50 protein-coding genes and 2 pseudogenes (1 of these 52 running past the window's edge) are annotated in these 56,357 nt (G+C 70.7%); 24 read left to right on the top strand and 28 right to left on the bottom strand.

The features are described 5' to 3' along the window. Window positions 1–534: 534 nt before the first annotated feature. From ACFYO2_RS27345 to nirD, 3 genes are read left to right on the top strand one after another with little or no spacing between them, the layout of a single operon-like run. On the top strand, window positions 535–1,749 hold the full coding sequence (locus ACFYO2_RS27345; protein ID WP_388354258.1) for an NAD(P)/FAD-dependent oxidoreductase: 1,215 nt from the start codon (window positions 535–537) through the stop codon (window positions 1,747–1,749). Next, complete coding sequence (gene nirB, locus ACFYO2_RS27350) at window positions 1,749–4,376, top strand: nitrite reductase large subunit NirB (RefSeq protein ID WP_388354261.1); 2,628 nt, start codon at window positions 1,749–1,751, stop codon at window positions 4,374–4,376. The genes ACFYO2_RS27345 and nirB overlap by 1 nt, the downstream gene beginning before the upstream one ends. After that, window positions 4,373–4,723, top strand: coding sequence for a nitrite reductase small subunit NirD (nirD, locus tag ACFYO2_RS27355; RefSeq protein ID WP_388354264.1), 351 nt, complete (start codon window positions 4,373–4,375; stop codon window positions 4,721–4,723). Before nirB ends, nirD begins: the two co-directional genes overlap by 4 nt. A gap of 95 nt (window positions 4,724–4,818) precedes the next feature. Here nirD and ACFYO2_RS27360 read toward each other — a convergent pair whose 3' ends face one another. From ACFYO2_RS27360 to ACFYO2_RS27390, 7 genes are all read right to left on the bottom strand, one after another. Beyond that, entirely contained in the window at window positions 4,819–5,745 is a 927-nt protein-coding gene (locus ACFYO2_RS27360; RefSeq protein ID WP_388354267.1) for an oxidoreductase, read from the bottom strand. Window positions 5,746–6,243: 498 nt separating this feature from the next. Further along, on the bottom strand, window positions 6,244–7,218 hold the full coding sequence (locus ACFYO2_RS27365; RefSeq protein WP_388354271.1) for an enoyl-CoA hydratase/isomerase family protein: 975 nt from the start codon (window positions 7,216–7,218) through the stop codon (window positions 6,244–6,246). Window positions 7,219–7,353: 135 nt separating this feature from the next. Further along, window positions 7,354–7,527 (bottom strand): zinc-binding dehydrogenase, encoded by a 174-nt coding sequence (locus ACFYO2_RS27370; RefSeq protein WP_388354273.1) that lies wholly within the window; start codon window positions 7,525–7,527, stop codon window positions 7,354–7,356. Then, window positions 7,524–7,925 carry a zinc-binding dehydrogenase gene (locus ACFYO2_RS27375; protein WP_388354276.1) on the bottom strand — a complete coding sequence of 134 codons (402 nt, stop codon included), beginning with the start codon at window positions 7,923–7,925 and terminating at the stop codon, window positions 7,524–7,526. The genes ACFYO2_RS27370 and ACFYO2_RS27375 overlap by 4 nt, the downstream gene beginning before the upstream one ends. 118 nt (window positions 7,926–8,043) lie before the next feature. Further along, complete coding sequence (locus ACFYO2_RS27380; protein WP_388354279.1) at window positions 8,044–8,199, bottom strand: hypothetical protein; 156 nt, start codon at window positions 8,197–8,199, stop codon at window positions 8,044–8,046. A gap of 622 nt (window positions 8,200–8,821) precedes the next feature. Beyond that, window positions 8,822–11,569: a pyruvate, phosphate dikinase gene (gene ppdK / locus ACFYO2_RS27385; RefSeq protein WP_388354282.1), complete on the bottom strand. Its 2,748-nt coding sequence runs from the start codon at window positions 11,567–11,569 to the stop codon at window positions 8,822–8,824. A gap of 417 nt (window positions 11,570–11,986) precedes the next feature. Continuing rightward, window positions 11,987–13,213, bottom strand: coding sequence for an ROK family protein (locus tag ACFYO2_RS27390; protein ID WP_388354285.1), 1,227 nt, complete (start codon window positions 13,211–13,213; stop codon window positions 11,987–11,989). A gap of 119 nt (window positions 13,214–13,332) precedes the next feature. Between ACFYO2_RS27390 and ACFYO2_RS27395 the strand changes: the two genes are divergently transcribed. The 3 genes from ACFYO2_RS27395 to ACFYO2_RS27405 all read left to right on the top strand — a co-directional run bounded on the left by ACFYO2_RS27395 (window position 13,333) and on the right by ACFYO2_RS27405 (window position 18,838). Further along, window positions 13,333–14,847 (top strand): amylo-alpha-1,6-glucosidase, encoded by a 1,515-nt coding sequence (locus tag ACFYO2_RS27395; RefSeq protein WP_388354287.1) that lies wholly within the window; start codon window positions 13,333–13,335, stop codon window positions 14,845–14,847. Next, the gene (locus tag ACFYO2_RS27400; RefSeq protein ID WP_388354290.1) at window positions 14,844–16,781 is read left to right on the top strand and encodes a glycogen debranching N-terminal domain-containing protein; all 1,938 of its coding nucleotides are present in this window, start codon (window positions 14,844–14,846) and stop codon (window positions 16,779–16,781) included. The genes ACFYO2_RS27395 and ACFYO2_RS27400 overlap by 4 nt, the downstream gene beginning before the upstream one ends. Before the next feature lie 326 nt (window positions 16,782–17,107). Then, the gene (locus tag ACFYO2_RS27405; protein ID WP_388354784.1) at window positions 17,108–18,838 is read left to right on the top strand and encodes a CDP-alcohol phosphatidyltransferase; all 1,731 of its coding nucleotides are present in this window, start codon (window positions 17,108–17,110) and stop codon (window positions 18,836–18,838) included. Between the two features lie 15 nt (window positions 18,839–18,853). Here the strand turns inward: ACFYO2_RS27405 and dusB are convergent, their stop codons facing one another. Beyond that, window positions 18,854–20,008 (bottom strand): tRNA dihydrouridine synthase DusB, encoded by a 1,155-nt coding sequence (dusB, locus tag ACFYO2_RS27410; RefSeq protein WP_388354293.1) that lies wholly within the window; start codon window positions 20,006–20,008, stop codon window positions 18,854–18,856. Window positions 20,009–20,112: 104 nt separating this feature from the next. On the opposite strand from dusB, the gene ACFYO2_RS27415 reads away from it, so the two are divergent. Further along, a complete protein-coding gene (locus ACFYO2_RS27415) occupies window positions 20,113–21,567 on the top strand; it encodes an MFS transporter (protein WP_388354296.1) in 1,455 nt (484 codons plus the stop codon). Between the two features lie 75 nt (window positions 21,568–21,642). Here the strand turns inward: ACFYO2_RS27415 and ACFYO2_RS27420 are convergent, their stop codons facing one another. The 3 genes from ACFYO2_RS27420 to ACFYO2_RS27430 form a co-directional block, all read right to left on the bottom strand. Continuing rightward, a complete protein-coding gene (locus ACFYO2_RS27420) occupies window positions 21,643–26,220 on the bottom strand; it encodes an HAD-IC family P-type ATPase (RefSeq protein WP_388354298.1) in 4,578 nt (1,525 codons plus the stop codon). Window positions 26,221–26,232: 12 nt separating this feature from the next. Continuing rightward, entirely contained in the window at window positions 26,233–26,709 is a 477-nt protein-coding gene (locus ACFYO2_RS27425) for a hypothetical protein (RefSeq protein WP_388354301.1), read from the bottom strand. A 76-nt stretch (window positions 26,710–26,785) separates the two neighbouring features. Then, window positions 26,786–27,700, bottom strand: a complete 915-nt coding sequence (locus ACFYO2_RS27430) for a helix-turn-helix transcriptional regulator (RefSeq protein WP_388354302.1) — start codon at window positions 27,698–27,700, stop codon at window positions 26,786–26,788. 112 nt (window positions 27,701–27,812) lie between these two features. Between ACFYO2_RS27430 and ACFYO2_RS27435 the strand changes: the two genes are divergently transcribed. After that, window positions 27,813–29,243 (top strand): MFS transporter, encoded by a 1,431-nt coding sequence (locus ACFYO2_RS27435; protein WP_388354305.1) that lies wholly within the window; start codon window positions 27,813–27,815, stop codon window positions 29,241–29,243. A gap of 113 nt (window positions 29,244–29,356) precedes the next feature. Further along, the gene (locus tag ACFYO2_RS27440; RefSeq protein WP_388354307.1) at window positions 29,357–29,563 is read left to right on the top strand and encodes a hypothetical protein; all 207 of its coding nucleotides are present in this window, start codon (window positions 29,357–29,359) and stop codon (window positions 29,561–29,563) included. Window positions 29,564–29,615: 52 nt separating this feature from the next. On the opposite strand, the gene ACFYO2_RS27445 is transcribed toward ACFYO2_RS27440, so the two are convergent. From ACFYO2_RS27445 to ACFYO2_RS27460, 4 genes are all read right to left on the bottom strand, one after another. Continuing rightward, on the bottom strand, window positions 29,616–30,020 hold the full coding sequence (locus ACFYO2_RS27445) for a VOC family protein (protein WP_388354309.1): 405 nt from the start codon (window positions 30,018–30,020) through the stop codon (window positions 29,616–29,618). Between the two features lie 67 nt (window positions 30,021–30,087). Further along, window positions 30,088–30,678 carry a TetR family transcriptional regulator gene (locus tag ACFYO2_RS27450; RefSeq protein WP_388354312.1) on the bottom strand — a complete coding sequence of 197 codons (591 nt, stop codon included), beginning with the start codon at window positions 30,676–30,678 and terminating at the stop codon, window positions 30,088–30,090. Window positions 30,679–30,703: 25 nt separating this feature from the next. After that, complete coding sequence (locus ACFYO2_RS27455; protein WP_388354315.1) at window positions 30,704–31,708, bottom strand: aldo/keto reductase; 1,005 nt, start codon at window positions 31,706–31,708, stop codon at window positions 30,704–30,706. Between the two features lie 154 nt (window positions 31,709–31,862). Continuing rightward, window positions 31,863–33,245, bottom strand: coding sequence for a glycine--tRNA ligase (locus ACFYO2_RS27460; protein ID WP_388354318.1), 1,383 nt, complete (start codon window positions 33,243–33,245; stop codon window positions 31,863–31,865). 174 nt (window positions 33,246–33,419) lie between these two features. Between ACFYO2_RS27460 and ACFYO2_RS27465 the strand changes: the two genes are divergently transcribed. From ACFYO2_RS27465 to ACFYO2_RS27480, 4 genes are read left to right on the top strand one after another with little or no spacing between them, the layout of a single operon-like run. Next, complete coding sequence (locus ACFYO2_RS27465) at window positions 33,420–34,388, top strand: zinc ABC transporter substrate-binding protein (protein ID WP_388354320.1); 969 nt, start codon at window positions 33,420–33,422, stop codon at window positions 34,386–34,388. A gap of 17 nt (window positions 34,389–34,405) precedes the next feature. Then, complete coding sequence (locus tag ACFYO2_RS27470; protein WP_388354323.1) at window positions 34,406–35,173, top strand: metal ABC transporter ATP-binding protein; 768 nt, start codon at window positions 34,406–34,408, stop codon at window positions 35,171–35,173. After that, window positions 35,173–36,075, top strand: a complete 903-nt coding sequence (locus ACFYO2_RS27475; RefSeq protein WP_388354326.1) for a metal ABC transporter permease — start codon at window positions 35,173–35,175, stop codon at window positions 36,073–36,075. The genes ACFYO2_RS27470 and ACFYO2_RS27475 overlap by 1 nt, the downstream gene beginning before the upstream one ends. 60 nt (window positions 36,076–36,135) lie before the next feature. Beyond that, window positions 36,136–36,552 carry a Fur family transcriptional regulator gene (locus tag ACFYO2_RS27480; RefSeq protein ID WP_388354329.1) on the top strand — a complete coding sequence of 139 codons (417 nt, stop codon included), beginning with the start codon at window positions 36,136–36,138 and terminating at the stop codon, window positions 36,550–36,552. 213 nt (window positions 36,553–36,765) lie between these two features. Here the strand turns inward: ACFYO2_RS27480 and ACFYO2_RS27485 are convergent, their stop codons facing one another. From ACFYO2_RS27485 to ACFYO2_RS27495, 3 genes are read right to left on the bottom strand one after another with little or no spacing between them, the layout of a single operon-like run. Then, window positions 36,766–37,599, bottom strand: coding sequence for an isoprenyl transferase (locus ACFYO2_RS27485; protein WP_388354332.1), 834 nt, complete (start codon window positions 37,597–37,599; stop codon window positions 36,766–36,768). 55 nt (window positions 37,600–37,654) lie between these two features. Further along, complete coding sequence (gene recO / locus ACFYO2_RS27490) at window positions 37,655–38,404, bottom strand: DNA repair protein RecO (RefSeq protein ID WP_388354335.1); 750 nt, start codon at window positions 38,402–38,404, stop codon at window positions 37,655–37,657. 58 nt (window positions 38,405–38,462) lie between these two features. Continuing rightward, window positions 38,463–38,678 (bottom strand): hypothetical protein, encoded by a 216-nt coding sequence (locus ACFYO2_RS27495; protein WP_266439749.1) that lies wholly within the window; start codon window positions 38,676–38,678, stop codon window positions 38,463–38,465. Window positions 38,679–39,005: 327 nt separating this feature from the next. Between ACFYO2_RS27495 and ACFYO2_RS27500 the strand changes: the two genes are divergently transcribed. The 3 genes from ACFYO2_RS27500 (at window position 39,006) to ACFYO2_RS27510 (ending at window position 41,607) form a co-directional block, all read left to right on the top strand. Next, complete coding sequence (locus ACFYO2_RS27500; protein ID WP_388354340.1) at window positions 39,006–39,836, top strand: helix-turn-helix domain-containing protein; 831 nt, start codon at window positions 39,006–39,008, stop codon at window positions 39,834–39,836. Next, window positions 39,818–40,045 carry a DUF397 domain-containing protein gene (locus ACFYO2_RS27505; RefSeq protein WP_388354343.1) on the top strand — a complete coding sequence of 76 codons (228 nt, stop codon included), beginning with the start codon at window positions 39,818–39,820 and terminating at the stop codon, window positions 40,043–40,045. Before ACFYO2_RS27500 ends, ACFYO2_RS27505 begins: the two co-directional genes overlap by 19 nt. Window positions 40,046–40,128: 83 nt before the next feature. Continuing rightward, window positions 40,129–41,607 carry an alpha/beta hydrolase gene (locus ACFYO2_RS27510; protein WP_388354346.1) on the top strand — a complete coding sequence of 493 codons (1,479 nt, stop codon included), beginning with the start codon at window positions 40,129–40,131 and terminating at the stop codon, window positions 41,605–41,607. Window positions 41,608–41,740: 133 nt separating this feature from the next. Here ACFYO2_RS27510 and ACFYO2_RS27515 read toward each other — a convergent pair whose 3' ends face one another. Both ACFYO2_RS27515 and ACFYO2_RS27520 read right to left on the bottom strand, forming a co-directional pair. Next, window positions 41,741–42,001, bottom strand: a complete 261-nt coding sequence (locus ACFYO2_RS27515; RefSeq protein ID WP_388354349.1) for a hypothetical protein — start codon at window positions 41,999–42,001, stop codon at window positions 41,741–41,743. Window positions 42,002–42,040: 39 nt separating this feature from the next. Next, entirely contained in the window at window positions 42,041–42,481 is a 441-nt protein-coding gene (locus tag ACFYO2_RS27520) for a protein phosphatase (protein ID WP_388354786.1), read from the bottom strand. 90 nt (window positions 42,482–42,571) lie between these two features. Here ACFYO2_RS27520 and ACFYO2_RS27525 point away from each other — a divergent pair, with 90 nt between their 5' ends. Both ACFYO2_RS27525 and ACFYO2_RS27530 read left to right on the top strand, forming a co-directional pair. Next, window positions 42,572–43,123 (top strand): SigE family RNA polymerase sigma factor, encoded by a 552-nt coding sequence (locus ACFYO2_RS27525; RefSeq protein ID WP_388354352.1) that lies wholly within the window; start codon window positions 42,572–42,574, stop codon window positions 43,121–43,123. Continuing rightward, window positions 43,120–44,070 carry a hypothetical protein gene (locus ACFYO2_RS27530; protein WP_388354355.1) on the top strand — a complete coding sequence of 317 codons (951 nt, stop codon included), beginning with the start codon at window positions 43,120–43,122 and terminating at the stop codon, window positions 44,068–44,070. Before ACFYO2_RS27525 ends, ACFYO2_RS27530 begins: the two co-directional genes overlap by 4 nt. Before the next feature lie 218 nt (window positions 44,071–44,288). On the opposite strand, the pseudogene ACFYO2_RS27535 reads toward ACFYO2_RS27530, so the two are convergent. The 3 genes and pseudogenes from ACFYO2_RS27535 to leuA all read right to left on the bottom strand — a co-directional run. Beyond that, window positions 44,289–44,542: pseudogene (locus ACFYO2_RS27535) on the bottom strand (MMPL family transporter); the annotation flags it as partial. A gap of 95 nt (window positions 44,543–44,637) precedes the next feature. Beyond that, window positions 44,638–45,333, bottom strand: a complete 696-nt coding sequence (locus ACFYO2_RS27540; protein ID WP_388354357.1) for a TerB family tellurite resistance protein — start codon at window positions 45,331–45,333, stop codon at window positions 44,638–44,640. 189 nt (window positions 45,334–45,522) lie between these two features. Further along, a complete protein-coding gene (leuA, locus tag ACFYO2_RS27545) occupies window positions 45,523–47,244 on the bottom strand; it encodes a 2-isopropylmalate synthase (protein ID WP_388354360.1) in 1,722 nt (573 codons plus the stop codon). 337 nt (window positions 47,245–47,581) lie between these two features. Between leuA and ACFYO2_RS27550 the strand changes: the two genes are divergently transcribed. From ACFYO2_RS27550 to ACFYO2_RS27560, 3 genes are read left to right on the top strand one after another with little or no spacing between them, the layout of a single operon-like run. After that, window positions 47,582–48,652, top strand: a complete 1,071-nt coding sequence (locus ACFYO2_RS27550) for a M4 family metallopeptidase (protein ID WP_388354362.1) — start codon at window positions 47,582–47,584, stop codon at window positions 48,650–48,652. A 21-nt stretch (window positions 48,653–48,673) separates the two neighbouring features. Next, the gene (locus tag ACFYO2_RS27555; protein ID WP_388354365.1) at window positions 48,674–48,940 is read left to right on the top strand and encodes a protealysin inhibitor emfourin; all 267 of its coding nucleotides are present in this window, start codon (window positions 48,674–48,676) and stop codon (window positions 48,938–48,940) included. 46 nt (window positions 48,941–48,986) lie between these two features. Then, entirely contained in the window at window positions 48,987–50,312 is a 1,326-nt protein-coding gene (locus tag ACFYO2_RS27560) for a GH1 family beta-glucosidase (RefSeq protein ID WP_388354368.1), read from the top strand. A 135-nt stretch (window positions 50,313–50,447) separates the two neighbouring features. On the opposite strand, the gene era is transcribed toward ACFYO2_RS27560, so the two are convergent. Continuing rightward, window positions 50,448–51,416 carry a GTPase Era gene (era, locus tag ACFYO2_RS27565; RefSeq protein WP_388354371.1) on the bottom strand — a complete coding sequence of 323 codons (969 nt, stop codon included), beginning with the start codon at window positions 51,414–51,416 and terminating at the stop codon, window positions 50,448–50,450. A 38-nt stretch (window positions 51,417–51,454) separates the two neighbouring features. On the opposite strand from era, the pseudogene ACFYO2_RS27570 reads away from it, so the two are divergent. Continuing rightward, a pseudogene (locus ACFYO2_RS27570) lies at window positions 51,455–51,601 on the top strand (ammonia channel protein); the annotation flags it as partial. Window positions 51,602–51,629: 28 nt separating this feature from the next. Then, entirely contained in the window at window positions 51,630–51,968 is a 339-nt protein-coding gene (locus ACFYO2_RS27575) for a P-II family nitrogen regulator (protein WP_388354374.1), read from the top strand. Between the two features lie 40 nt (window positions 51,969–52,008). Here the strand turns inward: ACFYO2_RS27575 and ACFYO2_RS27580 are convergent, their stop codons facing one another. Both ACFYO2_RS27580 and ACFYO2_RS27585 read right to left on the bottom strand, forming a co-directional pair. Then, window positions 52,009–52,362: a cytidine deaminase gene (locus ACFYO2_RS27580; protein WP_388354376.1), complete on the bottom strand. Its 354-nt coding sequence runs from the start codon at window positions 52,360–52,362 to the stop codon at window positions 52,009–52,011. 28 nt (window positions 52,363–52,390) lie between these two features. Next, window positions 52,391–53,272: a helix-turn-helix transcriptional regulator gene (locus ACFYO2_RS27585; protein ID WP_388354379.1), complete on the bottom strand. Its 882-nt coding sequence runs from the start codon at window positions 53,270–53,272 to the stop codon at window positions 52,391–52,393. Window positions 53,273–53,364: 92 nt separating this feature from the next. Between ACFYO2_RS27585 and ACFYO2_RS27590 the strand changes: the two genes are divergently transcribed. Next, window positions 53,365–54,807: an MFS transporter gene (locus ACFYO2_RS27590; protein ID WP_388354381.1), complete on the top strand. Its 1,443-nt coding sequence runs from the start codon at window positions 53,365–53,367 to the stop codon at window positions 54,805–54,807. Here ACFYO2_RS27590 and ACFYO2_RS27595 read toward each other — a convergent pair. Continuing rightward, window positions 54,769–55,128: an MmcQ/YjbR family DNA-binding protein gene (locus ACFYO2_RS27595; RefSeq protein ID WP_388354384.1), complete on the bottom strand. Its 360-nt coding sequence runs from the start codon at window positions 55,126–55,128 to the stop codon at window positions 54,769–54,771. The genes ACFYO2_RS27590 and ACFYO2_RS27595 overlap by 39 nt on opposite strands. Next, window positions 55,125–56,357 carry the 3' portion of a hemolysin family protein gene (locus ACFYO2_RS27600; RefSeq protein WP_388354386.1) on the bottom strand. The gene runs 78 nt beyond the window's last position, so the window shows 1,233 of its 1,311 coding nt (coding positions 79–1,311); its start codon lies beyond the right edge, outside the window — the gene reads right to left on this strand; it ends in the stop codon at window positions 55,125–55,127. The genes ACFYO2_RS27595 and ACFYO2_RS27600 overlap by 4 nt, the downstream gene beginning before the upstream one ends.

The raw sequence follows: 56,357 nt of genomic DNA on the forward strand, positions 1-56,357 counted from the left end.
CAGCGATCCCACCGCCGGGGGGGGGGGGGGGGGGGGGGGCGCGGCGCCCCCCCCCCCCCCCCCCCCCCCCCCCCGGCCCCGTGGCGCCAGTCGGCCGGTGGCAGGCTCTCAGTGGGACGCACGCCACACCACCGGCTCAGTGGGCATCGCGGACGCGCTTCCGTGCGGGCTTCCGCGATGAACCCCTCCCGCTGCGACCGCCGACCCCGTACGACGGCCCTGCCGGGAGCCGTCGGCCGAGGTGGCCGAACCGGGATGTTCCGGGTGGCGCTCCTCGTCCGTCGCCCTGCGCGTGAGCTGGTGAAACCCGGGATCCTCCGGCTCGTGTCGCCCCGGTCGTAGACGATGGTGGGTGCACGGAAACGTGGGGCTCGGCCGGTGCCGGGCCGCTCGCGCCGTGCCCCGCCTCACAGCGCACCACCGGCGCCCGCCCCGAACCCTCACATCCACCCCCCGACCCCGCTGAGGGCAGCGTTCCCCGCGGGAAACAGACGTGATGCGGCCGGGTAACACCGGCAACGCACGCTCCTAGGCATGACCTCGAATACGCGTGTGGTGGTGATCGGCGCCGGGATCGCGGGCGTCCGTCTCGCCCGGCGGCTCGGTGAGCTGGGCGTACCCGTGACGCTCATCGGCGAGGAGGAGCACCGGCCCTACAACCGGGTCCTGCTCGCCGAGGTGCTGGCCGGCCGCTACAGCCCCGACGTGATCGCCCTCCCGGCGCCCGCCGAGCTGACGCGCGCCCGGGTCACCGGCATCGACCGGGCCGGGCGGAGCGTGGAGTGCGCGGACGGCACGAAGATCGCATACGACACGCTGGTCCTGGCCACCGGCTCCAACCCCGTACTCCCGCCCCTGCGCGGCCTGTTCAGCCCCGATCACGTACTGCCCGAGGGCGTCCACGCCTTCCGGACGATGGACGACTGCCTGGGCCTGTCCAAGGCGGTACGGCCGGGCGTGAAGGCGGTCGTCATCGGCGGCGGGCTCCTCGGTGTGTCCGCGGCCCGGGCGCTCGCCCTGCGCGGCGCCCAGGTCATGCTCGCCCAGCAGTCCGAGCGGCTCATGGAGCGTCAGCTCGACCCGGCCGCCTCCAAGCTGGTCCGGCGCCACCTCACCGATCTCGGCGTCGAGATTCACACCGAGTGCCGGGTCCGCGACGTGCGCTGCGTCGGCGGCGCGGTCCGCTCGGTGGAGATGGCCGACGGATACGCCCTCGACGCCGACCTCGTGGTCCTGGCCTGCGGGGTCCACCCCCGTGTGGGCCTCGCCCAGATCTCCGGCCTCGACGTCCGCAAGGGCGTCGTGGTCGACGACGAACTGCGCACCTCCGACCCGCACATCCGGGCGATCGGCGACTGCGCACAGCACGACGGCACGGTCTACGGACTGGCCACTCCCGCGCTCGAACAGGCGGATGTGCTGGCCGAGTCGCTCGCCGGCCGGGCAGATGCCCGCTACACCGGCACCCGTTCGCTGACCCGACTCACCCTCACCGGGCAGTCCGCCTTCGACCTCGCCGCGTTCGGCGAGACGGAGGCCCTGCCCGGCGACGACGTGGTCCAGCTCGCCGACGCCACCCGAGGCACCTACCGCAAGGTCGTCGTCCGTGACGACCGCCTGGTCGGCGGGGTCCTCGTCGGCGAACTCGGCACCGTCGGCGCGCTCGCGCGCGCCTGGGAGGGAGCAGAGCCGCTCCCGTCCGACGGCGGCCCCCTGCTCCACCTGCTCACCAACGATGGAGGCTCCTGATGTCCACGACCGCACTTGTGGGGAACGGCCCCCGCCCCACGATCGTGCTCGTCGGCCATGGCATGGTCGGCCAACGCTTCCTCGAAGCGCTCGCCGAGCGCGGCCTGACCGCCACGCACCGCGTGGTCGTGCTGTGCGAGGAGCCACGTCCCGCGTACGACCGCGTGCAGCTCACCTCGTACTTCTCGGGCAAGACGCCCGAGGACCTGTCGATGACGGACATGCAGTTCATCGCCGACCACGGCATCGAGCTGCACGTCGGTGACCCCGCTGAGACGGTCGACCGCTCGGCGAAGCGGGTGACGGCCCGCTCCGGACTGACCGTCGACTACGACGTCCTGGTCCTCGCCACCGGCTCGTACCCCTTCGTCCCGCCGGTCCCGAACAAGGACGCCCAGGGCTGCTTCGTCTACCGCACCATCGAGGACCTCCTCGCCATCGAGGAGTACGCCAAGTCGAGGACGACCGGTGCGGTGGTCGGCGGCGGTCTGCTCGGGCTGGAGGCGGCCGGTGCGCTGAAGGGCCTCGGGCTCACCTCCCACATCGTGGAGTTCGCGCCCCGCCTGATGCCGGTCCAGGTCGATGAGGGCGGCGGCGCCGCGCTGCTGCGCACCATCGAGGACATGGGCCTGTCCGTGCACACGGGCGTGGGCACGCAGGAGATCGTGGTCGACGAGTCCGGTGCGGTCACCGGCATGAAGCTGTCCGACGGTTCCGAACTCGCCACCGACCTGGTGGTGTTCTCCGCCGGTGTCCGCCCCCGCGACCAGCTGGCCCGCGACTGCGGTCTGACGGTCGGCGAGCGCGGCGGTATCAGCGTCGACGAGCAGTGCCGCACGGTCTCCGACCCGCACGTCTTCGCGATCGGCGAGTGCGCGCTGGCCTCCGACGGCCGGGTGTACGGCCTGGTCGCCCCCGGCTACGAGCAGGCCGAGACCGTGGCCGCGACGATCGCCCAGGACGAGGCGGAGTTCACCGGCGCCGACCTGTCCACCAAGCTGAAGCTGCTCGGCGTGGACGTGGCCTCCTTCGGCGACGCGCACGGCGCGACCGAGGACTGCCTCGACGTCGTCTACTCCGACTCCCGCGCCGGCCTGTACAAGAAGCTGGTCATCGGCCGCGACGGCAAGCTGCTCGGCGGCATCCTGGTCGGCGACGCGGACGCGTACGGCACCCTGCGCGCCTTCACCGGTTCGGTCCCGCCGGTCTCCCCCGAGTCCCTGGTCCTGCCGGCCGGCGCCGGCGCCCCGGCCCAGCTCGGTCCGTCCGCGCTGCCGGACGAGGCGATCATCTGCTCCTGCCACAACGTCTCCAAGGGCACGATCCGCGGCGCGGTCACCGACCACCAGTGCACGACCGTTCCCGAGGTCAAGAAGTGCACCAAGGCCGGCACCGGCTGCGGCAGTTGCGTCAAGGTCCTCGGCCAGCTGGTCACCGCCGAGCTGGAGGCGAGCGGCGTCGAGGTCGACAAGGGCCTGTGCGGCTGCTTCTCGCAGACCCGCGAGGAGCTGTACGAGATCGTCCTGGCCCTGCGCATCAACACCTACCAGGACCTCCTGGACCGCTACGGCCGTGACAGCGCCCGCGGCGGTGACGGCTGCGAGGTCTGCAAGCCGGCGGTCGGCTCCATCATCGCCTCCCTCGCCCCGACGATCGGCGCCAGCAACTACGTCCTGGACGGCGAGCAGGCGGCCCTGCAGGACAGCAACGACCACTTCCTCGCCAACCTCCAGAAGAACGGCTCGTACTCGGTCGTCCCCCGCATCCCCGGCGGCGAGATCACCCCCGAGGGTCTGATCGTCATCGGCGAGATCGCCCGCGACTTCGGCCTCTACACGAAGATCACCGGCGGCCAGCGGATCGACATGTTCGGCGCGAGGGTCGAGCAGCTCCCGTTGATCTGGGCCCGTCTGGTGGACGCCGGCTTCGAGTCCGGTCACGCCTACGGCAAGGCCCTGCGCACGGTGAAGTCCTGCGTCGGCCAGACCTGGTGCCGCTACGGCGTCCAGGACTCCGTCCGCATGGCGATCGACCTGGAGCTGCGCTACCGCGGCCTGCGCTCCCCGCACAAGCTCAAGTCGGCGGTGTCCGGCTGCGCCCGCGAGTGCGCCGAGGCCCAGTCCAAGGACTTCGGCATCATCGCCACCTCCAACGGCTGGAACCTGTACGTCGGCGGCAACGGCGGCGCCACCCCGCGCCACGCGGACCTGCTCGCCCAGGACCTGACCGACGCCGAACTGATCAAGCTGATCGACCGGTTCCTGATGTTCTACATCCGCACCGCGGACCGCCTGGAGCGCACGTCGACCTGGCTGGAGCGGATCCCCGGCGGCCTGGACCACGTACGGGACGTGGTGGTGGAGGACTCCCTCGGCATCTGCGAGGAGCTGGAGTCCCTGATGGCGGACCACGTGTCGCACTACCGCGACGAGTGGGCGACGACCATCAACGACCCGGAGAAGCTCTCCCGGTTCGTCTCCTTCGTGAACGCGCCCGACACCCCCGACCCCGTCGTCGGCTTCGTCCCCGAGCGCGACCAGATCAAGCCCGACCTGCCGCTGCTGTCCATCGGCATGCGCCCCAGTGAGAACCCGGCAGACGTCCTGGAAGGAAGCGCCCAGCGATGACCCTGGCACCCGAGACGACCGACCTGAAGATCCAACTGAGGCTGACCGACAGCTGGTTCACGGTCTGCGACCTGAACCAGCTGCTGCCGGGCCGCGGAGTGGCCGCCCTGCTGCCCGACGGCGACCAGGTCGCCCTCTTCCGCGACCGCGCCGGCACCCTGTACGCCGTCGACAACCGGGACCCGTTCAACGGCGCGGCGGTCCTCTCCCGCGGCCTGATCGGCTCCCACCAGGGTCGCCCCTTCGTCGCCTCCCCCCTGCTGAAGCAGCGCTTCGACCTGGAGTCGGGCCAGTGCCTGGACGACGAGTCGGTACGGATCACGACGTACGAGGTGCGGACCTCGTAACGGATGATCTCGAGGGGCCGGCGGGCTCACCCTGATCGGGCCGGGCGTGACGGTGGCCGGCGGCCGGCCGCAAGGTGTGACCGGCCGCCGGCCCGTCATACCTTCAGCTGGTCGTACGCCACCCCCGTCAGCTCCTCCGAGGCGGCCCAAAGGCGCTCCCCCGCCCTGTCGTCGAGCGTCCACGGTGCCCGCCAGGACGGTGCGGGTGATCCGCGCCAGCCTGCGAACGAGGGGCCGGTGAAGGAGTCGGGGCGTACGTCGGGCGCGGTCGCGGCGTAGAGCGTGGGCAGGGCGCCCGCCTCGGCGGACTGGGCGAAGAAGCGGTTGCCGATCTCCATGAACCGCTCGCTCAGCTTGCGGCCCGACATTCGGGCGCCCTCGGTCTGGAGGTTGGTGGCGGCGTACCCGGGGTGCGCCGCCGCGGCGACGACATCCGAGCCGTGGGCCGCCAGCCTGCGCGCGAGTTCGTGCGTGAAGAGCAGGTTGGCGGTCTTGGAGCGGGCGTAGGCGGTCCAACGCCGGTACCTGCGCTCGCTGTTCAGATCCGTGATGTCGATGTTGGCCATCGAGTGCATCGTGCTGGAGACGGTCACGACGCGCGCGCCCGGCGTGGCGAGCAGCGTCGGCAGCAGCAGCCCGGTGAGCGCGAAGTGCCCGAGGTGGTTGACGCCGAACTGCGTCTCGAAGCCGTCCGCGGTCGTGCCGTACGGCAGCGCCATCACGCCCGCGTTGTTGACGAGCAGGTCGAGCCGGTCGTTCGAGGAGGCGGCCGCGAACCGCCGTACCGAGGCGAGGTCGCCGAGGTCGAGCCGCGCAAGCTCCACCTCGGCGCCCGGCACTTCGGCGACCATCCGGTCCCCGGCCGCGGTGCCGCGCGCCTCGCTCCGGCAGGCCAGCACCACCCGGGCGCCCCGCCGGGCCAGCTCCCGCGCGGTGACGTACCCGATGCCGCTGTTGGCGCCGGTGACGACGGCGACACGGCCGTGCTGATCGGGAATGTCCTTCTCGGTCCAGCCGGCCATGACCGACCTCCCTCCCGTGACGGTTCGGACTCAGCCTACGAGCGGCGGGCGCTCCAGGTAATCGTCCGGGAGCCGGGAGGGGCCGCGAGGGGCCGCGTGTCCAGTTGAAGTGCTCTCCTTCGTGAAAGAAGAGATTCCCTCCTACCTCGCGGTGGTGGGCTTGACGCGTTTCCGCGTCTCACGACTGCACCTTCCGGCAGCCGGGGCAAGCGCGTGGCCCGCCCGGTATGCGGCGAAAGCGTTGCGGGCGGCGTTGGTATCGGCGTTGCCGGACCAGCCGCACGCGGGGTTGGGAACTGCTGGCGATGTAGTGAGCGGTGTGATCGCGGCCGGCATCCGGGTGGCGGCCGACACCACGGTTTGGTCCTGCTCGGCACGCGCAGCGGTGATGAGAACCAGGTCCTCGCCGTCTCTGCGGTGCACGAGCAGTCTTGGTTTCAGCAATGGCCTCGAGGCGATGAACCGCCGATCAGGACGAGGTCACCACATCGACCCGATCTACTCGCTTGGGCTACTTCCGAATCGCCCGGCGCCGAGTGCTCGCGCGTACGTCTCACGATTCAACAGAGGGAGCTCGCCAGTGGCGTCCGTGGTGGCGATGTATTCAAGCATCCGCCCCTGAGCTTCCTTCGATTGATCTCTGACCAGGAACTCGGCGTGCTCGAACTGCAAGCCGTCCTCGAGCGACAGGGAGCTGCCGAAGTAGATGGATCGCTTGATGGCTCCCAGAGATTTCTTCGAGCGTAGGCTCAGATACTCCGCGCGCTCGATCGACCGGGCGAGGACCTTTTCCTTTGGCACCACTTCGTCGACCGCACCGAGCGAGAGAGCCTCTGCAGGCGTGAACGGCCTGCCTTCGAGAACGGCGAGCAACGTCTGCTGAGTACCGATCAGACGAGGCAGTCGCTGAGAGCCGCCGCCACCCGGTGTCAGTGCGAGCAGGACTTCTGTCAGGCCGATGACATACTCCCCGTCTGCCATGATGCGCAGATCACAGGCAAATGCCAGTTCCGAGCCGACGGCAAGTGCCGAACCGTTGAGTGCCGCAACGAAGATGGTGCCGCTTGCATTCATCTTCAGGAAAGTGGCATGGAAGCTGTCGAGCTGCAGAAGTGTCTTGAGCCGGGTCATCCCCGCGAGCGTTCTGACAACCGGCACTCTGTTGATGAGTCTCGCCGTGCGCGCTACGAGCTTGGCGATGCGCGTGTTGATCGGCGGGAATCCAGTGCCGCCTTCTTGTAGCCAGCGCACATCAGAATGACTCAAGAAGCGGTCAGGATGCGTACCGGTGAAGACGACCGCGCGGATGTCCGGATCGCGGTCTGCACGATCGACCAACTCTTTCAGCTGCTTGGCGATCTCGGGATCGAACAACGCATGCGGACCTCCGTCGATACGAGCGACAAGCACCCCGGCTTGGCCCTCGACGGCAATGTGTCCTGCGGGCTGCGAGCTACTTCGCGACGTGTCCATGTGGTCCTTCGGTGAGTTGGCTGTGGTCGATGGTTTCCGGCGCTCGCGCGGGTCACGCTCCTCCTGAGACGGCGACGCATTCTGTGCGCAGGGGGCGTGCCGACCCGGCGACCGGGGGCGGCAGGTCGGGCGCGGTCATGTCACGCGGATGACGACCTTGCCGGCCTTGGTGCGTCCTTGCTCGAGGTGGGCCATGGCTTCATGGGTCTGGCCGAAGCCGAAGACGGAGACGGAGTCCACGACCGGCCGGATGATCTCGGCATCGGTGAGGGCGGAGAGTTCGCGGAGCTGGTCGCCGCTGGCCTTCATGAACAGGTTCGAGAGTACGACACCTGGTGTCGTCGGGCACGTCGGCGGATCCGGTGGCTCAGGGCGGCCATGGCCGGCCGGACGACGGGATTGGCGCCGATCTCCCGGGCGAAGGTGGGGTCGGGTGGCCCGGTGATGCTGATGACGGTCCCGCCCGGCTTCAGCACCCGCAGTGACTTGTCGAGGGCTTCGCCCCCGACCGTGTCGATGACGAGGTCGTAGTCGTGAAGGACCGTCTCGAGCGCCTGCTTCTGGTAGTCGATGACGACGTCCGCGCCGAGGTTCTTCACCAGGTCGGTCTTCGTCGCGCTCGCGGTCGTGGCCACGCTCGCACCGAGATGCTTCGCCAGCTGGATGGCGATGGTACCGACGCCGCCGGACGTGCTGGGCGGACTCATGGGAGGGCTCCGTTTCGTAGCGGTCAGTGGTTTTGGGCGGCAGACAAGAAGCAGTAGGAAAAAAGGGGGCTCAAAAGCGGTCACCGGGGTGACCGGACGCTGCGTGCTCGCGGCGGGCTCAGCGCTGATCGAAGGTCGACGCCTGCTCGTTCAGGGAGGCCCTGGACCAGTCGCGGAGATATGTGATGCTGAAGAACGGTGCTTTTGACCCCCGCACCACCAGATCCGCCAACGTCCTGTCCTTGCTTCCGGTTTCGATGATCGCGGTCGCCATGTCGTCTCCCGCGGTGCGCGCGAGTCCGCTGACCACGCCCGACGCTACGGGCAGCGAGCTGCAAGCGGATCTGTCGTCGTATCGGTCGTCGTATCGGTCACGGAGATGGCGAAGTTCGGAACGCAGGTGGCACGAGCGCTCCGGCGGCAGCAGCCATGAAGCTTTCAAGCAAAGGGACCTTTACGGACGGCGCCAGGAGTAGGCCGCCCTCGCCCGGATCCTTGACGCCGCTCGTCAGGGCGACAGGGCAGCCCTGATGCTGTGGGGAGAACCCGGCGTCGGCAAAACGCTTTGCTCATCGTCGCATCGAAGCTGAAGCCGGCAACGGTGGACGAAAGCGCGGGAGGCGGAGCAGACGAAGACCGGTGCGGCTGCGGCGCGACACGGTCTGGGTGCCTCCGGTCCATACAGCCCGACCACGTCACGGCACGGACCCTTTCGATGACACTCCACAGGTGACGCATGAGAGGGCGGCACCCCCGCACAGGGTGCCGCCCTCTCGTCGTGCTCCGGAACCGCCGCCCATCGGTGAGGGTCGGTCGGGGACAGTCGACGGTCCCGGCGTTCAGCGGGCCAAGGCCTCAGCAGGCATAGGCCTCAGCGGGCCAGGGCCCGAAAACGCCTACCGGTGATCACTCCCCGCCGACTGCGAAGCCGCCCGCCCCGCCTCCAGCCGCGCCACCGGGATCCGGAACGGCGAGCAGGAGACGTAGTCCAGTCCCACCTCGTGGAAGAAGTGCACGGACTCGGGGTCGCCGCCGTGTTCGCCGCAGACGCCGAGCTTGAGGTCGGGGCGTGTCGCGCGACCCGCCTCCGCGGCCAGCTTCACCAGGGAGCCGACGCCGTCCTTGTCGATCGTCTCGAAGGGGGAGACGCCGAAGATGCCCTTCTCCAGGTACGCCGTGAAGAACGAGGCTTCCACGTCGTCCCGGCTGAAGCCCCACACCGTCTGGGTCAGGTCGTTCGTGCCGAAGGAGAAGAACTCCGCCGCCTCCGCGATCTGACCGGCGGTCAGGGCGGCGCGCGGCAGCTCGATCATCGTGCCGATGGCCAGCTTCAGTGACGTGCCCGTGGCGGCCTCGACCTCGGCCACCACCTGGTCGGCCTCCTCGCGGACGATCTCCAGCTCCTGGACCGTGCCCACCAGCGGGATCATGATCTCCGCGCGCGGGTCACCCTTGGCGTTCTTGCGCTCGGCCGCCGCCTCGGCGATCGCCCGTACCTGCATGGTGAACAGGCCGGGGATGACCAGGCCCAGTCGCACACCGCGCAGACCCAGCATCGGGTTCTGCTCGTGCAGGCGGTGGACGGCCTGGAGCAGGCGCAGTTCGTTCTCGTGCGGCTCCTGGCGGGACTCCGCCAGCGCCACGCGGACCGACAGTTCGGTGATGTCCGGCAGGAACTCGTGCAGCGGCGGGTCCAGCAGACGTACCGTCACCGGCAGGCCGTCCATCGCCGAGAACAGCTCTACGAAGTCCTTCTTCTGGAGGGGGAGCAGCGCCTTCAGCGACTCCTCGCGCTCGGTCTCCGTGTCGGCCAGGATGAGGCGCTCGACCAGCTCACGGCGGTCACCGAGGAACATGTGCTCGGTACGGCACAGGCCGATGCCCTGCGCGCCGAAGCGACGGGCGCGCATCGCGTCCTCGGCGTTGTCCGCGTTGGCACGCACCCGCAGGCGGCGCTTGCGGTCGGCGAACGCCATGATCCGGTGCACTGCCTCGACCAGTTCGTCGGCATCGTTGGCGCCCGCGTGCATCCGCCCCTCGAAGTACTCCACGACGGGAGACGGGACGACCGGGACCTCGCCCAGGTAGACCTTGCCGGACGAGCCGTCGATGGAGATCAGGTCGCCTTCCTCGACGACGTGGCCGCCCGGGACCGTCATCCTGCGGCGCTTGGTGTCGACCTCGAGCTCCTCCGCGCCGCACACACAGGTCTTGCCCATGCCGCGCGCCACCACCGCCGCGTGGGAGGTCTTGCCGCCGCGCGAGGTCAGGATGCCCTCGGCCGCGATCATGCCGTCGAGGTCGTCGGGGTTGGTCTCGCGGCGGACCAGGATGACCTTCTCGCCCGAGCGCGACCACTTCACCGCGGTGTACGAGTCGAAGACCGCCTTGCCGACCGCCGCACCCGGCGACGCCGCGATGCCCCGGCCGACCGTCTGGACCTTGGTGTCCTCGTCGAAGCGCGGGAACATCAGCTGGGCGAGCTGGGCGCCCGTCACTCGCTGGAGCGCCTCGGCCTCGTCGATCAGGCCCTGGTCCACGAGCTGGGTGGCGATACGGAACGCCGCTCCCGCCGTCCGCTTGCCGACGCGCGTCTGGAGCATCCACAGCTGACCGCGCTCGATGGTGAACTCGATGTCGCAGAGGTCCTTGTAGTGGTTCTCCAGCGTCTCCATGATCTGCATGAGCTGGTCGTAGGACTTCTTGTCGATCGTCTCCAGTTCGGCGAGGGGGACGGTGTTGCGGATGCCCGCCACGACGTCCTCGCCCTGGGCGTTCTGGAGGTAGTCGCCGTACACGCCCTGGTGGCCGCTGGCGGGGTCACGGGTGAAGGCCACGCCCGTGCCGGAGTCGGGGCCCAGGTTGCCGAAGACCATCGAGCAGACGTTGACCGCGGTGCCCAGGTCGCCGGGGATGCGCTCCTGGCGGCGGTAGAGCTTGGCGCGGTCGGTGTTCCAGGAGTCGAAGACCGCGTGGATGGCGAGGTCCATCTGCTCGCGCGGGTCCTGCGGGAAGTCCCGGCCGGCCTCGGCCTTGACGATCTTCTTGAAGCGGGTGACCAGCTTCTTCAGATCGGCGGCTTCCAGCTCCGTGTCGACCGTGACCTTCTTGGCCTCCTTCGCCGCCTCCAGCGCCTCTTCGAAGAGGTCGCCGTCGACGCCGAGGACGGTCTTGCCGAACATCTGGATGAGGCGGCGGTAGGAGTCCCAGGCGAAGCGGTCGTCGCCGGCCTGCTTGGCCAGGCCCTGGACCGACTTGTCGGAGAGGCCGATGTTCAGGACGGTGTCCATCATGCCGGGCATGGAGAACTTGGCGCCGGAGCGGACCGAGACGAGCAGCGGGTCGTCGGGCTGGCCGAGCTTCTTGCCCATGCGCTGCTCCAGCGCGTCGAGGTGCGCACTCACCTCGTCACGCAGTGCCGCCGGCTCCTCGCCGCTGTCGAGGTAGACCTTGCAGGCCTCGGTGGTGATCGTGAAGCCCGGAGGCACCGGAAGGCCCAGGTTGGTCATCTCGGCGAGGTTCGCGCCCTTGCCGCCGAGGAGGTCCTTGAGCTCCTTGTTGCCCTCGGTGAAGTCGTAAACGAACTTCACGCCCTCAACGCTGGTGCCGTGCTCAGCTACCTGGGGATCTTTGTTTTCCGACACGGGTCTCGACTCCTCGAGGACGCGGTGGCTGCCCTGACGAGCAGGAACATACCCAGATCAAAGGCTTCTGGGTACGTCCACTTGCCCGTCATGCGCCTGTAACCACTCGTCCGCCACCGGATCGAAAGTCAAAGCTTGGCAAGCGGATACGGGCGCATGTTTTCACTTCTTGAACGCAGGGGCGCTCACTTTCCCGAAATTCTGCTCACATGAGCGGCTGCGAGCCCGCCCGTTTTCGATCGATGAACGATCAGGGGGTGGCACTGAGTGCCAGCCCTTGGAGAAGTGCAGTCGGCCAAGATCCGCTCATCTGAGCGCAACCCTTATCAAGGGTGGCGATAATCACGCTGTCACAGACGCCGGAATTTCACCATGCGGACGCGTCTTGGGACCGAAACATCCTCGAAAAGATCGTGGTCACACCCCCAGCGCCGCCAGCCGTTCCTCCACCCGCTCCGGCGCGTAGAGGTGCTCAACGACCATCGCCCCCGCCCCGACCAGCCCCGCCCGCTCCCCCAGCCGCGACATCACGACGTCCAGATGAGCGGTGGAGCGCGGCAGCGCCCGCTGATAGAGAAGCTCACGCACGCCCGTGAGGAAGGCGGTTCCGGCCAGGTCCCCCGCGATCATCAGAACGCCGGGGTTCAGCAGAGTGACGACCGTCGCCAGCACGTCCCCGACCTGCCGCCCCGCGTCCCGCGCGAGCGCCGCCGCCTCCGGGTGCCCGGAGGCCAGCAGGTCCCGCACATCCGAGCCGGACGCCGCCGGCACCCCGGCCTCGGCCAGCCGCCGGGCCACGGCGCCGCCGCTGGCGACGGCGGCGAGACAGCCGTACGAGCCACATCGGCACAGTGCGTCGGCGCCCGCCGGGACCCGGATGTGGCCGAGGTCGCCCGCGCCGCCGTCGATGCCGCGGTAGATGGAGCCGTCGACCACGACTCCGGCGCCTATGCCGGTCGACACCTTCACGAGCACGAAGGCCGAGCAGTCCGCGTATCCCGTGCGCTGTTCGCCGTACGCCATGAGGTTCGCGTCGTTGTCGACCAGTACGGGGAGCGGTCCGGCGCCCGAGTGCTCGGTGAAGGCCCTCGCCAGGCGGCCTCTTATGTCGTAGCCGTCCCAGCCGGGCATGATCGGCGGCTGTACGACCCGGCCGGTGTCGGTGTCGACCGGGCCGGGCACGGCGAGGCCGATGCCGCAGACCTCGTGCGCCCGGTGGCCGGCCTTCTCCAGGAGTTCGGCGAACCAGCGGCCGAGTTCGCCGAGTACGGCGTCGGGGCCGTCCTCGATGACCAGGATGCCCGAGTGCTCGGCGAGGATCTCGCCGGTCAGGGTCAGTACGGCGGCCCGCGCGTGCCGCGTGTCCAGGTCGGCGGACAGGACGACCGCGTGGGCGTCGTCGAATTCGAGGGTGATCGAGGGGCGGCCGCCCAGCGGTGAGTCGACGGGGCCGCCGGCGCCCTCGCGGAGCCAGCCCGCGCGGAAGAGGCGGTCGAGGCGCTGGCCGACGGTGGCGCGGGACAGACCGGTCGCCTGTTGCAGTGCGCCACGGGTGGTGGCGCGGCCGCTGCGCACCAGTTCGAGCAGGTCTCCGGCGCTCGCCTGACTTCCCGTCCTGCCGGTCCTGCCGGGTCGTCCGGTCATGCACACCCCCTTGTGTTTCTCAAGCTTGCATTACATATTGGGTTTTGCGTGTTAAATAGACGTAACCCTACGGTAGCCACTGCCGAACTGGTCGGCCGTACGTCTTCGGGGAGCCTTGAGTGGATCGCGCAACGCAGGTCACCGCCCGCAACACCGGGCACTTCACCCCCGTACGCACCTTTTCCTCACCACCCTTTTCCGGACACGGTGAGGTGTCGGGATCCGAGGCTGTCGTATACGGTCCGCCGACCACGAAACATTCGGCCACGGCCCCCCGTTCCCTGCACGTCAGGGCCGCCCGCGTGCTGGAGGGCAACTGGACCGGCACCTCCACGATCCCCTCGCACGGCCTGTACCCGCACCAGTGGTCCTGGGACTCGGCGTTCATCGCCATCGGTCTGCGCCACCTCTCGCCCCTCAGGGCGCAGTCGGAGCTGGAGACGCTGCTCGACGGCCAGTGGGACGACGGCCGGATCCCGCACATCGTGTTCAACCCCTCCGTCCCCCTCGACGCGTACTTCCCGAGCCCCGACTTCTGGCGCTCCTCGACCGCGGGGCGCGCCGCGGGCGCCCCGCGCACCGTACAGACCTCGGGCATCGTGCAGCCACCGGTGCACGCGCTGGCCGCGTGGCTGGTGCACCGCGCCGACCCGGGGCTGTCGCGGGCGCGCGGGTTCCTCGCCCGGGTGTATCCGCGGCTCGCGGCCTGGCACCGGTATCTGCTGCACCGGCGGGACCTGGGCGCAGGGTCGCTGGCGTCCGTCGTGCACCCCTGGGAACAGGGTATGGACAACAGCCCCTGCTGGGACGCCCCGCTGAGCAGGATCACACCGGCTCCGGCCCGTTCCTTCCGCCGCGCCGACCTGGACCACGGGGCTCCGGAGGACCGCCCCACGGATCTGGACTACGGGCGGTACGTGCGGCTGGCGAGCGACTACCGGGATGCCGGGTACGCCGACGGGGTCGGTGACTTCGCGGTGGAGGACCCGGCGTTCAACGCCCTGCTCATCGCCTCCGAGCACGCCCTCGCGCGGATCGCGCAGGAGCTCGGGGCCACCGGGACGGCTCGGCACGCGCGTGCCGAGCGGCTGACGGCGGCGCTGATCGAGCGGCTGTGGGATCCGGCGGAGGGGATGTTCTTCTGCCGGGACGTGCGGGGCGGGGAGCTGATCCGCGAACGCAGCGTCTCCGGGGTCGTTCCGCTGCTGCTGCCCGGCCTGCCCCGCGAGATCACGGACGCGCTCGTGAGCACCCTGGGCGGGGCGCACTTCGGGCTCGGCGACTCCACCCGCCTGGTCCCGAGCTACGACCTGCTCGGCGAGGCCTTCGACCCGCACCGCTACTGGCGCGGCCCGGCCTGGTTCAACACGAGCTGGCTGGTGGAGCGCGGGCTGCGCACGCACGGCGAACAGCGGCGGGCCGACGCACTGCGCCAGGCCGTCCTGGACATCGCCGGCACATCCGACTTCGCGGAGTACGTCGACCCGTACACCGGCGAGGCCTGCGGGGCGACCGGCTTCAGCTGGACCGCCGCGCTCACGCTCGACCTGCTGCACACAGGCCCGGGAGACGACGTCTCCCCCACGGGCATCCGGACGTTCGAGATGAGTGACAAGGGAGGGGACCGGGGATGACGGACCGGCATCATCTGCTCGTGCACGGCGGGACGTTCGCCGCTGTGGGCGACGGCGGGGACATCAGCGGCGTGCGGGGCGGCAGCTCCCCGGACGGGTTGTTCGTACGGGACGCCCGGCACCTGAGCCGGTGGCAGCTCACCGTCGACGGTGCGGTGCCCGAGGCACTGTCACCGGTCGCCGACGGGGACACCGCGCGGTGCGCGCTGGTGCCGCGCGGCGGACGCCAGGAGCCGCCCGCGTACACGCTTTTCCGTGAACAGGCCGTGGGCGACGGCTCGTTCGTCGAGTCGCTGCGGGTGACCAGCAACCGTCCGGTGCCGACGACGGTCCGGCTCGCGGTGACCGCGGACGCCGACTTCACCGACCAGTTCGAACTGCGCTCGGACCACCGCACGTACGCCAAGATAGGAGCGACCCGCTCCCGCCAGGTCCTCGACGACGGCGTGGAGTTCAGCTACCAGCGCGGCGAGTGGCGCTCCTGTACGACGGTGACGGCCGAGCCCGCCCCGGACGGCGTCGAGGAGACCGGCACCGGCGCCCGTCGCCTCGTATGGACCCTGGACCTGGAACCGCACGGCACGGCCGAGCTGATGCTGCGTGTGATGGCCCGCCCGCACGGGGACAAGCGGGCGCTGCGCGTACCGCGCTCTCCGGCCGCACTGAACGATCAACTCCTGGCCATGGAGGGCGAGTTCGTCGAAGGCGTGGCCTTCCCCACCGGCTGGCCGGAGCTCGCGGCGGCCTGTGCGCGCGGGCTCGCCGATCTCGCCTCGCTCCAGGTGCCGGCGACCGGTCCGGACGGCGAGGAGCTGCGCGTACCGGCGGCGGGAGCGCCCTGGTTCCTCACGCTGCTGGGCCGGGACGCCCTGCTGACCTCGCTGTTCGCGCTGCCCTACCGGCCCCGGCCGGCCGCCGCCACCCTGCTGGCGCTCGCCGCGGCCCAGGCGACGGAGACCGGCCCGGAGTCGGTCTCCCAGCCCGGCAAGATCGTGCACGAGGTACGGCACGGCGAGCTGGCGCACTTCGGGCAGGTGCCGTACGGCCGTTACTACGGCTCGGTCGACGCCACCCCGCTGTTCCTCGTCCTGCTCGGCGCGTACGTCGAGCACACCGGGGACACGGATCTGGCCCGCCGGCTGGAGTCCCACGCCCGTGCGGCGATCGGCTGGATGCTGGACCACGGCGGGCTGACCTCGCGCGGTTACCTGGTCTACCGCGCCGACCAGGGCGGCCTCGCCAACCAGAACTGGAAGGACTCCCCCGGCGCCATCTGCTCGGCCGACGGCAACCGCGCGAGCGGCCCGGTGATGGCGGCGGGGGCCCAGGGGTACGCGTACGACGCGCTGCGCCGCACCGCCTGGCTGGCGCGCACGGCGTGGGACGACAAGGTCTACGCGGCCCTGCTGGAGCAGGCCGCCGCCGACCTGCGCGACCGCTTCCAGCGCGACTTCTGGATGCCGGACCACTCCTTCCCCGCCCTCGCGCTGGACGGCGAGGGCAACCAGGTGGACGCGCTGGCCTCGGACGCCGGGCATCTGCTGTGGTCGGGGCTGCTCGACAAGGAGTACGGCGAGGTCGTCGGGCGGCGCCTGCTCGAACCCGACTTCTTCTCCGGGTGGGGTGTGCGCACGCTGGCCGCCGGGCAGTCGGCGTACCACCCGTTGTCGTACCACCGCGGTTCGGTCTGGCCGCACGACAACGCGCTGATCACGCTGGGCCTGGCCCGCTACGGCCTGCACGACGAGGCCCGCACGGTCGCCCACGGCCTGGTCGACGCGGCGACGGCGACCGGGCACCGGCTGCCGGAGGTCCTGGCGGGCTACGGCCGGGACACACACGCCGAGCCGGTGCCGTACCCGCACGCGTGTGTGCGGGAGTCCCGGTCGGCGGCGGCGCCGCTGGCGCTGCTGACGGCGGTCGGAGGCGCGTAGCACAGACCGTCGGGGGCGTGCGCGTGCACAGACCGTCGGGGGCGTGCGCGTGCACAGACCGTCGGAGGCGTGCGCAGGCCGTCGAGGGGCGCGTGGCCGGACCGGCGGAGGCGCGTGGCAAGAGCCGCCGGGACGCGTGGCCGGACCGGCGGCGAACCGGTTGGCGAGGCGTTTGCCCGCTGTTTGCCGAGCAGTGGGCAAACCGGCTGAACACCGGACGGAGGCGAACCGTACGGGAATACGGCGGATCCGAGGCCCCTCTTCGGGTCCGCCGTACACCGGGCTTCGTACGGAAGGACCTTCGGGTGTCGACAGACGCGACCGAGCTGACCGAGGCGACGGGCGACGCCGTACCCGATGAGACGACGCCCGTCACGCCGAGGGCCCGGCTGACCCACTGGCACGCCTGGCGGACCCGGCACCCCGACGCCGCCCGCGTCCTGTCCTGGGCGACCACGGCTCTCGCCGCCGTCCTGGTCTTCGGCGCCCTTGTGCTGCCGAACAGACTCGCCGCGCTCGAGTACAACCGGTTCACGCGGCTGCCGGTGGAGGCGATCATCGGAGCCGTGCTGGTGCTCGCGCTGCCGCGTCGGCCTCGGGTGGTCGTGGCGGCGCTGTCCGGGGCGGTCCTCGGTGCGCTGACCGTGCTGAACCTGCTGGACATGGGGTTCAGCGAGTACCTCGGCCGGAGCTTCAACCTGGTCCTCGACTGGGGGCTGCTGGACGACGCCCAGGCGTATGTCGAGGACTCGATGGGCCGGGTGACGGCGATCGGCGCGGCGGTCGGCGCGGCGGTCCTCGTCGTGCTGCTGCTGGTCTGCATGGCGCTGGCGACGGTCCGGCTGAGCAATCTGCTGGTCCGCGACAGGCAGACCGCGACCCGGGCCACACTGATCGCGGGCACCGTCTGGATCACCTGCTCCACCCTCGGCCTCCAGATCAACGGCATGCCGATCGCCTCCGACCGGGCCGCCGGAGCGCTGGCGATCCAGGCGCGCCTGGTGAAGGCCACGCTGCACGACGAGGCGGCGTTCGCCAAGGAGGCCAAGGCCGACACCTTCGGCGACACGCCCGCCAGCCAGCTGCTGCCCGACCTGCGCGGCAAGGACGTCGTCTTCACGTTCATCGAGAGCTACGGCCGCAGCGCGATCGAGGACCCGGAGATCGCGCCGGGCGTCGACAAGACCCTCGACGCGAGCACCGAGGCCCTGGGGAAGGCCGGCTTCCACGCGAAGAGCGGCTGGATGACCTCGGCGACGTACGGCGGCAGCAGCTGGCTCGGCCACTCCACCACGATGTCGGGCCTGTGGATCGACAACCAGCAGCGCTACCGCACGGTCATGGCCGGCGACCACCTCAGCCTGACCAAGGCCTTCCGGAAGACCGGCGCCTGGGACACGGTCGGCGTGATGCCCGGTGTGCAGAAGGCCTGGCCGGAGCAGAGCTTCTACGGCCTCGACAAGGTCTACAACGCCTTCGAGATGGGCTACAAGGGCCCGAAGTTCAGCTGGTCGACGATGCCGGACCAGTACGCGCTGGAGGCCTTCCAGCGTCTGGAGCACGGCAAGAAGCGCGACAAGCCGCTGATGTCGGAGATCATCCTGACCTCCAGCCACCAGCCGTGGGCGCCCATACCGAAGCTGGTCGACTGGGACCGGCTCGGCGACGGCTCGGTCTTCGGCCCCATCCAGAAGGCCGGCGTCAGTCCGTCGCGGATCCTCACCGACTCCACCCGCTCCAAGCAGGAGTACGGCAAGTCCGTCCAGTACTCCGTCACCAGCCTCACCCAGTGGCTGGAGCGCTACGGCACCGAGGACACCGTCCTCGTCTTCCTCGGCGACCACCAGCCCATCGCCCGGGTCAGCGGCGCGGGCGCCAGCCGTGACGTGCCGGTCTCGATCGTCGCGAAGGACCCGAAGGTCCTCGACAAGATCGCGGACTGGAACTGGACGGACGGCCTGAAGCCGACCAAGAACGCACCCGTGTGGAAGATGAGCTCGTTCCGCGACCGCTTCCTGACGGCGTACGGGTCGACCCCGCACCCTTCGAAGGCCTGAGCTCCTCTACGGCGGTCAGCCCCCGGACGTGTCCAGTTCCGCGTCCTCGCCGATCCCCGCGCAGTCGTACGGGTCCTTCAGCCAGCCGTCCGGCAGCACCACCCGGTTGTTGCCGGAGGTACGGCCGCGGGGCCCGTCGGCGCCGACGGGCCAGGGCTGGTCGAGGTCCAGCTCGTCGAGTCCGGAGCGGAGTTCGGCCAGCGAGGAGGTGATCGCGAGCCGCTTGCGCATCTCGGAGCCGACCGCGAAGCCCTTCAGATACCAGGCGACGTGCTTGCGGAAGTCGATGACCCCGCGCGTCTCGTCGCCGATCCACTCGCCGAGCAGGGTGGCGTGGCGGACCATGACGTCGGCGACCTCGCGGAGGGAGGGGCGGGCGATGTCCTGCGTACGTCCCTCGAACGCCGCCACCAGGTCCGCGAACAGCCACGGCCGGCCCAGGCACCCGCGCCCCACGACCACTCCGTCACAGCCCGTCTCGCGCACCATCCGCAGCGCGTCCTCGGCCGACCAGATGTCGCCGTTGCCGAGCACGGGGATCTCCGGCACGTGCTCCTTGAGGCGCGCGATGGCGTCCCAGTCGGCCGTGCCGCCGTAGTGCTGGGCGGCGGTGCGGCCGTGCAGGGCGATGGACGTGACGCCCTCCTCGACGGCGATGCGGCCGGCGTCGAGGAAGGTGATGTGGTCGTCGTCGATGCCCTTGCGCATCTTCATCGTCACCGGCAGGTCACCGGCGCCGCTGACGGCCTCGCGCAGGATCGCCCGGAGCAGGTGGCGCTTGTACGGGAGGGCGGAGCCGCCGCCCTTCCTGGTCACCTTCGGGACCGGGCAGCCGAAGTTGAGGTCGATGTGGTCGGCGAGGTCCTCCTCCGCGATCATGCGGACGGCCTTGCCGACGGTCGCCGGGTCCACGCCGTACAGCTGGATCGAGCGCGGCCTCTCGGTCGCGTCGAAGCGGATCAGCTGCATGGTCTTCTCGTTGCGCTCGACCAGCGCCCGCGTCGTGATCATCTCGCTGACGAACAGGCCTTTGCCGCCGCTGAACTCCCTGCACAGCGTGCGGAAGGGCGCGTTGGTGATCCCGGCCATGGGGGCCAGGACGACCGGCGGCCGGACGGTGTGCGGGCCGATCTGCAGGGGCGTGCTGTTCGTGGGCGCGGTCGTGGGCATTCCCCCATTGTCGCGTACGGCGGCACGTGCCCGGGCCTCGGGGACATGACCTCGCGACAGTCATTAGTTAGACACACTATTGATGTCGGCGTACGCTGGAACGCATGCCCGAGCTCAGCCATCGCCGTCGCATGCTCGTCCTCGCGATCTGCTGTATGAGCCTGCTGATCGTGAGCCTCGACAACACCGTCCTGAACGTCGCGCTGCCGTCCATGCAGAAGGAACTGCACGCCAGCACCTCGGGCCTCCAGTGGACGATCGACGCCTACACCCTGGTGCTCGCCTCGCTGCTGATGCTCGCCGGCTCCACGGCCGACCGGATCGGCCGCAAGCGGGTGTTCATGGCCGGCCTGATCGTCTTCACCATCGGCTCGGCCCTGTGCTCCGTCGCCCCCGACCTGGAGATGCTGGTCGTCTTCCGCATGGTCCAGGCCGTGGGCGGCTCCATGCTCAACCCGGTCGCCATGTCGATCATCACGAACACGTTCACGGACCCGCGCGAGCGGGCGCGGGCCATCGGTGCGTGGGGTGCGGTGGTCGGCATCTCCATGGCCGCCGGGCCGCTGGTCGGCGGGCTGCTCGTGGAGTCCGTCGGCTGGCGGTCGATCTTCTGGATCAATCTGCCGGTCGGCCTCGCCGCTCTGCTGCTCACCCTGCGGTACGTCCCCGAGTCCCGCGCGCCCAAGGCCCGCCGGCCCGACCCGGTCGGCCAGATCATGGTGATCGCGCTGTTCGGCTCCCTGACGTACGCGATCATCGAGGCGCCGAACGCCGGGTTCACGACCGTGCTGCCGTTCGCCGCGGTGGCGCTGGCCGCGCTGGTGGGGCTGCTGCGGTACGAGCCTCGGCGGGACGAACCCCTCATCGACCTGCGGTTCTTCCGTTCGGCGCCGTTCAGTGGGGCGACGGTGATCGCCGTCAGCGGGTTCGCCGCGCTGGGCGGGTTCCTGTTCCTGTCGACGCTGTACCTGCAGAACGTGCGAGGGCTGGACGCGCTGCACGCGGGGCTGTGGATGCTGCCGATGGCGGTGCCGACATTTCTGTGTGCGCCGTTGTCCGGGCGCCTGGTCGGGTCGGTCGGGCCGCGCGTTCCGCTGGTGATCGCGGGTGTGGCGATGACGGCGAGCGGCGTCCTGTTCGCCGGGTTCGAGGGCCAGACGTCCAACGTCACGCTGTTCGTCGGATACGTGCTGTTCGGGGTCGGGTTCGGGTTCGTGAACGCGCCGATCACCAACACGGCGGTGTCGGGGATGCCACGCGCGCAGGCCGGCGTGGCCGCCGCCGTCGCCTCCACCAGCCGCCAGTTGGGGCAGACACTCGGGGTCGCGGTGGTGGGGGCGGTGCTGGCCACTGGCGTGGGGTCGTCGTCGTACCGGGAGGTCTTCGTGTCTGCCGCTCGGCCGGGGTGGTGGATTCTCGCGGGGTGCGGGTTCGCGGTGCTGGTGCTTGGGTTTGTGACGAGCGGGCCTTGGGCTCGGGGGACGGCTGAGCGGACGGCTGAGCGGTTGGAGTCCGCGGAGGTGCGGGCCGCTGCGGGGGTTGGCGCTTCGGCGCCGTAGGGGTTGTGGCTTGTACGGCGACTGCGGGCCGTCTGGCTGGTCGCGCGGTTTCCCGCGCCCCTGCGGTGGGTCCGCTCACGCCAGTTGATCAGCCAAGCTCGGCCATCGCTTGAGAAGTGCCTCCTCCACCCGGGGTAGGGACGTCTGGCCCGCCAGTGCCACCGCTATTGCCGCCAGCACTCCCGCCCAGGCCATCGGGCCCAGTGGGGTGCAGCCGAAGAGTTGGCTGGCGCCCGGGGTTTCCACCAGGGCGAAGAGGGCCAGGGCCGAACCGAGGGATGTGAAGCGGACCAGGGGGCTGTCTCGGCGGTCGGCGAGGGTTTGGGCCAGTTGGGTGCCTACGACGGCGCAGAGGGCCATCGTCGTCGAGCGGCGGGTGGTGCCCGGAGTGAAGCGACCGAAGAGCCAGGCGACCGTGGCGCCCAGGCAGGTGGTGAGGGCCCGGTGGCGGATCTGGCGGATGAGGGGGGCGCCGAGCAGGGCGGTGCCCAGAGGGCCGTCGGTTTCTGCGGACTCGGCCTCTTCCTTGGGGGTCACCGCCACCGCCATCGCCGGGAACAGGTCCGTGAAGAGGTTGACCAGCAGCATCTGGCGGGTGGACAGGGGCGCGGAGCCCGACAGGAGGGTGCCGAGGATGCCGAAGCCGACCTCGCCGGCGTTGCCGCCGATGAGGATGGCGATGGCGTCGGCGACGCTGTGCCACAGGGCGCGGCCCTCCTGGACCGCGTCGATGAGCACCGAGAGGTCGTCGCCGGTGACGACGAGGTCGGCGGCGTTGCGGGCGGCGGCCGAGCCGCGGGCGTTGATGCCGACGCCGATGTCGGCGGCGCGGATGGCGGCGGCGTCGTTGGCTCCGTCGCCGACCATGCCGACGACCCGGTCGGCGTCCCTGAGCGCCTCGACGACCTGGAGTTTCTGCTCCGGCGCGACCCGGGCGACGACGTCGGCGTCCCGCAGCATGCGGGAGCGGGCCGTGCGGTCGGCGGCGGCGAGTTCGTCGCCGGTGACCACGTTGGCGTCGTCCGGCCAGCCGAGGTCGACGGCGATGGCGTGCGCGGTCTGCGGGTGGTCTCCGGTGAGCACGACGGGCCGTACGCCCGCCTCGCGCAGCCCGCGGACCAGGGCCGGGGACGTCTCGCGGGACACGTCGGCGAGGGCGAGCAGCCCGGTGAACTCCAGGTCCCGCAAGGGCTCTTCGAGTACGTCCGTGGCCTTCTCGCCTTCCTTCAGCGGGCGTCCGGCGACCGCCAGGACGCGCAGCCCGTCGCCGGCGAGTGACTGGGCTTTGTCGGAGATGTGGGAGGGGAGGCCTGCGCAGGTGGGCAGGACCGTCTCGGGGGCGCCCTTGACGACCAGGACCGGTGAGCCGTCCCCGGCGCGGCCGACGGCGGCGGCGTAGCCGCGGGCGGCCTCGAAGGGGACGCCCGCGGTCTGCTGCCAGTCGGGGTCGGGTCCGGCGGCGTCCAGGACGGCTTCGTCGGTGGCGTGCACCGGGCGGACCGAGTCGCCGTTGAGGCGGGGGCAGGCGCGGGCCGCGGGCCGCAGCGTGTCGGCGGCGGCCGGTTCGTCCAGGGTGCGGACCGTGCCGTCCGCGTCGGCCACCCGGACCAGGCGCAGCCGGTTCTCGGTGAGCGTGCCGGTCTTGTCGAAGCAGATGGTGTCCATGCGGCCCAGCGCCTCCAGGGTGCGCGGGGTGCGGACGAGGAGACCGCGGCTGCTGAGCCGGCGGGCGGCGGCGAGCTGCGCCACCGTGGCGACCAGCGGCAGCCCTTCGGGTACGGCGGCCACGGCCACGGCGACTCCGCCGCTGACCGCCTGTCTGATGGGCGTGCCCCGCAGCAGCGACAGGCCGGTCACCGCGGCGCCGCCCGCCATCGTCAACGGCATGGCCTTGCGGGTGAGTTCCTGGAGGCGGGCCTGCACTCCGGCGGCCGGCGGGACACGGGCGGCGAGGGAGACGGCCCGGGCGGCCTCGGTCCGGTCGCCGGTGTCCACGACGACGGCCTGGGCGCGTCCGGCCACCACGGTCGTCCCCTCGAAGACCATGCATTGCCGTTCGGCCACGGGGGCGCGCGGGGTCGGGTCCGTGCTCTTGTCGACGGGCAGGGACTCGCCGGTCAGCGCGGACTCGTCGACCTCGAGACCGTCCTCCCACAGCAGGCGGGCGTCGGCGGGTACGACGTCGTCGGTCTTGAGGTCGATGACGTGGCCCGGGCGGAGCCTGGCGGCGTCGACCACACGGGCGGTTTCCCCGTCGTCCGCGACCCGTGCCTTCTGCTTCTGCTGGGCGAGCAGCCCGGACAGCGCGCGCTCGGCCCGCAGCCGCTGGAAGCCGCCGACCAGGGCGTTCAGATCGAGGGCGCCGAGGACCAGCAGGGCGTCCACGGCCGAGCCGAGGATCGCCGACGCGGCCGAGCCGACGGCCAGGACCGGGGTGAGGGGGTCGTCCAGTTCGCCGCGTACGGCCCGGGCGAGCTGCAGCGACCAGCGCGCGGGGGCCAGCACGGGCAGTCGTACGACGGTTTCGGCGGCCGTGCGCACGCCGGCCGTCGTCTGTTCGACGGGGGTCGGCTCCGGGGGCGCCTCCTGCTCCAGGCGGTCGCGTACGTCGTCCGGATGCAGGGCGTGCCAGGCGACGCGGGGCCGGGGGTGCGGGGCGCGCGCCGTGGCGACGCCGAGGGCGGCGCGGGTTCCGGTGAACAGGGCGGCGGCCGCGCCGAGGTCGACCGGCGCGTGCCGCAGGCCGGGGAGGAGCGACCCGCGGCCCCGGCGGGACTCGCCGACGGCCACGAGCAGGCCGGACAGCGCGGCGCCGGACCGGGCCAGCGTCTTCGACCGGCGGCCGACGCCACGCTCCGCCGGGATGGCGATAAGCAGCCGCCACACGTCGGCGAGGCCGTGCGGGGCGAGGACGTCCGCGCCCCACACCACCTGGCCGTCCTGGTCGGTGAGGGCGACGGCCACGTCACCGCGGAGCAGCCCGTCGGTCACGTCCGTGTCGTCGTGCGGGCGCGGGCGGGCGACGGTGACGACACCGCCCTCCTCGCGCAGTTCGTCCACCACCTCGCTCAACGTCCGGTCCGCGCCGACGACCTGGTCGGCCAGGCCGGTGAAGTCGGCGAGTGCGGGGTCGTCGACGACCACGACCCGCAGACCGGCCCGGCGGGCGGCGTCCAGTACGGGCTCGACCCACGGGTCCGCGCCCGCGCCGGGTGTCTTCAGCGCACTGGGGTGCAGGACGACCGTGCCGACCATCTCCAGCTGCCGCAGCCGGCTCGGGTCGCGCACCAGCACGCCCGTGTGGGACAGGGCGGCGCCCAGGACGGCGTGGAAGACGGCGGGTCCGTAGCGCGCTGCCTTGGGCGAGCCGGCGAGGACCGCCTCCGCCGCCTCGGCGAGGTCGTGCTTGACGAGCAGGGCGGCCGCGGCGCCCACGACGCTGCCGGCCGAGGCGTGGGCGGCGTATTCCTGCGCCGGGGAGGTCCGCAGCGGCGGACGTACGGACGGATCCGCGGGCACACTGTCCCGGCCCGGCACGCACAGCTGGTCGTGCACGGTCTCGAAGGCGGCCGTCCGCACCACCGCCTCCGCCAACTGGCAGGTTCGCAGCGCCCCGTCGAGCAGCAGCGAGGTCGGGGTGTGGCCGGCGCCGTGCACGGCCGCGTTGGCGGCGGCGAAAACGACTTCCATGCGGGCGTTGCCGAGGCGGGCACGCATCCAGGCGCGGAAGCGGGGGTTCTCGCGCAGCAGGGTGACCAGGGCCGTCACCAGCCGCGGCGAGGGCGGCAGCCGCATCGCGGACCCCACCAGCGCGGCCACCGCGCCCACCGCGTCGGCGGCGAGCGCCTCGGCGGCGGTCCGCACGGAGGCCGGGTCACCGGGATGACCGAGTTCCTCGACGTCGTCGTCCTCGGCGGGCACCAGCCCGTACCGCCCGGCAAGCACCGCCGCCCGCTCGGCGACCCGATCGCCGACGGCCTCCTCTGTCGCCGTGACCACCAGCCGCCCCAGACCACGGTCCCAGTAGGCGAAGGCGACATCCGGATGCTCGGCGAGAGCCGCGGCCAGACGGCGGGCCAGGTGTTCGGTGCGATGGGGGTGGGGAGCGGCGACCTCGGGCGCGCCGCGGGATTCCGCGGACCCCGGCGGCTGGGCAGAGGGCTCCGCGATCTGTACGAGGGGCTCGGCGCCGTAGGTCGGCGGGGGTCCGGCGCCGTTGGCCTCGGGGGCCTGCGGGAGTTCGGCCCCGTAGGCCTCGGGGGGCTGCGAGCTGTCGATCGGCGTGGGCCGCCACTCGACACCGTCGGCCTGTCGTGCCGTGTGTTCCGCGTCGCCTGCTTCATCCGCCCGCTCCGCCGCCCGCTCGGCGCGGTCTGCGGCCTGGCGGAGTTCTTCCGCGGTGGCCTCTCGCAGGGCCAGGTGGGTTCGGGGGCCGGCGCGCCAGTGGCGGGGGGCGCCCGGGAGGGCCGCCCGGCCGACGCGGGCGACGCGCAGGGCGAAGTCCGCGCCGCGCACGCCCGCCCGGGCCGTTCCCGCCACCGCCCCGGCGGCGACGCCCACCGCGGGCGCCGTACCCCGGGCGAGCAGGCGCGGGCCGGCCAGGACGAGTCCGGCGGCGGCTGCCGTGGGACGGGTGAGAAGACCTCCGCTCATCACCATGCGCCCTCAGCTGTTCGTTCGAGTACGTCGGGCCGTCGTCGAGCCACCCGGCCCGCCGCCCGCGGGCGGCGCCTTGTGGTGCGTGGGCAACCTGTCGGAGGGCGTGGCGGGGGACGCCGTACCCTCCGCGCCCGCGGACGGCCTGCCTGCGGACGACGCCAGCACCTGCGGTGTGGGGTGCGTGTCACCGGCGACATCGGCGGCCTCCGCCTGCTCCTGCGTCTCCTGCCGCCGCGGCTGTGTCAGCCACGCCACCGCCGCTCCGGTGATCGCGACGGGCCACTCGACGATTCCCGCGACCCCGAGCACGCCGGCGCCCGTGTACACGGCGATCCGGCGTCCGCGCGGCGACACCGCTCCGATCCTGTCGAGTGTGCCCTCGGCCGCCCGGCCCACCGTTCCGGCGCCGGGCACCTTGCTCAGTACCGAGGCGGCCGCCCGCAGCGGTTGCGGGAGATTCTGTGTCGACTTCTGCTCGGCCATGACTCTCCTCGGGTGGTGCCTCACCTGTCGGTCCCCGAGTTCCCGCAGTTCGGAGAGTCATCCCGAACTGCGGGAGCTACCTCGTCCGCGAGAGGGCGATCTCGTGCAGCCGCTCCATCCGTACCCGCGACTCCTCGTCCGCCGGTGTGTACGTCACCATGCGCGGGCCGTTCACCGGGCCGAGCCACAGGTCGGTGTGGTCGACGACGACCCGGCCCACGTACCGGTTCAGGAACTCCTTGCGCTTGCCGCGGTGGGCGACCACCTCGTGGCGGTCCCACATCTCGCAGAAGTCCGGGGACTCGGCGCGCAGCCGCTTCAGGAGCATCTTCCAGCCGGGCTCGGCGAGATGGGTGGCCATGGTGGCGCGGAAGCGGGCGGCCATCATGCGCTGGGCATCCTTCAGGTGCACGATGGACGACTGCCAGTCGGGGTTCGTGTAGGAGAGGATCATGCAGTTGCGGTCCTCGGGCGGCACCGCGTCCAGGTCGCAGAGCAGCAGGCTGTAGGTGCGGTTGTAGCCGAGGATGTCGTACCGGCTGTTCTGCACGGCGGCCGCCGCCGGTTCCAGCTGCTCCAGGATCGCCCGCACGGCCGGGGTGAGCGACGGGCAGTCGGTGGCCGGCGTCGGGTCCACGGCTCCGGCGAGCCGGAACAGGTGGGCGCGCTCGGTCGGGTCGAGCAGCAGGGTGCGGGCGAGGGCGTCGAGGACCTGGACGGAGACCTGGATGTCCCGGGCCTGCTCGAGCCAGGTGTACCAGGTGACGCCGACCGCGGAGAGCTGGGCGACCTCCTCACGGCGCAGGCCCGGCGTGCGGCGCCGACGGCCGCGGGGCAGGCCGACCCGTTCGGGGGCGATGTGCTCGCGGCGGTGGCGCAGGAAGGCGGCGAGTTCGTGACGCCGGATCTCCGCGGCGACCGTTCCCGAGGGCGTTCGCCATGGCGTTGCCGACGCCGTCCCCGATGCCGTCTCCTGGGTCATGGTCGTCATGCCTCCAGCCTGCCGCCGCCCGCACCCCACCCACACCCTGTTTCCAGGTGCTGCTTGTACCAGGATAAGGAGACTCTGGTACCCGTCTCGGCGCGGCCGCAGGCTCTTGTCCGTGACCGAAACCACGACCACCCCGCGCTTTGCCCGCCCCTCCTCCACCCCATCGGAGCTCGGCGGGCTCGGCCTGTTCACGGTACTGCTGGCCGCGGCACTGCCTCTCATCGACTTCTTCATCGTCAACGTCGCCCTGCCGACCATCGGCACGGACCTCTCCGCGAGCGAGTCGGTGCTGGAGCTCGTCATCTCCGGCTACGGGCTGGCGTACGCCGTCCTGCTCGTCCTCGGCGGCCGGCTCGGCGACCTCTTCGGCCGGCGCCGCCTCTTCCTGGGCGGCATGGCCGCATTCGGCCTGACCTCGCTGGCGTGCGGGCTCGCGCCCACCGCCTGGACCCTGGTCGCGGCCCGGGTCGCGCAGGGCGCGGCATCCGCGGCCATGCTGCCGCAGGTGCTCGCCACGATCCAGGCGGCCACCTCGGGCCCGCGCCGGGCGAAGGCGATGGGCCTGTACGGTGCGACGGCCGGCCTGTCGATGGTGGCGGGCCAGATCCTGGGCGGCGTACTCGTCTCCGCCGACATCGCGGGAACCGGCTGGCGTTCGGTGTTCCTGGTGAACGTGCCCGTCGTCCTCGTCGGCCTCCTCCTGGCCGCCCGCGCGATCCCGGAGACCCGTGCGCAGCGCCCGGAGCCGGTGGACGGCCCCGGCACGCTCCTGCTGGCCGCCTCGTTGATCGCCCTGCTGGCCCCGCTCACCGAGGGCCGGGCGGCGGGCTGGCCGCTGTGGACGTGGCTGTCGCTGGCGGCGTTCCCGTTCGTGGCGGCGGCGTTCTACGCGGTGGAGCGCAGGGCGGACCGCCTGGGACGTACGCCGCTGGTGCCGCCGAGCCTGTTCCGGCTGGTGTCGCTGCGGCGCGGGCTGGTGATGATCCTGCCGTTCTCCATCGGGTTCAGCGGCTTCATGTTCGTGATCGCGGTGGCGTTGCAGCAGGGCGCGGGCCTGGGCCCCGTCCAGGCGGGACTCGCCCTCGCCCCGCTGGCGGTGACGTTCTTCTTCACCTCGCTCGCCGGTCCCCGGCTCATCGCCCGGTACGGCACCCGTGTGGTGACGGCCGGTTCCCTGCTCCAGGCCCTGGGCGTGGGCCTGATCGCCCTGACCGCGTGGCGTTCCTGGCCCGACCTCGGTGTCGTCGCCCTGCTTCCCGGCGGCGCGATCGCCGGCGTGGGCCAGGCCCTCCAACTCCCCGTGATCTACCGGATCGTCCTCTCCGAGGTGCCGGCCGCCCGGGCCGGCGTGGGCAGCGGCGTGATGACCACCACTCAGCAGTCGGCGCTGGCGTTGGGCGTGGCCACCCTCGGCACCCTCTTCCTGTCCCTGACTCCGGGCCTGGGCATGCGGAACGCCCTGGTCACGACACTCCTGGTCCAGCTGGCGGCCATCGCGCTGACCGGTCTGCTGAGCCTGCGCCTGCCGAGGACGATCGCCTGAGCCCCAGAACACGGGTTGGCCAACTCGATGTGAAGATCCCCTGTTGATGTTGGTCTTGTTGCACACTCCTTGCTGCGTCAACAGACTCGCAGGGCGCGGCCTCTGGAGGCAGCATGCTGGAGATCAACACGAGCAAGGTGAGCCGCTGGGACCAGCACGGGCGCGAGCACGTCGTCCGGGTACAGCGGGCAGGAGTGCAGCGCACGATCAGATGCGACACGTGCGGCTGGCGCAAGGGAGCGCAGTTCCTGCCCTGGCTGAAAGCGGAGGAGCACCTGGCGGAAGCGCATCAGGCGACGGTGGACCCAACCGCCGCGTAAACCAGGGCGCAGGTCGGGGCACAGGCCTGGCGCAGGCCGAGGCGCAGAACTTTTAGTCGCCGAGTTCGGTGAACAGCGTCAGTTGGAGCGCGCCCGGTGCCTCCAGTCGGGAGTTCAGCGAGTTCCACGGTGTGCGGGTCGGCTCGGCGACCACCTCCGCTCCCGCCGCGGCCAGCTTCTCGGTGGTGGCGACGGAGTCGTCGACCTGGAAGGCCACCCGGATGTGGCCGGCCACGCGCCGACCGACCTCGACCTCGTCGATGAAGGCGGCGTGGTTCGGGTCGGTCAGCTCCAGGGTGGCCCGGCCGGCGTCGAGGATGGTGACCCGCCCGTCCTCGGACGCGAACGCGCCGCGTTCGGGCAGCCCCAGGACGTCACGGTAGAAGTGCAGCGCCGCGTCGTAGTCGGCCGCCGTGACCACCAGACGGAGTTCGCGGACAGCGGGTGCGTCGGACATGTCGGCTCCTCGAGATCGCGGGTACTGACCCGACAACCCGGCGATCGGCCGGGCGATTCCCACCGCCCTACGCCCCCAGCCCCCGCAGCAGCAAGCCCACCACCGCCTCGAACTCGCCCTCCACGCCCGGCAGTTCCCACTCCCGGTGGTAGCACGGGTCGTGGAAGCGGCCCGTCGCCTGGAAGAGGGCGCGGGCCGTGGTGGCCGCGTCGGCGACCGTGAAGGTGCCCGCGTCCACGCCCGCCTCGACGATCCGGGTCAGCTGGGCGGTGAGGTCGGTGATGTGCTCGGCGACCGCCCCGCCGTTCTCGTCGGTCAGCACCATGTACGTGGCGAACAGCTCGGGGTCGTCTCCCGCCTTGCGGCGCTTGGCCTCGAAGAGGGCCGCGAGCCAGTCGCTCAGGCGCTGTCGGGGGTCGCGGGACGTGTCGGCGGCGATACCGGCCAGGGACTCCGACGTACGGTCCAGCCACCGCTTCGTGACCGCCTCCCGCAGCGCGGCCTTCGTCCGGAAGTGCCGGTAGACGCTGCCGTGGCTGACGCCGAGCGCGCGGGCCACGTCCACCACGGTCGCCTTGGCCGGGCCGTGGCGGCGCAGCACCTCCTCGGTGGCTTCGAGGATGCGCTCGGTGGTCAGGATCTCGCTGGTCGGTGGCATGTGCAGACCGTACCCGGCGGCCGGGTCAGGCCTCGAGGTGCGCCATCTGGGCCGCCGGGTAGCGCTCGCCCGCGGCGGCTCCGGCCGGTACGGCATCCTCGATCGCGGCGAGGTCGGCGGCCTCCAGCGTGACGTCCAGCGCGCCGAGCGACTCCGCGAGCCGCCCCCGGGTCCGCGCGCCGACCAGCGGCACGATGTCGTCGCCGCGGGACAGGACCCAGGCGATGGCGATCTGCGCGACGGAGACGCCCTTCTGCTCGGCGATCTTCCGCAGCGCCTCGACCAGGTTCAGGTTGTGCTGGAGGTTCTCGCCCTGGAAGCGCGGGGACATCGCCCGGAAGTCGTTGGCCGCGAGCTGCCGGTCGCCGGTGAAGTGGCCGGAGATCAGACCGCGGGAGAGGACGCCGTACGCCGTGACGCCGATGCCCAGTTCGCGCGTGGTCGGCAGGATCTCGTCCTCGATGCCGCGGGAGATCAGCGAGTATTCGATCTGGAGGTCGCTGACGGGGGCGGCGGCGGCGGCCCGGCGGATGGTGTCGGCGCCGACCTCACTCAGGCCCACGTGCCGGACGTACCCCTTCTCGACCAGTTCGGCGATCGCGCCGACCGTCTCCTCGATCGGTACGGATGGGTCGAGCCGGGCGATCCGGTAGACGTCGATGTGGTCGACGCCCAGGCGCTGGAGCGAGTACGCGGCGAAGTTCTTCACGGCGGCCGGGCGGCCGTCGTAGCCGGACCAGCCGCCGTCCGGGTCGCGCAGCGCGCCGAACTTCACGCTGACCAGGGCCTGTTCGCGGCGGGCGGCGGGCGCGGTGCGCAGGGCCTCGCCGATCAGCAGTTCGTTGTGGCCCATGCCGTAGAAGTCGCCGGTATCGAGCAGGGTCACGCCCGCCTCCAGGGCGGCGTGGATGGTGGCGATGGACTCGGCCCGGTCGGCGTCGCCGTACAGCGCGGACATGCCCATGCAGCCGAGGCCGAGGGCGGAGAGCTGGGGGCCGGTGCTTCCGAGAGTGCGCGTTTGCATCGTCATGCCAACCACCATGGCATGACAGCTGACAGATTTCAATATCTGTCAGCTGTCACTCACGGACGCGCCCGAAACGGATCCACCGGAGGAACAGAAAACGCCGGACAGGCTGATCACCTCAGCCCGTCCGGCGTCCGTAGGACCCGGTCGGCAGACCTCAGCAGCCGATCAGTCGGCTCGCCAGGTACCCCTCGATCTGGTCCAGCGAAACCCGCTCCTGCTTCATCGAGTCACGCTCGCGCACCGTCACCGCGTTGTCGTCCAGGGTGTCGAAGTCGACGGTCACGCAGAACGGCGTACCGATCTCGTCCTGGCGGCGGTAGCGGCGGCCGATGGCGCCGGCGTCGTCGAACTCGATGTTCCAGTACTGGCGCAGCGCCTGGGCGAGGCCCTTGGCCTTCGGGGACAGCTCGGGGTTGCGGGACAGCGGCAGCACCGCGACCTTCACCGGGGACAGCCGCGGGTCGAGGCGCAGCACCGTGCGCTTCTCCAGCTTGCCCTTGGCGTTCGGGGCCTCGTCCTCGACGTAGGCGTCGAGGAGGAACGCCAGCATCGCGCGCCCGACACCGGCCGCCGGCTCGATGACGTACGGCGTCCAGCGCTCGCCGGCGTCCTGGTCGTAGTAGGAGAGGTCCTGGCCGGAGGCCTTGGAGTGCGCGCCGAGGTCGTAGTCGGTGCGGTTGGCGACACCCTCCAGCTCGCCCCACTCGTTGCCGCCGAACTGGAAGCGGTACTCGATGTCAGCGGTGCGCTTGGAGTAGTGGGAGAGCTTCTCCTTCGGGTGGTCGTACCACCGCATGTTCTCCTCGCGCAGGCCCAGGCCGGTGTACCAGTTCCAGCGCTGCTCCATCCAGTACTCCTGCCACTTCTCGTCCTCGCCCGGCTTGACGAAGAACTCCATCTCCATCTGCTCGAACTCGCGGGTGCGGAAGATGAAGTTGCCGGGCGTGATCTCGTTGCGGAAGGACTTGCCCATCTGCGCGATGCCGAACGGGGGCTTCTTGCGCGAAGCGATCTGCACCTGGGCGAAGTTGGTGAAGATGCCCTGCGCGGTCTCGGGACGCAGGTAGGCGATGGAGCCGCTGTCCTGGGTCGGGCCGAGGTGGGTGGAGAGCAGACCCGAGAACTGCTTGGGCTCGGTGAACTGGCCCTTGTTGCCGCAGTTGGGGCAGTTCACATCCGCCAGGCCGTTCTCCGGCGGGCGGTTGTGCTTGGCCTCGTACGCCTCTTCAAGGTGGTCGGCACGGAACCGCTTGTGACAGGAGGTGCACTCGGTGAGCGGGTCCGTGAAGGTGGCGACGTGGCCGGAGGCGACCCAGACCTCGGGGGCCAGGATCACGGACGAGTCGATACCGACCACGTCCTCGCGCGACGTCACCATGTAGCGCCACCACTGGCGCTTGAGGTTCTCCTTGAGCTCGACACCCAGCGGCCCGTAGTCCCAGGCGGCGCGCTGTCCGCCGTAGATCTCACTGCAGGGGAATACGAAGCCACGGCGCTTGCTCAGGCTGACGATGGTGTCGATCTTGTCGGCGGCCACGGTGCTCTCTTCATTACGACGACGGGCGACGAAGCGAGATGCTTCAGAGCATTGCTTCAGAGCGAATGCTTCAGGTTACCGGCGAGGGCTCCCCTCCAATCAAATCGGTCCCTGCGCAGGGCCTCCCACGTGCTTTGTTGACAACGGTTTCCATATTTGTTGAAAATGAGTGTCATGAACGTACGACGACACCACATATCCGGCATCGCGGTCGCCGCGGCCACCGCCCTCGGCCTCGGCACCCTCTCCGCCTGCTCGAGCGACAGCGCGGCGGCGGGCAACACGGACAAGTTCGACGTCGTCGCCTCGTTCTACCCGATGGCCTTCCTCGCCGAGCAGATCGGCGGGGACCATGTGAACGTCACCAGTCTCACCGAGCCCGGCCAGGAGCCGCACGATCTGGAGATCAGCGCCAAGCAGACCGCGCAGCTCCAGGAGTCCGACGCGGTGCTCTACCTCAAGAACCTCCAGCCCGCCGTCGACAAGGCGGTCGCGCAGGCCGGCGTCAAGAACAAGATCGACGCGACCACGCTGACCAAGCTCGAGGACCACGGCTCCGTGGAGCACGAGCACGAGGGCGAGGAGGCCGCCGCCAAGGAGCCCTCCGAAGAGGAGGAGCACGCCCTCGACCCGCACATCTGGCTCGACCCGGTGAAGTACGCCGAGGTCGCCGAGGGCGTCGCCGAGTCCTTCGAGAAGTCCGACCCGGACAACGCGGCGGACTACAAGAAGAACGCCGCCGCGCTGACCAAGAAGCTCGACGACCTGAACACCGCGTTCGCGACCGGCCTGAAGACCACCGACAGCAAGGTCTTCTTCACCAACCACGCCGCCTTCGGCTACCTCGCCGAGCGCTACGGCCTGACCCAGGAGGCCATCTCCGGCCTCGACCCGGAGAGCGAGCCCAGCCCGGCCCGGATCAAGGAACTCCAGACGGAGGCCAAGGCCGACGGCGTCACCACCGTCTTCTACGAGACACTGGTGTCCGACAAGACCGCGAAGACCCTCGCCCAGGACGCGGGCCTCAAGACGGACGTCCTCGACCCGCTCGAGGGCATCACCGACAAGTCCAAGGGCGACGACTACTTCCAGGTCATGCAGTCCAACCTGACCGCGCTGAAGACCGCTCTCGGCGCCAAGTGATCCCTACGGAGGACCTCGTGAGCGAGCCCGTCATATCCCTGCGCGGCGTCCGCGCCGAGTTGGGCTCGCGGCCCGTCCTACGCGGAATCGACCTCACCGTCTCGCGCGGTGAGGTCGTCGCGCTGCTCGGCGCCAACGGCTCCGGCAAGTCGACCGCGATCCGGACGATCATCGGACAGGTGCCGGTCAGCGGCGGCGAGATCAAGCTGTTCGGCACCCCGCGCCGCCGCTTCCGCGACTGGGCGCGCGTCGGCTACGTCCCGCAGCGCACCACGGCCGCGGGCGGCGTCCCCGCCACGGTCACCGAGATCGTCTCCTCCGGCCGCCTCTCCCGCGCCCGCTTCGGCATGCTCCGCAAGGCCGACCACGAGGCCGTACGCCGCGCCCTGGACCTGGTCGGCATGGCCGACCGCGCGAGGGACTCCGTCAACGCCCTCTCCGGCGGCCAGCACCAGCGCGTGCTGATCGCCCGCGCCCTCGCCGCCGATCCCGAACTCCTGATCATGGACGAGCCGATGGCGGGCGTGGACCTGGCGAGCCAGGAGGTGCTGGCTTCGACGCTGCGCGAGCAGGTCTCCCAGGGCGTCTCCGTCCTCCTGGTCCTGCACGAACTCGGCCCCCTGGAGCCCCTGATCAACCGGGCGGTCGTCCTGCGCGACGGCTGCGTGACGCACGACGGCCCGCCCCCGCAGGCCCTCGGCCAGCACGCGCTGCCCGGTCACGACCACGTACACCCGCACGCGGCTCACGACGCCGAACCGATCCGGACGGGACTGCTGAGCTGATGGACCTCCTGAACTACGCCTTCATGCAGCGGGCGCTCCTCGCCGCGGTACTCGTCGGCATCACGGCCCCGGCTGTCGGGATCTACCTCGTCCAGCGCCGCCAGGCCCTCATGGGCGACGGCATCGGCCACGTGGCGATGACCGGCGTCGGCCTCGGCTTCCTGCTGTCCTGGTCCCCTGTGTGGATGGCCACGCTGGTGTCCGTGCTCGGCGCGATCGCCATGGAACTGATCCGCTGGTACGGCAAGACCCGCGGAGACATCGCCCTCGCGATGCTCTTCTACGGCGGTATGGCCGGCGGCGTGATGTTCATCAACCTCGCGCCGACGGGCTCGAACGCGAACCTGACGTCGTATCTCTTCGGCTCGCTCTCGACCGTCAGCGAGTCGGACGTCACGGCGATCTGCCTCCTGGCCGCCTTCGTGGTCCTGGTCACCCTCGGCCTGCGCCGCCAGCTGTTCGCGGTGAGCCAGGACGAGGAGTTCGCGCGGGTCACGGGCCTGCCGGTGCGGGCCCTGAACCTGCTGACGGCGATCACGGCGGCGGTCACGGTGACCGTCGCGATGCGCGTCGTCGGCCTGCTGCTGGTGTCGGCGCTGATGGTGGTGCCGGTGGCGGCGGCGCAGCAGCTCAGCCGCAGCTTCGCGGCCACCTTCGCGATCGCCGTGGCCATCGGGGTCTCGGTGACCATCGGCGGCACCGTGACGTCGTACTACCAGGACGTGCCGCCCGGCGCGACGATCGTGCTGCTGACCATCGGTGCGTTCATCGTCATGACCGCGCTGGCGGCCCCGCTGGCCCGGCGGCGCGCACGGGCACTGGCGGCCGCACAGCCCGCCGGGGACCCGTCGGAGTGTGTGATTCCGGCCGGCAGGGATTCCGACGGAAAGGTCGGCGTCTGACCGCTGACAGGCCGGACTGGCACAATGGCCCGGCAGGTGCAGACGTTAAGGAGGCAACCGGTGACGACCGCAGGACCGTCCGTGAAGGGCCGCGCAACCCGGCAGCGGGCCGCCGTGGCAGCGGCCCTCGACGAGGTCGACGAGTTCCGCAGCGCGCAGGATCTGCATGACATGCTCAAGCACAAGGGCGACTCCGTCGGGCTGACCACGGTCTACCGCACGCTCCAGTCCCTCGCCGACGCCGGCGAGGTCGACGTCCTGCGCACCTCCGACGGCGAGTCCGTCTACCGCCGCTGCTCCACCGGCGACCACCACCACCACCTCGTCTGCCGCGTCTGCGGCAAGGCCGTCGAGGTCGAGGGCCCGGCAGTCGAGAAGTGGGCGGAGGCCATCGCCTCCGAACACGGCTTCGTGAACGTGGCCCACACGGTAGAGATCTTCGGCACGTGCGAGGACTGCGCGGCGAAGAAGGCGTAGCGGATGCCTGGCGGCCGAGCGGCTTGGCTGCGGGCGGTCTCAGCCGCGTAGCTTGCGGGCGATCTCAGCCGCGTAGCTGCGGGCAGTCATGCCGCTGGGGCGATGGGGGTCCCCCCGCTCGAGCGAAGTCGAGAGTGGGGGAGGCACCCCGCAGCGCCGGGTTGCGCACCCACCCCCGGCCGCCTCCGACACCGGGCGCGCGCCAATCCCCGCCTACTCCTGCTCACCCTCCATGGCCAGCAGCTCCTCATTCGGAATGGCCCCACCGAAGCGCCGATCCCGCGAGGCGAACTCCACACACGCCCGCCACAGATCACGCCGGTCGAAGTCCGGCCACAGCACATTCTGGAAGACCATCTCGGCGTAAGCGCTCTGCCACAGCAGATAGTTGGACGTGCGCTGCTCCCCACTCGGCCGCAGGAACAGATCCACATCCGGCATGTCCGGGTAGTACAGGTACTTCTGGATGGTCTTCTCGGAGACCTTGGACGGGTCCAGCCGCCCCGCCTTCACATCCTCCGCCATCGCCTGCATCGCGTCCGCGAGCTCGGCCCGCCCGCCGTAGTTCATGCAGAAGTACAGCGTCAGCTTGTCGTTGCCCTTGGTCTGCTCCTGGGCGACCTGGAGCTCCTTGGCGACGGACTTCCACAGCCGGGGCATACGCCCCACCCAGCGCACCCGCACCCCCAGCTCGTCGAGCTGGTCGCGGGTCTTGCGGATGAAGTCACGGTTGAAGTTCATGAGGAAGCGCACCTCGTCCGGCGACCGCTTCCAGTTCTCGGTGGAGAAGGCGTACAGCGAGATGTTCTTCACGCCCATCTCGATCGAGCCCTGCAGCACGTCCAGCACCCGCTCGGCACCGACCTTGTGGCCCTCCGTGCGCGGCAGGCCACGCTCCTTGGCCCAGCGGCCGTTCCCGTCCATGACGATCGCGACATGGGTGGGCACCAGCTCACCGGGGAGCTTCGGCGGGCGGGCCCCGGACGGGTGCGGCTCCGGCGTCTTGTACTCGCGGCGCTGGCGCCCCAGGATCCCGCGTACAGCCATGTGCTTCTCGTCTCCTCTGTGGTGCTGGTGCTCTGTGCTGCCTACGTGCTGCTGCCTACGACTTTTCCACGTACCTGAGCGAACGCAGTCCGCGCTCCAGATGCCAGTGCAGGTACGCGGACACCAGCCCGCTCCCCTCCCGGACATGCCGCGGCTCGCTCGCGTCCGCGGTCTCCCAGTCTCCCGTAAGCAGCGCCCCGAGGAGTTCCAGGGTCTGCGGCGACGGTACGACACTCCCCGGGACCCGGCAGTCGACGCAGACCGAGCCCCCTGCCGCCACCGAGAAGAACCGGTTCGGCCCGGGCATCCCGCACTTCGCGCAGTCGGTGAAGGTGGGCGCGTAGCCGTTCACGGCGAGCGAGCGCAGCAGGAACGCGTCGAGGATCAGATGCGGCGCGTGCTCACCCCTGGCCAGCGTCCGCAGCGCGCCGACGAGCAGCAGATACTGCTGCACCGCCGGCTCGCCCTCGTGGTCGGTGAACCGCTCGGCGGTCTCCAGCATGGCCGTCCCGGCGGTGTAGCGCGCGTAGTCCGCGACGATCCCGCCCCCGTACGGTGCGATGGTCTCGCTCTGCGTACACAGCGGCAGCCCGCGCCCGACCAGCTCGCTCCCGCGCGCGAAGAACTGCACGTCGACGTGGGAGAAGGGCTCCAGCCGGGCCCCGAACTTGGACTTGGTCCTGCGCACCCCACGGGCCACGGCCCGTACCCGCCCGTGACCGCGCGTGAGCAGCGTGATGATCCGGTCCGCCTCACCCAGCTTCTGGGTGCGCAGCACGATGCCGTCGTCGCGGAACAGGCTCATGGCCCCATTCTCGCCTACGCCGGCCGTCCCCCGTCGTCCCCGTGCTTCAAGGCATGCGTCAAGGCACCTCGCCGCGGCTGCGTGCGTTGGCGTACGCCGTCATCGCGCTCAGCCGTTCGGCCGGGGTGGCATGCCGTACGGCCCCCGGCTCGGCGTCCCACTCCCGTCCCCCTCCGTACGGTCTCAGTTGCACGTACGGCCCCTCGTGCCCCATCACGATCCCCATCCGCCCACTCCGGGTGTCCACGACATACGCCCCCACCGGCGGCTTCACCGCAGCACCTCCGCGAGTCGCCGCGCGGTCTCGACGGAACACCGCCCCAATTCGATGAGCGGACAGGGCACCTCCCGCGCGAGACTCACGGGATCGAGCCCGATTGACGGCAGCGTAATTCCTGCCGTAAGAAGCGCCGCCCGCAATTCTTTCACCGTTTCCTCCGCCTCTTCGACGCTCAGCGTCGAGCGCCGTGACTGCACAGACCTCACCGTGCTCCCCTTCCTTTTCGAGTTTCACTCTTCTCGTCTCCAGAGTGCCCTGCCGGGCCTACACTCGGCAGGAGTCTGTGCACTACAAGTGCGGGTCAGCGGGAGAGGGTTGGCTGTGGCCAATGGTTCACGGCAGGCGGTCTGGGAGTTCTTCGGAACGGAGCTGAAGCGGAGAAGGGAGGATGCGGGTATCACGCAGGTGGAGTTGGGGTTACGGGTTTTCGTATCCGGTGGGTACATCGGCCAGTTCGAACAGGCGATTCGTAAACCGCAATTGGATGTCGCCCAGCGGATTGACGAAGCACTACAAACTGACGGTATTTTCGAGCGACTGTGCAGGAAGCTGATCGATGATCCCCGGTATGCGGATTACTTCGCGAAGGCGGCCGAGCTGGAGGCGCTGGCGACGAAGATCTGCGAGTTCGCGCCGGCGCTGGTGCCGGGCCTGTTGCAGACGGCGGAGTACGCACGAGCGATCACCCTCGCGATGAACCCCTTCGCGCCGGACGAGTACATCGAGGAGAAAGTGTCCGGCCGCATGGAGCGGTCCAGGATCCTCAAGGACGCCACACGGCCCGTGTATTGGATGATCCTGCACGAGAACGTGCTGCGGATCCCGGTGGGCGGGGCGGCGGTGATGGCCGAGCAGCTGGAGTACGTGGCGGTGCTGGCGCGCAAGCGGGCGGTGCTGGTGCAGGTGCTGCCGTACGCGGCTGGGGCGTATGCCGTGAGCGGGATGATCACACTCATGGACTTTGAGGACGCGCCCCCAACGGCCTATACAGAAGCCGTGTATTCGGGGAACCTCCTTGACGATCCGGCCGTGGTGATGCGAGCGCAGTCGGCATACGATCAGCTCAGGGCCGCCGCGCTGTCGCCGGAGGCGTCCCTGGCCCTGGTCGAATCGGCGGCGGAGGACCACAGACGATGCGCGAGTACGACCTGAGCAACGCAAGCTGGCGCAAGAGCACGTACAGCGACGGCAACGGAGGCAGCTGCGTCGAGGTCGCCGACGGATTCCCCGGCGTCGTACCGGTCCGTGACAGCAAAGTACCCGGCGGAGCGGTGCTGTTGATCGGGTCGGGTGCCTGGACGGAGTTCGTCGGCACCGTCGGGGCCGCCCGCTTCTCCGTCGGCGCCCCGGCCTGCCCCTAAGGGTGGAGCGGGGGCAATCCCCCCTACGGACAAGGCGGTTGGCCGGATAGGGCGGACGGCATAGATCCGCGAGGCTCGTCGACATGACGCAGATCAAGAGAAACGCAGCTTTGGTCGCCACCTCCGTCGTCCTCCTCGGTCTCACCGCCCCGCTCACCACGTCCGCGTCCACCGCCACCACCTCGCTCCGGTGGGCGAAGTGCACGGGCACCGGCCTGGACCCCCGTCAGGAGTGCGCCACCGTCGAAGTGCCGATGGACTACACCCATCCGGGCGGCCGGACGATCGACGTCGCCATCTCCCGGATCCCGGCCGAGGATCCCGCCGCCCGTCGCGGGGCGCTGATGCTGATCCCGGGCGGGCCCGGCGGATCCAGCCTGGGCGATCCCTCGGGCAAGGGACAGAAGCTCCCGCAGGACGTACGCGACACCCACGACCTGATCGGCTTCGCCCCGCGCGGGCTCGCCCCCTCCACCTCCGTCGACTGCGGACTCGACCATGCCGACCTCGCCCTCTCCAAGCTGCGGCCGTGGCCCGCCCCGGACGGTTCCGTCGCCGAGAACATGCTCACCGCACAGCGCATGGCGGACGCCTGTGCCCGCAACGGCGGCGAGTTGATGCGGCACATCGACACGATCGCCGAGGCCCGCGACCTCGACCGCATCCGGGCGGCGCTGGGCGAGCGGAAGCTGTCCGCGTGGGGAGTGTCGTACGGGACGTACGTGGGCTCCGTCTACAGCCAGTTGTTCCCGCACCGCACCGACCGGATCGTCCTCGACAGCAACGACGACCCCGATCCGACCCGCGTCGCCCGCGCCTGGCTGGCCGGGCACGAGCAGGGCGTCGAGGACACCTTCCCCGAGTTCGCGAAGTGGGCGGCTGCGCCGGACAACCCGGACCGGCTGGCCGGGACGGCGGCGGAGGTGCGGCCGCTGTTCCTGAAGCTGGCCGCGCGCCTCGACCGGGAGCCCATCCCGTGGCCTGGCGCCAACCCCGAGGAGCTGAACGGGAACGTGCTGCGCCAAACCCTGCTGGACACGCTCTACTCGCCCAGCCGCTTCCCCGCCCTGGCGAAGCTGATCCTTGCCGCGCAGTCCGGCACCGTACCGCCCGCGCCCGCGGCCCCGCCGGAGCAGGTTCTGCAGAACGTCGCCGCGGTCGGCGCCGCGACCCTGTGCAACGACGTCGCGTGGCCCGCGTCGGCCGCCGAGTACCAGAAGGGCGTCGACGAGAGCCGGGCAAAGTATCCGCTGACCGCGGGTATGCCGCGCAACGCGATGGTGTGCGCCGCCTGGCCCACGCCGCCGAAGCAGGCGCCGGTACGGATCACCGACCGCGGGCCGTCCAACATCCTGCTCGTGCAGAACGAACGGGATGTCGCCACCCCGCTCGCCGGTGCCCTCAAGCTCCGCCGCGCCCTCGGCGACCGTGCCGTCATGGTCACCCTGAACTCCACCGGCCACGACGCCTACCTCGCCCACGGCAACGCCTGCGGGGACGAGACGGTGTCCCGCTTCCTGGCCACGGGTGAGCGGCCCGACGCGGACGTCCACTGCGGCTGACGTCTACCGCGGCTGACGGGACGACCGGCACGCCCCGGCATAGCGTCGGGCCAGCGCGTGGAACGCCTCCTTCGGCTCCCAGTGCCAGCCCGAACCCGGGTCGCCCGGCCGGTCCTTGGTGATGCCTCGACCTTCAGGCCGGGGAGGAATCCGGTTTCCCGCGTAGCAGGGCAGGAGAAGCCGGATCGCCGCCGGGCGATCCAGCTTCTCCTGCCCTGCTGGTGGTGAGGGCGACCTCGATGAGGTGGAGGATCTCGGAGTTGAGGGACCGGCGGTCCGCGGCCGCGCGGGCGGTCACCCGTACTTCCGGGACACGATGAACACCCTCGACCCGGCGGGTCTCCCGGCCCGTCTGAAGGAGGCCGGCGTCACGGACGTGTCCGTCGACACTCACCCGCAGAGCGGCGGCCTACGCTTCCGCGCCCGCCGCCCCTCAACCCGCCGCCGCCCCGAACCGCCGTACGTACCGCCGCTGCCACGGCGTCTCCACCGCGCGGCGGTCGTAGTGGCGGCGGACGTACCCGACGGCCTCTCCGGCCGGCACGCCGTCCAGCACCGCAAGACACGCCAGCGCCGTGCCCGTACGGCCGCGACCGCCGCCGCAGGCCAGCTCCACCCGCTCACCGGCTGCCCGCTCCCAGGCCTCGGTGAGGACCGCGCGGGCGACCGCGTGGTCGGCGGGCAGCCGGAAGTCGGGCCAGCGCAGCCAGCGGGACTCCCACTCCACCGCGGGCGGCTGCCGGCCGAGCAGATAGATGCCGTACGACGGGCTCGGCGCCCCCGGTGCGACGGGGTGCCGCAGGCCCCGGCCGCGCACCAGCCGTCCGGAAGGCAGCCGCAGCACCCCGGTGTCCCGCTCGTCCCACCGCTCCATACTCGCCACGAGCCCATTCGAACCCGGCTCCGGATCCCGGGCAACCGAATCCGGCAGAACGGTGGTCTGGAGGGCGAGGGAGGGTGCTTGATGCAGGCCGAACAAGAGGCCCAGTTCCAGGAATTCGTCCAAGCGCGTTGGTCCCGGCTCGTCCGGACCGCGTATCTACTCACCGGCGACGTGCACCACGCCGAGGACCTGACACAGACCGCGCTGGCGAAGGCGTACCGCTCCTGGCGGCGCGTCTCGCGCAGCGACAGCCCGGAGGCGTACGTCCGTCGGATGCTGGTCACCTGCAACAGCGACCGGTTCCGCAAGCGGCGCGTCGCGGAGTCGCTGACCGCGGCGCCACCGGAGGTGGCGGGGCGCGACGAGTCCGTGTCACGGGTCGACGAGCGCGGTGTCCTGCTCGGCGCGCTGGCCGCGCTCCCGCCCAAGCAGCGGGCGGTGATCGTCATGCGGTACTGGGAGGACCTGCCGGAGGCGGAGGTCGCCGAGATGCTCGGCTGCTCCCCCGGCACGGTCAAGAGCCAGGCGTCCAAGGGGCTGGCGAAGTTGCGTACTTATCCGGGGCTCGCGCAGGTCATGGACGAGGCCGCGCGCGGTCGCACGTCATCCGCGGGGCAGGGAGGAACCAGGTGAGCGAGGAACAGGGGCAGGGGCAGCGGCAGGGACAGGAGGCCGAGGGAGGCTTCGAGGAGCAGTTGCGTGAACTGCTCGCCGAGGACGCCTACACGATCCGGCCGTCGGAAGCGCCGTACCCGGCGATCCGGCGTCGGGGCGTGGTGGAGCGGCGGCGCCGGGTCGCGGTGGCCGGGGCGGTTCTGGCGACGCTGGCGGCGGTACCGGTGGGGGCGTATGCGCTGGGAGGGTCGGACGGGGGGTCGGTCACGGCGTCGCCGCGGTCGTCGGTGAGCGCGTCGCGGGCGGCTACGCCCACGCCGACGCCGTCGCCCACGCCGTCCGGGCCCGCCTGGCCGGCCACGGCGGGGCAGTTGCTCGACGGGATCACGTTCGCGCAGGCGGCGGACGGGCTGGAGAAGTGCCTCGCCTACAACCGGGATCGGGAGAAGAACGGCGGGCTCGACCTGGACCTGGGTACGGCCGACAGCTACCGGATCATCCTGGCGATGAACAGCACCGGCGACACCAACGCGCCCGGTGACGGCATCTACATCACCGCCGTGAAGGAGAAGCCGCAGGAGACCCGGTTGATCTGCAACGTCAAGGACGGCGAGGCGTCGGGGCTCAACACCAGCGGTGGCAGCGACCGGTTGCCGGATTCACCACCCGTGCTGGCCGACATGAACGGCGGCAAGCTGTACCAGCAGTCGTTCCTCGACAAGGGCAACTGGAAGTTGCCATTCCGGTGGGGGTTCATCGGGACGGTGGTGCCTTCGGTGGCGAAGGTGACCGTGTCTTATGGCGGCGACACGAGCGAGGCGGTCCTCGATCACGGCTGGTTCGTCGCGTCCGGCGTCCTGAACGAGCAGGTGACCCTTGCTCCCCACATCAAGGGCTACGACGACGGCGGCAAGCTCGTGTACGACTCCGACGAGGACAAGTCCTACGAGAAGACCCTCCCGTAACGGGCCTGTCCCGGGGGCGCCGCACAGGGGTCGGCGCCCCCGGGGCCGCCCGTCGGAGGTTCCAAGCCCCACCGCCCCCCCGTCCCCAGGGGCTCATCCTCCGCCCTGAGGGCGTCTCTCCGGGAGGGGAGGGACGCCCCGGACGGTGTGCGAGCGGCTCACACCGGCTCCGGATGGCGTGCCGGCCGCTCCGGTTCGGGGGTACGCGACAGCTTCCCGGGCCACCACACCTTCCGGCCGAGCAGCACGCCGGCCGTGGTCACCGGATAGGTGCGGACGAGGAACGTGTCGAGGAGAACGCCGACCGCGATGACGAAGCCGAGCTCGACCCGCTGCTGCTGTTCAGGTCGGCGGCGAGCAGGCACAGCAGCCCGGCCGCGACGCTCCCCGAGGAGGCGAGGATCGCCGCTCCACAGCCGCGCAGGGCGGTGCGCATGGCGTCGTACGGCCGCTCGTGGCGTCGTAGCTCCTCACTCCCGGCGGCAGGGGGCGATTCGTCGGGCGGGAGGGCGAGTTGCGGCGTACTGCCGGGGGTGACGGGCGGGCGGGATTACTCCCCGGGGAGTATCAGGACGGCGTCCTCGCCGACACCAGCAGCCGGGTCACGTCGTCCGCGCAGATGGTGAGGGCGGCGCCCACGGTGGACAGGACATCGCGCTCGGCGGGCGTGTAGGGGCCGTCGGCGAGGGCGATCCGGGCGCCCTGCAGCAGGATCGATTCGCGGCCCGCGGGGGCGAGGTGCGGGGCCAGTGGGTCCAGCGCCTCGTGCAGCTCTATGGCCAGACCGGTTCCGCCGTCGCGGCCGTAGACCCGCCCGGTGTCCGCGGCCAGCGCTTCGACCAGGGCGGCCAGCTGTTCCTCCGTACAGTCGTCGAAGCCCGCGGCGCGGACCGTGGCCGCGGCGGCCTCCAGAGACGTGCGGGAGCAGGTGCCGCCTGCCGAGAGGACCGCGAGGGCGACGGTGTGGACGGCGTCCCTGAGCATCGCGGAGAAGCGGGTGGTCGTCGGATGGTCGAGGACGTCGGTGCCGAAGTGGCGGCGGCAGGCCGCGCACTCCACGACGGGTCCGGTCTCGCCGCGGGGCAGCACGGGCACCCCGAGGAGGGTGAAGCGACGACGGCCGGTCAGCCGCTGGAAGTTGCGGTCGCCCCCGCAGCCGGGGCAGAAGAACTCCCCGTCCCCGGCGGGCGTCCACGCGGTACGGGTGCCCAGGAGGCGCACAGGTCTGGCGGCATGGCCGTTTCGTCCCCGTCCTGGCAGCACGTCAGCACCTCCGTAACGCCACGGCAACATCGCCGCGCTTGCGTGATGTTAGCCACATCCGCGACTCGGCGTCATTACCCGTGACGAGACCTTCCCGTGACCTGCACATGGATTGGCCGGTAAACGCCGGGACATGACGGAGCCCCGCCCGCCGGACAAAACGGCGAACGGGGCCCCAAATGGGGCTGGTCAGCGAGTCGCTCGGTTGACGGCCGAGACGACCGCCTTCAGCGACGCGCGCGTCGTGTTCGCATCGATGCCGATGCCCCACAGAACCTTGTCGTCGATCGCGCACTCGATGTAGGAGGCGGCCTGCGCGGACGCGCCCTCGCTCATCGTGTGCTCCTGGTAGTCGAGCAGCCGGGCGTCGATGCCGATGCCCTGCAGCGCGTGGAAGAACGCGGAGATCGGACCGTTGCCGGTGCCCACCAGGGTGGTCTCGACGCCGTCCACCTCGGCCTCGACGGTCAGCGTGTCGACGCCGTCCTTGTCCGTGGTCGACTGGCCGTTCTTGACCTGAATACGGCCCCACGGGTTCTCGGGGTTGGGCAGGTACTCGTCCTGGAAGGTTGCCCAGATGGCGCCGCCGGTGACCTCGCCGCCCTCGGCGTCCGTCTTGGCCTGGATGATCTTCGAGAACTCGATCTGCATCCGGCGCGGCAGGTCCAGCTTGTGGTCGTTCTTCAGGACGTACGCGATGCCGCCCTTGCCGGACTGCGAGTTGACCCGGATGACCGCCTCGTAGGAGCGGCCGACGTCCTTCGGGTCGATCGGCAGGTACGGCACCGCCCACTCGATGTCGTCGACGGTGACGCCCTTGGCGGCCGCGTCGGCCTCCATGGCGTCGAAGCCCTTCTTGATGGCGTCCTGGTGGGAGCCGGAGAAGGACGTGTAGACCAGGTCGCCCACGTACGGGTGGCGCGGGTGGACCTCCATCTGGTTGCAGTACTCCCACGTACGACGGATCTCGTCGATGTCGGAGAAGTCGATCTGCGGGTCGACGCCCTGGGAGAACAGGTTCATGCCCAGGGTGACCAGGTCGACGTTGCCGGTGCGCTCGCCCTGCCCGAACAGGCAGCCCTCGACGCGGTCGGCGCCGGCCATCAGCGCCAGCTCGGCGGCGGCGACGGCCGTACCGCGGTCGTTGTGCGGGTGGACGGAGACGCAGACGAACTCGCGGCGGGAGAGGTTGCGGCTCATCCACTCGAAGCGGTCCGCGTGGGTCGAGGGCGTCGAACGCTCCACGGTCGCGGGCAGGTTGAGGATGATCTCGCGGCCCGGGCCGGGCTGGTAGACGTCCATCACCGCCTCGCAGACCTCCAGCGCGAAGTCCAGCTCGGTGTCCGTGAAGATCTCCGGCGAGTACTGGTAGCCGAACTCCGTCTCCGGGCCCAGCAGCTTCTCCGCGTACTCCATCACCAGCCGCGTGCCGTCCACGGCGATCTGCTTGATCTGGTCCTTGGAGCCGCGGAAGACCACCCGGCGGAAGACCGGCGCGGTCGCGTTGTACAGGTGCACGGTGGCGCGCTTGGCGCCCTTCAGCGACTCCACGGTCCGCTCGATCAGGTCCTCGCGGGCCTGGGTCAGTACGGAGATGGTGACGTCGTCGGGGATCGCGCCCGGCTCCTCGACGATGGAGCGCACGAAGTCGAAGTCGGTCTGGCCGGAGGCCGGGAAGCCGACCTCGATCTCCTTGTAGCCCATCTTGACCAGCTGGTCGAACATCCGGCGCTTGCGCTCGGGGGACATCGGGTCGATCAGGGCCTGGTTGCCGTCGCGCAGGTCGGTGGAGAGCCAGCGGGGAGCGGCGGTGATCCGGTTGTTCGGCCAGGTGCGGTCCGGGATGTCGACCTGCTCGTACTGGCCGTACTTGTGGATCGGCATGGAACTGGACTGCTGGCGGTTCGCCATGATGCGGGGGCTCCTCGAATGTCCGCGGTGTCCGCGGGGGCCGGAAGGACGGCCGACGACGCAACGCCAGAGCACCGCGGGGAGGGGGTCGGCCTCGGTTACAGGCCCTCGCCGCGGCAGCTAAGGAGAAGCAGCCCGAATCGCATGATGGTCCGCAGCCTAGCCGAGCCACGCCGGTTCCGTGGGCCTGTATCAGTATGCGGGACCCGAGGGATCAATGGGACAAAAAGTGCGCCATACCACTTCGCTACGCAGAGTGAGGCTCCTTATCCCTACATTTCACCAATCATGGTTGCGGGTAGTGACACCGGCATAACTCAGTGCAAAGGTTCCGGGCATGACGACCAACGGGGGCTTCGAGCCCGTCTTCTGCACCGTCGTTCCGCCACACGTCCTGGACAAGCTGGCCCGCAACGACGACCCCGCACTCTCCGGTCCCGCCCGGCGCACCCTGATGCGCGACAGCGAGCTGCGCGGCAGGCGCCGCGTGACCACCGAGTTCCGCCTGGCGGCGGCGCCGGCGTCGAAGGCACCGTCGGACCAGCCGCTGCGCACCATCTACGACGCCGAGCACAAGACCGACCTGCCCGGCACCAAGGTGCGTACGGAGGGCTCGGAGCCCGGCCAGGACGCCACGGCCAACCGCGCCTACTCCGGCCTCGGCGCCACCTTCGACCTCTTCCTCAAGGCCTACGGCCGCCACTCGATCGACGGCGACGGCCTGCCGCTGGACGCGACCGTCCACTACGACGAGAACTACGGCAACGCCTTCTGGAACGGCGAGCAGATGGTGTTCGGCGACGGCGACGGCGAGATCTTCCTCGACTTCACCATCCCGATCGACGTCATCGGCCACGAACTGACCCACGGAGTCACGCAGTACACGGCGAACCTCACGTACTTCGGCCAGCCGGGCGCCCTCAACGAGTCGATGTCCGACGTCTTCGGCTCGCTCATCAAGCAGTACACGCTCGGCCAGACCGCCGCCGAGGCCGACTGGCTGATCGGCGCGGGCCTGCTCGCCCCGAGCGTCACCGGCAAGGCGCTGCGCTCCATGAAGGAGCCGGGCACCGCCTACGACGACGACGTCCTCGGCAAGGACCCACAGCCCGCGACCATGGACGACTACGTCCGCACCGGCCGCGACAACGGCGGCGTCCACATCAACTCCGGCATCCCCAACCACGCCTTCTACCTGGCCGCCACCGCCCTCGGCGGCCACGCCTGGGAGAAGGCGGGCCAGATCTGGTACGACGTCCTGACCGGCGGCGAGCTGACCGAGCGGGCGTTCTTCGGCGACTTCGCCAAGCTGAGCGTCAAGGCCGCGCGCGAGCGCTTCGGCGACGGCGGCGAGGAACTCCAGGCCGTGGAGAAGGCCTGGGAGCAAGTCGGGGTGCGCATTCTCTGACTCCGTACTAGACAGGGACCCATGCGTATTCAGGTAAGGCGCACGGGCGGGTTCGCGGGCATCGAGCGGTACGCCGAGGTGGACACCTCGGCCCGGGCCGATGCCCACGAATGGCACGCCCTGGCCGAGAAGGCACTCGCCGCCGGGCGGGACACGCCGCCCATCGGGGTCCCGGACGGCTTCAGCTACCAGATCACGGTGGACGGGAAGACGGTGTACGCGTCCGATCCCCGGCTGACGGAGGAGCAGCGGAAGCTGATCTCGAAGGTGCTCAAGGAGGGCGCGTAATGCGTTCTTCACGTCTGCCCGTTGACTTCCGTACCCGCCAGTACGGATGATCCGGCGCATGGCGACGAACCCGATACCTGAGTTCCCGGCGTTCCCCGGCGGCTTCCTGTGGGGCGTCTCGACCTCGGCCCACCAGATCGAGGGTGCGGCGGGCGAGCGCGAGCCGTCCGTCTGGGACGTCTTCTCGGCCGAGCCGGGGCGGGTGAAGGACGGCTCGACGGCCGCGGTGGCCTGCGACCACTACCACCGCTACCGCGAGGACGTGGCCCTCCTGGCCGGCCTGGGCGTGGACGCGTACCGTTTCTCGATCTCCTGGCCGCGGGTACGTGCCGAGGGTGGTCTGGACTTCTACGACCGTCTGGTCGACGAGCTGTGCGCGGCGGGCGTACGACCGGTTCCGACCCTCTTCCACTGGGATCTCCCCGTGTCCCTCGACTGGCTGGAGCGGGACACGGCGTCGCGCTTCGCGGAGTACGTGTCGGTCGTCGCCGACCGTCTCGGCGACCGCGTGAAGAAGTGGGTCACGATCAACGAGCCCGCCGAACACACCCTGTTCGGGCATGCGTTGGGTGCGCACGCCCCCGGCAAGCAGCTGATGTTCGACGCGCTCCCCGCGGCCCACCACCAGCTCCTGGCCCACGGTCTCGCCGTACGGGCCCTGCGCGCGTCCGGCGCCACGGACATCGGCATCGCCAACTCCCACGGCCCGACCTGGCCGGCGTCGCAGGAGCAGGCGGACGTGGAGGCGGCCGCTTTCTACGACCTGCTCCTCAACCGCCTGTTCGCGGACCCGGTCCTGCTCGGCGAATACCCGGAAGGCCTGGGCGAGTTGATGCCGGGCGACGTGGCGGCCGACCTGAAGGTCATCGGGGAGCCGCTGGACTGGTACGGCATCAACTACTACGCGCCGACCCGGGTGGGCGCCCCGCAGGGCGAGGACATCGAGTTCGGCGGCCTGACGATCCCGGCGGAACTCCCCTTCTCGGTAAGGGAGATCGAGGGCGTCCCGGTGACGGACTTCGGCTGGCCCGTGGTCCCCGAGGCCCTGACCGACCTCCTCACCACCTTCCGCACCCGCTACGCCGACCGCCTCCCCCCGATCGTCATCACGGAGAACGGCTGCTCCTACGACGGCATCGACGACCAGGCCCGGATCACCTACCTGGACGCCCACATCCGCGCCCTGCACCGAGCGGCGGAAGCGGGGGTGGACGTCCGCGGCTACTTCGTCTGGTCCCTCCTCGACAACTTCGAGTGGGCGGAGGGGTACGCACGGCGGTTCGGGCTGGTGCACGTGGACTACGAGACGCTGACCCGGACGCCGAAGGCGTCGTACGCGTGGTTCCGAGACATGCTGAGGGCACAGAGCTGAGGGCACAGAGCTGAGGCCCCTGGGGGCTCCGGCCCCCAGGGCAGGTTCACCTTTCGACCGACCGAGTCGGGTGGGTGGGCACAGGCCGGAGGTCCAGGGGGCGCAGCCCCATGGGGACCCTCGGGCCGGCCTCGCTCAGAAACCCAGCTTGCGCAGCTGCCGAGGATCCCGCTGCCAGTCCTTGGCGACCTTGACATGAAGGTCCAGGAACACCGGCGTACCCAGCAGCGCCTCGATCTGCTTGCGCGACTTGATGCCGACCTCCTTCAACCGCTTGCCCTTCGGCCCGATGATGATGCCCTTCTGGCTGGGCCGCTCGATGTACACGAACGCGTGGATGTCGAGGAGGGGCTTGTCGGCGGGCCGGTCCTCGCGCGGCAGCATCTCCTCCACGACGACCGCGATGGAGTGGGGAAGCTCGTCCCGCACACCCTCCAGCGCCGCCTCTCGGATCAGCTCGGCCACCATGACCTGCTCGGGCTCGTCGGTCAGATCACCCTCTGGGTAGAGCGCGGGGCCCTCCGGCAGCAAGGGCACGATCAGGTCGGCCAGCAGGTCGACCTGCTTGTCCGCGACCGCCGACACCGGCACGATCTCCGCCCACTCGAACCCCAGCTCCCGTCCGAGCTGGTCGATCGCGATGAGCTGCTCGGCGAGCGTCTTGCCGTCGACGAGGTCGGTCTTCGTGACGATCGCGATCTTCGGCGTCTTCTTGATGGACGCCAGTTCCTTCGCGATGAAGCGGTCGCCGGGGCCGAGCTTCTCGTTCGCGGGCAGACAGAAGCCGATCACGTCGACCTCGGCCCAGGTCGTGCGGACGATGTCGTTGAGCCGCTCGCCCAGCAGTGTGCGCGGTTTGTGCAGCCCGGGGGTGTCCACGAGGATCAGCTGGGCGTCGGGCCGGTGCACGATGCCCCGTACGGTGTGCCGCGTCGTCTGCGGCTGGTTGGCGGTGATCGCCACCTTCTGCCCGACCAGAGCGTTCGTGAGGGTGGACTTGCCCGCGTTGGGGCGACCCACGAAACAGGCGAAGCCCGCCCGGTGGGCGACCTCCGACGATTCCGACGGCTCGGATGACTGGCTGCGAACGCTCATGGCGCCCATTCTCCCTGATCCACAGAGCCCCGCCGCACAAGCGTCCCCACGGCCTCGCCGAGCTGATCGACAAGGCGATGGGGCCCCGCGCGAGCGAGGAGCGGGAGCGCATCGGTGTGGACCTTACAGCGCACGCCGAGACCGCATACGATCACGGCGTCCTGGGCCACGGCGCCCCGGTCACCGCGTCCGTCCCTCCACACAGAAGGTCACGACACAGGTATGAAGCTCATCACCGCGATCGTCAAGCCGTTCCGCCTCGACGAGGTCAAGACCGCCCTCCTGGAGCTCGGCGTGCACGGCCTGACCGTGACGGAGGCCAGTGGCTACGGCCGTCAGCGCGGCCACACCGAGGTGTACCGCGGCGCCGAGTACCAGATCGACCTGGTCCCCAAGGTGCGCATCGAGGTCGTCGTCGAGGACGCGGACTCGGACACCGTGATCGACGCGATCCTCAAGGCCGCGAGGACGGGGAAGATCGGGGACGGGAAGGTGTGGGCGCTGCCGGTGGAGACGGTCGCACGCGTACGGACGGGCGAGCGCGGGCCCGACGCGCTCTGATCACGAGGACGGGGGTCTGGGGGCAAAGCCCCCAGAGGCCTCAGCCCGCGGGGACAGTCAGCCGGACGGCTCCGTCGGCTCCAGCCACCAGCACCGGGGTCCCAGGCCCGCCCAGATCCCGTACCGCCGCCAGGTCCTGGTCCGAAACACCCTCGGCCTCGGTCACCACCGCCGCCGCCTCCAACGACTTCGCCCCGGACGCCACCGCCATCGCCACCGCCGTCCGCAGCGCACTCAGCTTCAGGGACTCAAGAGCGACGGTTCCCGCCACATACGTCCGCCCGGTCTCGTCGCGTACGGCCGCCCCCTCGGGCACGCCGTTGCGGGCCCGTGCCGAACGGGCCAGGGTGACGATCTTGCGGTCCTCGGGGTCGAGCATGCTGCTGTCGGTCATGAGGTGAGCATACGTAGACCCGCCACGCCTACCCCGCCACGGGGTACATCGCCCCGCGCCGCCCCTCCGGCGAGGCCAGCCACTCCAGCTTGGCCGCGGTGTTCGCCTCGTCCAGCGGGGTGTGCAGGACGACCGTCAGGTCGGGCCGGGCCGGCACCTTCATCGCCGTGGACTCCACGCACAGCAGCCCGACCAGCGGATGGTCGAGCTCCTTGCGGATCACCCCGGCGTCCTGGATGTCCCGCCGCTCCCACATCGCGGTGAACTCCGGGCTCGCCGCGTGCAGCCGGGCGAGGACCTCCTGGAAGCCCTCGTCGTCCGGGCGGGCCGAGCAGGCCGCCCGGAACTGGGCGACGACCGTGCGCGCGTTCTGCTCCCAACTGCGCGACTGCGAGCGGTACATGGGGTCGGTGAAGAAGTCGAGGACGCAGTTCTGCGTGATCTCGGGACGCATGCCGAGCACCCACCCGGCGGCCTCGTTGTACATCACGCAGTTGTAGTACGTGTCCATGAGGTGCGCCGGATACGGCATCCACGCGTCGATCAGCCGACGCAGCCCGTCGCAGCCGTGGTCCGCCGCGGGTTCGGGGGCGGGCGGGTTCAGCCCGGCGAGGACGTACAGATGGCGGCGTTCGGCGTTGCTGAGCCGCAGCACCCGGGCGACGGAGTCGAGGACCTGCGGGGACACGGAGATGTCCCGCCCCTGTTCCAGCCACTGGTACCAGGAGGCGCCCACTCCGGCGAGTACGGCGACCTCCTCGCGGCGCAGCCCCGGCGTCCGGCGCCGCGCCCCGCCGTCGGGCAGCCCGGCCTCGGCCGGGGAGACCCGGGCCCGCCGGCTCATCAGGAACTCGCGCAGCTCACGCAGCCGATGCGCCTTGCCCGCACCCGTCTCGATCACATCCGCCACGTGCTCCCCCTGCCGACGCCTGTCTGGTGGTGCCACCACCAGGACAACTTCCCGCTCCCCACGGCTATTCCACGCCCCGCAGGCTCTTGGGCATGGCGATCGACACCTCCTCCCCGCACCTGCGAGAGACAGCCGCTCCCCGTCTGACGGCCCGCGACAAACTCGTCCTCTTCGTGCTGTGCGCCGCCCAGTTCATGGTGGCGCTCGACTTCTCCGTCCTGAACGTCGCCCTGCCCGTGCTCGGCGCGGACCTCGGCATGAGCCAGTCCGCCCTGCAGTGGGCGGTCACCGCGTTCGCGCTGCCGTCCGGCGGCTTCCTGCTCCTCTTCGGCCGCATGGGCGACCTGTACGGCCGCCGCCGACTCTTCCTGACGGGGCTCGCCCTGTTCGGCGCGGCGTCGCTGCTCGCCACGTTCGCCTGGGACCCGGCGTCGTTCCTGGCCGGCCGCGCACTGCAGGGCGTCGGCGCGGCGGCGATCGTGCCGACCGGCATGTCCCTGCTGACGACGACCTTCCCGGAGGGCCCGGCCCGGGACCGCGCGCTCGGCATCTCCGGCACCCTGCTCTCGCTCGGCTTCACCGTCGGCATGGTGGCCGGCGGCGTCCTCACCGACACGCTCGGCTGGCGCTCCACCATGGGCCTGCTGGGCCTGTTCGCGGTGATCGTCCTGCCCCTGGCCCCGGCCCTGCTCCCCGAATCCCGCACCCCGGACCGCCCCCGCCTGGACATCCCCGGCGCCATCACGGTCACGGCCGGGCTGCTTTCCTTGATCTACGCCCTGTCGACGGCCGCCGACCACGGCTTCGGCCGCCCCGACGTCATCGTGACCCTGATCGCGGGCGTCCTGCTGCTCACGGCGTTCGTGGCCGTCGAGTCCCGTGCGAAGTCGCCGCTGGTCTCCCTCCCGATGCTGCGTCGCCGCACGGTGGCGTGGGGCAACCTGGGCGGGCTCGTCACCTTCTCGATGATGTCGACGGTCGTCTTCGTCCTGACCCTCTACCTCCAGGAGGTCCTGCGCCTGTCGGCCTTCCGGACCGGTCTGGTCTTCGGCGTCCAGGGCGTCCTGTCGGTGGTGGCGGGCTCGTACACCCCGAGGGTGATCGGCCGCCTCGGTGCCCGCCGCACGCTGGTGGTCTCGCTGCTGGGCCAGGGCGCACTGGTGGCGACCCTCCTGGCCCTGGACGAGAGCAGTTGGTCGGTGTGGCTCGCGACGGCCGCCGTCTCTCTCGCCAGCATGTGCCACCTGGGCGCGATCATCTCCTACGGCCTCACCGTCACCTCGGGAGTCCCCGACGAGGAACAGGGCCTGGCCACCGGCCTCGTCACCTCCACACAGCAGGTCGGCATCACGATCGGCATCCCCCTGCTCGGCGTCCTCGCGACGACGTCGAGCGACCTGATGTCCGGCGTCCACACGGTGCTGGCACTCGACGCGGCGATCGTGCTCGCGGCGGCGGTGCTGGTGGCGCTGGGGCTGCGGGGTGGCCGGAGCGGCTCAGGGGCGGTCGAGGCGGAGGCGGTCGGCGCGCGGTAGACCGGCCACCACCAGGTCGTACGAGTCCTCGACGAGCTCCCGGACCAGGCGGTCCGGGAGGTCGCCGTCGACCGTGACGGTGTTCCAGTGACGCTTGTTCATGTGGTAGCCGGGGATGATGAGCCCCGGATGCTCGCCGCGCAGGCGGATCGCGTCCTCCGGGTCGCACTTGAGGTTCACCGTCAGAGGCCGCGCGTCGAGGTTGGTCAGGGCGAACAGCTTGCCCTGCACCTTGAAGACGGACGTCTCCGGGTTGAACGGGAAGTCCTCCACGGCCGCGTTGAAGGAGAGGCAGAACGCGCGCAGCTCCTGCGGGGTCACTCCGCCTTCGCCTCCTCGTCCGCGGCGGCCCCGACCGGGCTCACCGGCTCCACCAGCACCGTCACGATCTTGTTCCGGCGGCCCGCCGCGGCCTCGGCCGTCAGCCGCAGCTCGCGTCCGTCGGGAAGTTCCACCAGGGCCGACGCCCCGGCGATCGGAACGCGGCCCAGCGCCTTCGCCAGCAGCCCGCCGACGGTCTCCACGTCCTCGTCGTCGTACTCCTCCAGGCCGTACAGCTCGCCGAGGTCGGTGATGTCGAGGCGGGCGGTGACCCGGTGCCGGTCGTCGCCCAGGTCCTCCACGGGCGGGAGTTCACGGTCGTACTCGTCGGTGATCTCGCCGACGATCTCCTCGAGGATGTCCTCGATGGTGACGATGCCGGCCGTGCCGCCGTACTCGTCGATGACGACGGCCACGTGGTTGCGGTCCTGCTGCATCTCGCGCAGCAGGTCACCGGCGTTCTTGGTGTCCGGTACGAAGGCGGCCGGCCGCATGGCCGTCGACACCAGCTCGCTCTCCGCGTCCCGGCTGATGTGCGTCTTGCGGACCAGGTCCTTCAGATACACGATCCCGACGATGTCGTCCTCGCTCTCCCCGGAGACGGGAATCCGCGAGAACCCGGACCTGAGCGCCAGGGTCAGTGCCTGACGGATCGTCTTGTAGCGCTCGATGACGACGAGGTCGGTCCTCGGGACCATGACCTCCCGGACGAGCGTGTCGCCCAGCTCGAAGACCGAGTGCACCATGCGGCGCTCCTCGTCCTCGATCAGCGACTCCTTCTCGGCGAGGTCCACCAGCGCCCGCAGTTCCGCCTCGGAGGCGAAGGGGCCACGGCGGAAACCCTTGCCGGGCGTGAGGGCGTTGCCGATGAGGATCAGCAGCGACGGGATCGGGCCCATGATGCGGGCGAGCGGCAGCAGGACGTACGCCGCCGCCGTGGCCGTGTTGAGGGGATGCTGGCGGCCGATGGTCCTCGGCGAGACCCCGACCGCGACGTACGACACCAGGACCATCACCCCGATCGCGACCAGGAGCGCCTCGGTGGTCCCGTCGAACTCCTGCAGACAGGCGTAGGTGATGAGGGCGGCGGCGGCCATCTCGCAGGCGACCCGCACCAGCAGCGCCACGTTCAGATAGCGCGTCGGGTCGGCCGCGACCTGGGCGAGCTTCACGCTGCCCCGACGGCCGGTCCGCACCGCCTCCTCCGCACGGAAGCTGGAGACCCGTGC

Source organism: Streptomyces sp. NPDC006602, assembly GCF_042870385.1.
In the GTDB taxonomy this organism is placed as follows: Bacteria; Actinomycetota; Actinomycetes; order Streptomycetales; family Streptomycetaceae; genus Streptomyces.

Bases quoted from the DNA above. Each gene is read 5' to 3' on its own strand.
- ACFYO2_RS27345 (WP_388354258.1), top strand. From the start codon at position 535: ATGACCTCGAATACGCGTGTGGTGGTGATCGGCGCCGGGATCGCGGGC.
- nirB (WP_388354261.1), top strand. From the start codon at position 1,749: ATGTCCACGACCGCACTTGTGGGGAACGGCCCCCGCCCCACGATCGTG.
- nirD (WP_388354264.1), top strand. From the start codon at position 4,373: ATGACCCTGGCACCCGAGACGACCGACCTGAAGATCCAACTGAGGCTG.
- ACFYO2_RS27360 (WP_388354267.1), bottom strand. From the start codon at position 5,745: ATGGCCGGCTGGACCGAGAAGGACATTCCCGATCAGCACGGCCGTGTC.
- ACFYO2_RS27365 (WP_388354271.1), bottom strand. From the start codon at position 7,218: ATGGACACGTCGCGAAGTAGCTCGCAGCCCGCAGGACACATTGCCGTC.
- ACFYO2_RS27370 (WP_388354273.1), bottom strand. From the start codon at position 7,527: ATGAAGGCCAGCGGCGACCAGCTCCGCGAACTCTCCGCCCTCACCGAT.
- ACFYO2_RS27375 (WP_388354276.1), bottom strand. From the start codon at position 7,925: ATGAGTCCGCCCAGCACGTCCGGCGGCGTCGGTACCATCGCCATCCAG.
- ACFYO2_RS27380 (WP_388354279.1), bottom strand. From the start codon at position 8,199: ATGGCGACCGCGATCATCGAAACCGGAAGCAAGGACAGGACGTTGGCG.
- ACFYO2_RS27390 (WP_388354285.1), bottom strand. From the start codon at position 13,213: ATGACCGGACGACCCGGCAGGACCGGCAGGACGGGAAGTCAGGCGAGC.
- ACFYO2_RS27400 (WP_388354290.1), top strand. From the start codon at position 14,844: ATGACGGACCGGCATCATCTGCTCGTGCACGGCGGGACGTTCGCCGCT.
- dusB (WP_388354293.1), bottom strand. From the start codon at position 20,008: ATGCCCACGACCGCGCCCACGAACAGCACGCCCCTGCAGATCGGCCCG.
- ACFYO2_RS27415 (WP_388354296.1), top strand. From the start codon at position 20,113: ATGCCCGAGCTCAGCCATCGCCGTCGCATGCTCGTCCTCGCGATCTGC.
- ACFYO2_RS27420 (WP_388354298.1), bottom strand. From the start codon at position 26,220: ATGAGCGGAGGTCTTCTCACCCGTCCCACGGCAGCCGCCGCCGGACTC.
- ACFYO2_RS27425 (WP_388354301.1), bottom strand. From the start codon at position 26,709: ATGGCCGAGCAGAAGTCGACACAGAATCTCCCGCAACCGCTGCGGGCG.
- ACFYO2_RS27430 (WP_388354302.1), bottom strand. From the start codon at position 27,700: ATGACGACCATGACCCAGGAGACGGCATCGGGGACGGCGTCGGCAACG.
- ACFYO2_RS27440 (WP_388354307.1), top strand. From the start codon at position 29,357: ATGCTGGAGATCAACACGAGCAAGGTGAGCCGCTGGGACCAGCACGGG.
- ACFYO2_RS27445 (WP_388354309.1), bottom strand. From the start codon at position 30,020: ATGTCCGACGCACCCGCTGTCCGCGAACTCCGTCTGGTGGTCACGGCG.
- ACFYO2_RS27450 (WP_388354312.1), bottom strand. From the start codon at position 30,678: ATGCCACCGACCAGCGAGATCCTGACCACCGAGCGCATCCTCGAAGCC.
- ACFYO2_RS27455 (WP_388354315.1), bottom strand. From the start codon at position 31,708: ATGACGATGCAAACGCGCACTCTCGGAAGCACCGGCCCCCAGCTCTCC.
- ACFYO2_RS27465 (WP_388354320.1), top strand. From the start codon at position 33,420: ATGAACGTACGACGACACCACATATCCGGCATCGCGGTCGCCGCGGCC.
- ACFYO2_RS27475 (WP_388354326.1), top strand. From the start codon at position 35,173: ATGGACCTCCTGAACTACGCCTTCATGCAGCGGGCGCTCCTCGCCGCG.
- ACFYO2_RS27485 (WP_388354332.1), bottom strand. From the start codon at position 37,599: ATGGCTGTACGCGGGATCCTGGGGCGCCAGCGCCGCGAGTACAAGACG.
- recO (WP_388354335.1), bottom strand. From the start codon at position 38,404: ATGAGCCTGTTCCGCGACGACGGCATCGTGCTGCGCACCCAGAAGCTG.
- ACFYO2_RS27505 (WP_388354343.1), top strand. From the start codon at position 39,818: ATGCGCGAGTACGACCTGAGCAACGCAAGCTGGCGCAAGAGCACGTAC.
- ACFYO2_RS27510 (WP_388354346.1), top strand. From the start codon at position 40,129: ATGACGCAGATCAAGAGAAACGCAGCTTTGGTCGCCACCTCCGTCGTC.
- ACFYO2_RS27520 (WP_388354786.1), bottom strand. From the start codon at position 42,481: ATGGAGCGGTGGGACGAGCGGGACACCGGGGTGCTGCGGCTGCCTTCC.
- ACFYO2_RS27525 (WP_388354352.1), top strand. From the start codon at position 42,572: ATGCAGGCCGAACAAGAGGCCCAGTTCCAGGAATTCGTCCAAGCGCGT.
- leuA (WP_388354360.1), bottom strand. From the start codon at position 47,244: ATGGCGAACCGCCAGCAGTCCAGTTCCATGCCGATCCACAAGTACGGC.
- ACFYO2_RS27550 (WP_388354362.1), top strand. From the start codon at position 47,582: ATGACGACCAACGGGGGCTTCGAGCCCGTCTTCTGCACCGTCGTTCCG.
- ACFYO2_RS27555 (WP_388354365.1), top strand. From the start codon at position 48,674: ATGCGTATTCAGGTAAGGCGCACGGGCGGGTTCGCGGGCATCGAGCGG.
- ACFYO2_RS27560 (WP_388354368.1), top strand. From the start codon at position 48,987: ATGATCCGGCGCATGGCGACGAACCCGATACCTGAGTTCCCGGCGTTC.
- era (WP_388354371.1), bottom strand. From the start codon at position 51,416: ATGGGCGCCATGAGCGTTCGCAGCCAGTCATCCGAGCCGTCGGAATCG.
- ACFYO2_RS27575 (WP_388354374.1), top strand. From the start codon at position 51,630: ATGAAGCTCATCACCGCGATCGTCAAGCCGTTCCGCCTCGACGAGGTC.
- ACFYO2_RS27580 (WP_388354376.1), bottom strand. From the start codon at position 52,362: ATGACCGACAGCAGCATGCTCGACCCCGAGGACCGCAAGATCGTCACC.
- ACFYO2_RS27590 (WP_388354381.1), top strand. From the start codon at position 53,365: ATGGCGATCGACACCTCCTCCCCGCACCTGCGAGAGACAGCCGCTCCC.